The 55,830-nt window shown below is 64.2% G+C and carries 53 protein-coding genes (1 of these 53 only partly in view); 31 read left to right on the top strand and 22 right to left on the bottom strand.

Features of this window, described 5'->3' with window-relative positions; all coding sequences use genetic code 11:
* Positions 1–102, top strand: the end of a protein-coding gene (locus D618_RS0114190) for a LysE family translocator (protein ID WP_017672194.1). Its footprint begins 519 nt before the window's first position; 102 of the gene's 621 nt are visible here — the last part of the coding sequence; its start codon lies beyond the left edge, outside the window; its stop codon occupies positions 100–102.
* Positions 103–162: 60 nt separating this feature from the next.
* Positions 163–405: a hypothetical protein gene (locus D618_RS18540; protein ID WP_152414753.1), complete on the top strand. Its 243-nt coding sequence runs from the start codon at positions 163–165 to the stop codon at positions 403–405.
* 22 nt (positions 406–427) lie between these two features.
* On the opposite strand, the gene D618_RS0114180 is transcribed toward D618_RS18540, so the two are convergent.
* Together D618_RS0114180 and D618_RS0114175 are read right to left on the bottom strand one after the other, a co-directional pair.
* Positions 428–1,435, bottom strand: coding sequence for a nitronate monooxygenase (locus D618_RS0114180; RefSeq protein ID WP_152414752.1), 1,008 nt, complete (start codon positions 1,433–1,435; stop codon positions 428–430).
* 46 nt (positions 1,436–1,481) lie between these two features.
* On the bottom strand, positions 1,482–2,744 hold the full coding sequence (locus D618_RS0114175) for an aspartate kinase (protein ID WP_017672191.1): 1,263 nt from the start codon (positions 2,742–2,744) through the stop codon (positions 1,482–1,484).
* 70 nt (positions 2,745–2,814) lie between these two features.
* On the opposite strand from D618_RS0114175, the gene ubiG reads away from it, so the two are divergent.
* A complete protein-coding gene (gene ubiG / locus D618_RS0114170; protein WP_051041403.1) occupies positions 2,815–3,585 on the top strand; it encodes a bifunctional 2-polyprenyl-6-hydroxyphenol methylase/3-demethylubiquinol 3-O-methyltransferase UbiG in 771 nt (256 codons plus the stop codon).
* On the opposite strand, the gene D618_RS0114165 is transcribed toward ubiG, so the two are convergent.
* From D618_RS0114165 to D618_RS0114155, 3 genes are read right to left on the bottom strand one after another with little or no spacing between them, the layout of a single operon-like run.
* A complete protein-coding gene (locus tag D618_RS0114165; protein WP_017672189.1) occupies positions 3,582–3,809 on the bottom strand; it encodes a type II toxin-antitoxin system HicB family antitoxin in 228 nt (75 codons plus the stop codon). The genes ubiG and D618_RS0114165 overlap by 4 nt on opposite strands.
* Positions 3,806–4,060, bottom strand: coding sequence for a type II toxin-antitoxin system HicA family toxin (locus tag D618_RS0114160; RefSeq protein ID WP_017672188.1), 255 nt, complete (start codon positions 4,058–4,060; stop codon positions 3,806–3,808). The genes D618_RS0114165 and D618_RS0114160 overlap by 4 nt, the downstream gene beginning before the upstream one ends.
* An 11-nt stretch (positions 4,061–4,071) precedes the next feature.
* Positions 4,072–5,634, bottom strand: a complete 1,563-nt coding sequence (locus D618_RS0114155; RefSeq protein ID WP_017672187.1) for a replicative DNA helicase — start codon at positions 5,632–5,634, stop codon at positions 4,072–4,074.
* Positions 5,635–5,770: 136 nt separating this feature from the next.
* On the opposite strand from D618_RS0114155, the gene D618_RS0114150 reads away from it, so the two are divergent.
* The 8 genes from D618_RS0114150 (at position 5,771) to D618_RS0114115 (ending at position 12,323) form a co-directional block, all read left to right on the top strand.
* Positions 5,771–6,253, top strand: coding sequence for a UPF0262 family protein (locus D618_RS0114150; protein WP_017672186.1), 483 nt, complete (start codon positions 5,771–5,773; stop codon positions 6,251–6,253).
* An 11-nt stretch (positions 6,254–6,264) separates the two neighbouring features.
* Entirely contained in the window at positions 6,265–6,957 is a 693-nt protein-coding gene (locus tag D618_RS0114145; protein ID WP_017672185.1) for a GH25 family lysozyme, read from the top strand.
* Positions 6,936–7,400 carry a cytidine deaminase gene (locus D618_RS0114140; protein WP_343207538.1) on the top strand — a complete coding sequence of 155 codons (465 nt, stop codon included), beginning with the start codon at positions 6,936–6,938 and terminating at the stop codon, positions 7,398–7,400. The genes D618_RS0114145 and D618_RS0114140 overlap by 22 nt, the downstream gene beginning before the upstream one ends.
* 121 nt (positions 7,401–7,521) lie before the next feature.
* Positions 7,522–8,076 (top strand): dCTP deaminase, encoded by a 555-nt coding sequence (dcd, locus tag D618_RS0114135; protein WP_017672183.1) that lies wholly within the window; start codon positions 7,522–7,524, stop codon positions 8,074–8,076.
* A gap of 41 nt (positions 8,077–8,117) precedes the next feature.
* Positions 8,118–9,302, top strand: a complete 1,185-nt coding sequence (locus D618_RS0114130) for a saccharopine dehydrogenase NADP-binding domain-containing protein (protein WP_026091692.1) — start codon at positions 8,118–8,120, stop codon at positions 9,300–9,302.
* A gap of 180 nt (positions 9,303–9,482) precedes the next feature.
* A complete protein-coding gene (locus D618_RS0114125) occupies positions 9,483–10,220 on the top strand; it encodes a metallophosphoesterase family protein (protein WP_343207535.1) in 738 nt (245 codons plus the stop codon).
* A 52-nt stretch (positions 10,221–10,272) separates the two neighbouring features.
* Complete coding sequence (locus tag D618_RS0114120) at positions 10,273–11,574, top strand: M28 family peptidase (RefSeq protein WP_017672180.1); 1,302 nt, start codon at positions 10,273–10,275, stop codon at positions 11,572–11,574.
* Positions 11,575–11,630: 56 nt separating this feature from the next.
* Entirely contained in the window at positions 11,631–12,323 is a 693-nt protein-coding gene (locus D618_RS0114115; protein WP_017672179.1) for a Crp/Fnr family transcriptional regulator, read from the top strand.
* 13 nt (positions 12,324–12,336) lie between these two features.
* Here D618_RS0114115 and D618_RS0114110 read toward each other — a convergent pair whose 3' ends face one another.
* A complete protein-coding gene (locus tag D618_RS0114110; protein WP_026091691.1) occupies positions 12,337–13,008 on the bottom strand; it encodes an OmpW family outer membrane protein in 672 nt (223 codons plus the stop codon).
* Positions 13,009–13,181: 173 nt separating this feature from the next.
* Here D618_RS0114110 and ccoN point away from each other — a divergent pair, with 173 nt between their 5' ends.
* The 9 genes from ccoN (at position 13,182) to D618_RS20080 (ending at position 21,214) form a co-directional block, all read left to right on the top strand.
* Positions 13,182–14,864 carry a cytochrome-c oxidase, cbb3-type subunit I gene (ccoN, locus tag D618_RS0114105; protein WP_040370828.1) on the top strand — a complete coding sequence of 561 codons (1,683 nt, stop codon included), beginning with the start codon at positions 13,182–13,184 and terminating at the stop codon, positions 14,862–14,864.
* Between the two features lie 2 nt (positions 14,865–14,866).
* Positions 14,867–15,670 (top strand): cytochrome-c oxidase, cbb3-type subunit II, encoded by an 804-nt coding sequence (ccoO, locus tag D618_RS0114100; protein ID WP_017672176.1) that lies wholly within the window; start codon positions 14,867–14,869, stop codon positions 15,668–15,670.
* Complete coding sequence (locus tag D618_RS0114095) at positions 15,667–15,825, top strand: cbb3-type cytochrome c oxidase subunit 3 (protein WP_017672175.1); 159 nt, start codon at positions 15,667–15,669, stop codon at positions 15,823–15,825. The genes ccoO and D618_RS0114095 overlap by 4 nt, the downstream gene beginning before the upstream one ends.
* On the top strand, positions 15,818–16,747 hold the full coding sequence (gene ccoP / locus D618_RS0114090) for a cytochrome-c oxidase, cbb3-type subunit III (RefSeq protein ID WP_017672174.1): 930 nt from the start codon (positions 15,818–15,820) through the stop codon (positions 16,745–16,747). Before D618_RS0114095 ends, ccoP begins: the two co-directional genes overlap by 8 nt.
* Positions 16,740–18,194, top strand: coding sequence for a cytochrome c oxidase accessory protein CcoG (gene ccoG / locus D618_RS0114085; RefSeq protein WP_017672173.1), 1,455 nt, complete (start codon positions 16,740–16,742; stop codon positions 18,192–18,194). Before ccoP ends, ccoG begins: the two co-directional genes overlap by 8 nt.
* A complete protein-coding gene (locus D618_RS0114080) occupies positions 18,194–18,664 on the top strand; it encodes a FixH family protein (RefSeq protein ID WP_017672172.1) in 471 nt (156 codons plus the stop codon). The genes ccoG and D618_RS0114080 overlap by 1 nt, the downstream gene beginning before the upstream one ends.
* Positions 18,661–20,796, top strand: coding sequence for a heavy metal translocating P-type ATPase (locus D618_RS0114075; RefSeq protein WP_017672171.1), 2,136 nt, complete (start codon positions 18,661–18,663; stop codon positions 20,794–20,796). Before D618_RS0114080 ends, D618_RS0114075 begins: the two co-directional genes overlap by 4 nt.
* Positions 20,793–20,957: a cbb3-type cytochrome oxidase assembly protein CcoS gene (gene ccoS, locus D618_RS0114070; protein ID WP_017672170.1), complete on the top strand. Its 165-nt coding sequence runs from the start codon at positions 20,793–20,795 to the stop codon at positions 20,955–20,957. Before D618_RS0114075 ends, ccoS begins: the two co-directional genes overlap by 4 nt.
* 95 nt (positions 20,958–21,052) lie before the next feature.
* A complete protein-coding gene (locus D618_RS20080; protein WP_238550687.1) occupies positions 21,053–21,214 on the top strand; it encodes a hypothetical protein in 162 nt (53 codons plus the stop codon).
* Between the two features lie 74 nt (positions 21,215–21,288).
* Here D618_RS20080 and D618_RS18535 read toward each other — a convergent pair whose 3' ends face one another.
* Positions 21,289–21,819 (bottom strand): hypothetical protein, encoded by a 531-nt coding sequence (locus D618_RS18535; RefSeq protein ID WP_017672168.1) that lies wholly within the window; start codon positions 21,817–21,819, stop codon positions 21,289–21,291.
* Between the two features lie 626 nt (positions 21,820–22,445).
* Between D618_RS18535 and D618_RS18530 the strand changes: the two genes are divergently transcribed.
* The 4 genes from D618_RS18530 to D618_RS0114040 all read left to right on the top strand — a co-directional run bounded on the left by D618_RS18530 (position 22,446) and on the right by D618_RS0114040 (position 28,524).
* The gene (locus D618_RS18530; RefSeq protein WP_017672167.1) at positions 22,446–24,272 is read left to right on the top strand and encodes a HAMP domain-containing methyl-accepting chemotaxis protein; all 1,827 of its coding nucleotides are present in this window, start codon (positions 22,446–22,448) and stop codon (positions 24,270–24,272) included.
* A gap of 269 nt (positions 24,273–24,541) precedes the next feature.
* The gene (locus tag D618_RS18525) at positions 24,542–26,365 is read left to right on the top strand and encodes a methyl-accepting chemotaxis protein (protein ID WP_017672166.1); all 1,824 of its coding nucleotides are present in this window, start codon (positions 24,542–24,544) and stop codon (positions 26,363–26,365) included.
* Between the two features lie 116 nt (positions 26,366–26,481).
* The gene (gene hemN / locus D618_RS0114045; protein WP_017672165.1) at positions 26,482–27,825 is read left to right on the top strand and encodes an oxygen-independent coproporphyrinogen III oxidase; all 1,344 of its coding nucleotides are present in this window, start codon (positions 26,482–26,484) and stop codon (positions 27,823–27,825) included.
* Positions 27,826–27,894: 69 nt separating this feature from the next.
* On the top strand, positions 27,895–28,524 hold the full coding sequence (locus tag D618_RS0114040; protein ID WP_017672164.1) for an isochorismatase family protein: 630 nt from the start codon (positions 27,895–27,897) through the stop codon (positions 28,522–28,524).
* A gap of 210 nt (positions 28,525–28,734) precedes the next feature.
* Here the strand turns inward: D618_RS0114040 and D618_RS0114035 are convergent, their stop codons facing one another.
* The 5 genes from D618_RS0114035 to D618_RS0114015 are packed head-to-tail and all read right to left on the bottom strand — an operon-like array spanning position 28,735 to position 35,601.
* A complete protein-coding gene (locus tag D618_RS0114035) occupies positions 28,735–29,946 on the bottom strand; it encodes a CoA transferase (RefSeq protein ID WP_017672163.1) in 1,212 nt (403 codons plus the stop codon).
* A 12-nt stretch (positions 29,947–29,958) separates the two neighbouring features.
* Positions 29,959–31,836 (bottom strand): hydantoinase B/oxoprolinase family protein, encoded by a 1,878-nt coding sequence (locus D618_RS0114030; protein WP_017672162.1) that lies wholly within the window; start codon positions 31,834–31,836, stop codon positions 29,959–29,961.
* Positions 31,837–31,840: 4 nt separating this feature from the next.
* A complete protein-coding gene (locus D618_RS0114025; RefSeq protein ID WP_017672161.1) occupies positions 31,841–33,898 on the bottom strand; it encodes a hydantoinase/oxoprolinase family protein in 2,058 nt (685 codons plus the stop codon).
* A gap of 59 nt (positions 33,899–33,957) precedes the next feature.
* On the bottom strand, positions 33,958–34,863 hold the full coding sequence (locus tag D618_RS0114020; RefSeq protein ID WP_017672160.1) for a hydroxymethylglutaryl-CoA lyase: 906 nt from the start codon (positions 34,861–34,863) through the stop codon (positions 33,958–33,960).
* 54 nt (positions 34,864–34,917) lie between these two features.
* Positions 34,918–35,601: a GntR family transcriptional regulator gene (locus D618_RS0114015; protein WP_017672159.1), complete on the bottom strand. Its 684-nt coding sequence runs from the start codon at positions 35,599–35,601 to the stop codon at positions 34,918–34,920.
* Positions 35,602–35,771: 170 nt separating this feature from the next.
* Between D618_RS0114015 and D618_RS0114010 the strand changes: the two genes are divergently transcribed.
* From D618_RS0114010 to D618_RS0113995, 4 genes are all read left to right on the top strand, one after another.
* The gene (locus tag D618_RS0114010) at positions 35,772–36,524 is read left to right on the top strand and encodes an aspartate/glutamate racemase family protein (protein WP_017672158.1); all 753 of its coding nucleotides are present in this window, start codon (positions 35,772–35,774) and stop codon (positions 36,522–36,524) included.
* Positions 36,524–36,955, top strand: a complete 432-nt coding sequence (locus tag D618_RS0114005; RefSeq protein WP_026091687.1) for a nuclear transport factor 2 family protein — start codon at positions 36,524–36,526, stop codon at positions 36,953–36,955. The genes D618_RS0114010 and D618_RS0114005 overlap by 1 nt, the downstream gene beginning before the upstream one ends.
* The gene (locus D618_RS0114000) at positions 36,955–37,353 is read left to right on the top strand and encodes a nuclear transport factor 2 family protein (RefSeq protein ID WP_017672156.1); all 399 of its coding nucleotides are present in this window, start codon (positions 36,955–36,957) and stop codon (positions 37,351–37,353) included. The genes D618_RS0114005 and D618_RS0114000 overlap by 1 nt, the downstream gene beginning before the upstream one ends.
* Before the next feature lie 74 nt (positions 37,354–37,427).
* Positions 37,428–39,941: a TonB-dependent receptor gene (locus tag D618_RS0113995; protein ID WP_026091686.1), complete on the top strand. Its 2,514-nt coding sequence runs from the start codon at positions 37,428–37,430 to the stop codon at positions 39,939–39,941.
* Positions 39,942–39,997: 56 nt separating this feature from the next.
* Here the strand turns inward: D618_RS0113995 and D618_RS0113990 are convergent, their stop codons facing one another.
* From D618_RS0113990 to D618_RS0113955, 8 genes are all read right to left on the bottom strand, one after another.
* A complete protein-coding gene (locus D618_RS0113990; protein WP_026091685.1) occupies positions 39,998–40,324 on the bottom strand; it encodes a DUF423 domain-containing protein in 327 nt (108 codons plus the stop codon).
* Positions 40,321–41,421, bottom strand: coding sequence for a PLP-dependent cysteine synthase family protein (locus D618_RS0113985; protein WP_017672153.1), 1,101 nt, complete (start codon positions 41,419–41,421; stop codon positions 40,321–40,323). Before D618_RS0113985 ends, D618_RS0113990 begins: the two co-directional genes overlap by 4 nt.
* Positions 41,418–43,463: a M3 family metallopeptidase gene (locus tag D618_RS0113980; protein WP_017672152.1), complete on the bottom strand. Its 2,046-nt coding sequence runs from the start codon at positions 43,461–43,463 to the stop codon at positions 41,418–41,420. The genes D618_RS0113985 and D618_RS0113980 overlap by 4 nt, the downstream gene beginning before the upstream one ends.
* A 54-nt stretch (positions 43,464–43,517) precedes the next feature.
* On the bottom strand, positions 43,518–45,596 hold the full coding sequence (locus tag D618_RS18520) for a tetratricopeptide repeat protein (RefSeq protein ID WP_152414750.1): 2,079 nt from the start codon (positions 45,594–45,596) through the stop codon (positions 43,518–43,520).
* On the bottom strand, positions 45,580–46,989 hold the full coding sequence (gene prsR, locus D618_RS0113970; protein WP_017672150.1) for a PEP-CTERM-box response regulator transcription factor: 1,410 nt from the start codon (positions 46,987–46,989) through the stop codon (positions 45,580–45,582). The genes D618_RS18520 and prsR overlap by 17 nt, the downstream gene beginning before the upstream one ends.
* A gap of 3 nt (positions 46,990–46,992) precedes the next feature.
* Positions 46,993–49,113 carry an XrtA/PEP-CTERM system histidine kinase PrsK gene (prsK, locus tag D618_RS18515; protein WP_081590544.1) on the bottom strand — a complete coding sequence of 707 codons (2,121 nt, stop codon included), beginning with the start codon at positions 49,111–49,113 and terminating at the stop codon, positions 46,993–46,995.
* A 4-nt stretch (positions 49,114–49,117) separates the two neighbouring features.
* Positions 49,118–50,503, bottom strand: a complete 1,386-nt coding sequence (locus D618_RS0113960) for a TIGR03013 family XrtA/PEP-CTERM system glycosyltransferase (RefSeq protein ID WP_017672148.1) — start codon at positions 50,501–50,503, stop codon at positions 49,118–49,120.
* 124 nt (positions 50,504–50,627) lie between these two features.
* The gene (locus D618_RS0113955; protein ID WP_017672147.1) at positions 50,628–52,025 is read right to left on the bottom strand and encodes a helix-turn-helix transcriptional regulator; all 1,398 of its coding nucleotides are present in this window, start codon (positions 52,023–52,025) and stop codon (positions 50,628–50,630) included.
* 388 nt (positions 52,026–52,413) lie between these two features.
* Between D618_RS0113955 and D618_RS18510 the strand changes: the two genes are divergently transcribed.
* Entirely contained in the window at positions 52,414–52,764 is a 351-nt protein-coding gene (locus D618_RS18510; RefSeq protein ID WP_040370824.1) for a hypothetical protein, read from the top strand.
* A gap of 60 nt (positions 52,765–52,824) precedes the next feature.
* Here D618_RS18510 and D618_RS0113950 read toward each other — a convergent pair whose 3' ends face one another.
* Entirely contained in the window at positions 52,825–53,058 is a 234-nt protein-coding gene (locus tag D618_RS0113950) for a hypothetical protein (RefSeq protein WP_017672146.1), read from the bottom strand.
* A 335-nt stretch (positions 53,059–53,393) separates the two neighbouring features.
* Here D618_RS0113950 and D618_RS0113945 point away from each other — a divergent pair, with 335 nt between their 5' ends.
* Together D618_RS0113945 and D618_RS0113940 are read left to right on the top strand one after the other, a co-directional pair.
* Positions 53,394–53,669, top strand: a complete 276-nt coding sequence (locus D618_RS0113945; protein WP_017672145.1) for an HU family DNA-binding protein — start codon at positions 53,394–53,396, stop codon at positions 53,667–53,669.
* Positions 53,670–53,794: 125 nt separating this feature from the next.
* Positions 53,795–55,264 carry an ATP-binding protein gene (locus tag D618_RS0113940; protein ID WP_017672144.1) on the top strand — a complete coding sequence of 490 codons (1,470 nt, stop codon included), beginning with the start codon at positions 53,795–53,797 and terminating at the stop codon, positions 55,262–55,264.
* Between the two features lie 19 nt (positions 55,265–55,283).
* On the opposite strand, the gene D618_RS0113935 is transcribed toward D618_RS0113940, so the two are convergent.
* Positions 55,284–55,830 (bottom strand): amidohydrolase family protein (locus D618_RS0113935; protein WP_017672143.1); only part of this gene is annotated, 547 nt, incomplete at its 5' end.

Below are 55,830 nucleotides of genomic sequence, written 5' to 3'. Positions count from 1 at the left end.
CAACAACCGGGCAGGATGCGCAGCACACGCCATATCCTTGCGATCGGGCTAGTCACAATCGCCATATGGTTTCTGTTCAATACCGCTGCGCCCAAGGCATAGCGACGGAACGTTTCGGCCCCTTTCCCGTAGCTATGGTCTATCTACCAGAGGAGGTTGGCCATGATCAGACACGGCGAAGAAGTTGAGATGAACACCGAAGACGCCAGTGGTGGCCAGAAGCGCGGCATTGTCCGCTACGTCCTGCTGATCTCGACCGGGCTTGCCATTCTGGCGCTCAGCATCATCTGGATGACCGGCGCTGCCACGGGTCCCGAGGACCCGACACCGGCGCCTTCCGAATCGATTTCCGAACCCACTGAGCCCCCGGCTGGCACCAGGCCATTGCCCGACCCCAACCCGTAACCTGTGGCTGGCGCGCTGTGGATCAGCGCGCCAGCGCCGCTTCGGTCTCGTCCATTAACGTGGCGATGATCTCGGCGGCGCTTTCCTCGCGCGTCACCATGCCGACCGACTGGCCCGCCATCACCGATCCGTTCTCGACATCGCCATCGATCACCGCGCGGCGGAGCGCGCCTGCCCAGAAATGCTCGATCTGCAGCTGCGCCTCGGTCATGTCGATGCCGCCCGCATCGAGCAGGGCAGCAACTTCGCGCTGCTTGGCGGTGAATTCCTCGGTGCCCTTGTTCTTGAGCGCGCGTACCGGGATCACCGGCAGCCGCGGATCGACCTGCACGCTGGCGATGGCATCGCGCGCGTTGCCGCGCAGAAACGCCTTCTTGAACGCAGGGTGCGCAATCGATTCATGCGCGCAGACAAAGCGGGTGCCCAGCTGAACGCCTGATGCCCCCATCTCCAGATAGGCTGCAATCGCGCTGCCCCGTCCGATGCCGCCTGCGACGAACACCGGCACCTCGTGCGCGACTTCAGGCAGGATTTCCTGCGCCAGCACGCTGGTCGATACCGGGCCGATGTGACCGCCTGCTTCCATGCCCTCGATCACCAGCGCATCGACGCCTGAGCGAATGAACTTCTTCGCCAGCGCGAGCGCCGGGGCAAAGCACACGACCTTGGCACCGGCGTCCTTGATCGCCTCGATGCTGCCCTTGGGCGGCAGGCCGCCGGCGAGCACGATATGGCTGACCTGGTGCGATGCGCACACCGCGATCAGCTCCATCAGCTGCGGGTGCATGGTGATGAGGTTGACGCCGAACGGTCGCTTCGCGAGCAGCTTGGTCGCGGCAATCTCGGCATCGAGCAATGCGGGCGTCATCGCCCCGCACGCGATCACGCCAAAGCCTCCCGCGTTCGAGATGGCCGAGACAAGGTTGCGTTCAGACACCCAGCTCATCGCGCCGCACAGGATCGCGGTCTCGCTGCCCAGAAAGGCCGTGCCGCGCGCCATGGCGCTGTGCGTGAGGGGGTGGTTCATCATCGATCCTTGTTGGGCCCCTCCCCGCAAGGGAAGGGGCGCTTGCCGGTTACGCCTCGACTGCGTCCAGCCCATAAGCCGTGTGCAGCACGCGCACGGCCAGTTCGGTATAGTCTTCCTCGATCAGCACGCTGACCTTGATCTCGCTGGTCGAGATGGCGACGATATTGACGCCGCGATCGGCCAGCGCCTTAAACATCGTCGATGCCACGCCAGCATGGCTCTTCATGCCGACGCCAACCACCGAAATCTTGGCGACATTGGTATCGGGGATGATGCGGTTGAAACCGATCGATTCCTTCGCAGCTTCCAGCAGGTCCAGCGACCGGGCCAGATCGGCGCGCGGCACGGTGAAGGTCACGTCGGTCTCGCCCTTGTCGCGACCGACATTCTGGATGATCATGTCGACGTTGATCGCGGCTTCCGCCAGCGGGCCGAAGATGTTCGCGACCGCGCCTGGCTTGTCCGGCACGCGGGTCAGCGTGATCTTGGCTTCGTTCTTGTCGTGCGCAATGCCGGTGATCAGCTGGCGTTCCATGTCCATTCCTTCCAGTTCTTCATCGCTGACGATCATCGTGCCGGGGATCGTGTCTGCCGCAGGCGCATCATCGTCGATGAACGAGGAGAGCACCTGAACGCGCACGCGCTCCTTCATCGCAAGGCCCACCGACCGGGTCTGCAGCACCTTGGCCCCGACGCTCGCCAGCTCAAGCATTTCCTCGTATGTCACATGCTGCAGCTTGCGCGCCTTGGCGACGATGCGCGGGTCGGTGGTGTAGACGCCGTCGACATCGGTATAGATATCGCACCGGTCGGCCTTGACCGCCGCTGCCACTGCCACAGCAGACGTGTCCGATCCGCCACGCCCCAGAGTGGTGATCCGTCCGGCATCGCTGACGCCCTGGAAGCCGGGGATGACGGCGATCACGCCTTTTTGCATTTCGGCGATCAGGGCATCGGCATCGATGGTTTCGACACGCGCCTTGGCATGCGCCTCGACCGTGTGGATCGGCAGCTGCCAGCCCAGCCAGCTGCGCGCCTGCGCCCCCAGTGCCTGCAGCGCGATGGCCAGCAGGCCACTGGTCACCTGCTCGCCGCTGGCGACGACCACGTCATATTCTGCCGGATCGTACAGCGGATTGGCCTCGCGGCAGAAATTGACCAGCCGGTCGGTCTCGCCCGCCATGGCAGAGACGACCACGGCCACCTCGTGCCCCGCGTCCTGCTGACGCTTGACGATGCGCGCCACCCTGCGGATGCGCTCGGTTCCGGCCATCGAAGTGCCGCCGAATTTCATCACGATCCGTGCCATTGGCCGTTCGTTCTTTCCCTTATGCGAAGTTCGCCCCTATAGTCGGGCGCTGCCATAGAGAGGCCCCATGATGAACGCAAGCACCGGAACCATCGAAACACGTAACGGCACGGACGCGCCGCGCAACGGGACCATAGACCCCAAAGAGGCGGCGCATTTCGGGCGGCTGGCAGCGGAATGGTGGGACCCGAAGGGCGAATCGGCGATGCTGCACAAGCTGAACCCGGTGCGGCTGGCCTATATCCGCAATGCCATCGACCATCACTGGCCAGAGGCGGGCAGCGCGCGCAAGCCGCTGACGGGCAGGAGCGCGATCGACGTCGGCTGCGGCGCAGGCCTGCTCGCCGAGCCGCTCGCCCGGCTGGGCGCTACCGTCACCGGGCTCGATGCAGCGTCGGAAAACGTCGCTGCTGCCAGCGCGCATGCGCAAGCCGTCGGCCTGACGATCGATTACCGCTGCGCCGATATCGAGACGCTCGAAGGCGAAACCTTCGATCTTGTCACCTCGATGGAGGTGATCGAGCATGTGACCGACCCGGCGACGTTCATCGCTGCGCTGGAACGCGCGCTTGCGCCCGGCGGGCTGATGCTGCTCTCCACCCCCAACCGCACCGCCATGTCGCGGATCATGCTGGTGGAAGCGGCCGAACGGCTGGGCCAGGTGCCGCGCGGCACGCACGACTGGCACAAGTTCCTGACGCCCGAAGAGCTGACCGAGCACCTTCATGCAGCAGGCCTCACCGTCACCGACACGCGCGGCATCGCCTGGGATCCCTTGAAGGGCCTGCACCTCAGCGACAATCTGGCGCTGAACTATCTGATGACGGTGGTGCGGGGTTAGGCGGCGCGAACGTTGTGATAGGCAGGACGATAGCGCGGTTCCGGCACTGGAAGGCCATCCGCTTCAAGGCTTTCCACAAAAGCCTCGATCGCGATTGCGACCTCTGCTGCTGCCTGTTCCGGGGTAGCCCCATGCGCGCTGCAATGCTTCAGGTCGGGGACGTCTGCTATCCAGCATCCGTCCTCGACCGACCAGAACAGGTTGATGTGGTAGTGCGGTGTCATGCCTTGTCATCCAGCGAAAGCCCGTTAGCCTCGACTATAACGACAAACTGGCGGACTTGATAGGGTTTGGCCGACTTGCCGTCCGGTTGAGCGTTGATGCGATCGGCAATACCGGGGTGCTTGAAGATGTGGTGGCTTCCCTTCACCCGGTCGAGCACGAAACCATATGCCGCCAGCAGCCGTTCAAACTCCGCAAAGCTCAGTGAACCGCCGCGCAGCATCTTGTCCTGCAGCTTGCCGATCCGGGTCATTGCTTCGTGGCCTATTCGTCAAATCCGCCCGGCAGATAATCCTCGCGTGCCAGATCGCTGAACTTGGTAATCTCGCTCTCGAAGCGCAGCTGGACGTTGCCGGTCGAACCGTGGCGCTGCTTGGCGACGATCACGGTCGCCTTGTTGGCGGTGGGGCTGAACTTGTCTTCCCACTCCTGGTATTTCTGGTTGATCTCTTCGTCCGCTGCCGTCTTGGGGTCCATGATCGGGCCGTCGGGCTTGACCATCAGCCGGTAATATTCCTCGCGATAGATGAACAGCACGATATCGGCGTCCTGCTCGATCGATCCCGATTCGCGCAGATCCGACAGCTGCGGGCGCTTGTCCTCGCGGCTTTCCACCGCACGGCTGAGCTGCGACAGAGCCATCACCGGCACCTGCAGTTCCTTGGCCAGCGTCTTCAGGCCGCGGCTGATCTCCGAAATTTCGTTGACGCGCCCCTCGTTGCGCCCCGTGCCCTGCAGCAGCTGAAGGTAATCGACGACGATGAAACCGATATCGTGCTTGCGCTTCAGCCGGCGTGCGCGGGCGCGCAGCGCGGCAATCGTAAGACCCGGCGTATCATCGATGAACAGCGGCAGGTCTTCGAGCTCCTGCGAGGCGGTCACCAGCCGCTGGAACTCGTTGCGCGCGATCTGCCCCATACGCAGCTTTTCGGAGCTGATCCGCGACTGTTCCGCCAGAATACGCGTCGCCAGCTGGTCGGACGACATTTCGAGGCTGAAGAACGCGGTCTTCGCGCCCACATTCTTGTCGTCGGCAATGCCTGCCGCCTTGTCGAGCCGCCAGCGCGACGCCGCGTTGAACGCGATGTTGGTGGCGAGCGAGGTCTTGCCCATGCCGGGACGGGCCGCGAGGATCAGAAGGTCGGACGGGTGGAGGCCGCCGATCTTGGCGTTGAGATCGGTCAGACCCGTGGTCACGCCCGACACGTGCCCGCCGCTGTTCAGCGCCTTTTCGACCATGCCCAGCGCCGCGCCGACCGCAACGTTGAAATGCACCGCGCCGCTGGTGTCGCCCTCGCCCTGCGCAACATTGTACAACGCCGCTTCGGCCTGCTCGATCTGGCTGAGCGGATCGACTTCCTCGCTGGTGTCCATCGCCTTGTCGACCAGGGTGCGTCCCACCTGTACCAGCTCGCGCAGCAGCGCCAGGTTGTAGATCTGCTCGGCAAAGTCGCGCGCGCCGATGAGGCCGCCGGCATCGCCGGTCAGCCGGGCCAGGTAGCGCATGCCGCCCAGTTCGGCGAGGCCGGCATCGCTTTCGAAGAACGGCTTGAGCGTTACCGGGGTGACGGTCACGTTCTTGTCGATCAGCCGCATGATCTGTGCATACAGCCGCTGGTGGACGCTCTCGAAGAAATGCTCCGCCTTCAGCCGCGCGCCGACCTCTTCGGCAATGCGATTGTCGATCAGCAGCGCGCCCAGAAACGCGGCCTCTGCCTCGATATTGCGCGGCAGCTTGGCCTCGGGCGTATCGCGCGCGAGCGGTGCAGCGATCTGCGGCGGCAGGCCGATCGGGGGAGCGGACTGGAGAAGAGTGTCTTGGACCATCCGGCCATATTCGCCGCTGGCGCTGTGGCGCGCAAGGCACTGGGGCCAATAATCGTGTGGACAAGGCCGGGGACAGCGGGGCTGCCGGGTTTTTCCGCTTGCCCCTTGGCAAAGCATGGGTGAAAGACTGCGCTCTATGTCCGATCCGCGCATCATTCATGTCGAGCTCGACGAGCAGACCATCCTGTGGCGCAATGCGGATATCGAGCAGGAACGGCGCATCGCCATTTTCGACCTGATCGAGGACAATTTCTTCAAGCCGCTGAAGGACTATCCCGATGGCTATGCAGGGCCCTTCCGACTGAGCCTGGCGGTCTTCGAGGGGCGTCTTGCGATCACCATCGCCCGCGAGGATGGCGCCCACCTCGAAACGCTGGTGCTGGCGCTGGGCCGCTTTCGCCGCCCGATCCGCGAATATTTCGCGATCTGCGACAGCTATTACCAGGCCATCCGCAAGGCCACTGCGCAGGAGATCGAGACGATCGACATGGCGCGGCGCGGCGTCCACAACGAAGCGGCAGAACTGCTGGTCGAGCGGTTGCAGGACAAGATCGAGATCGACTTTCCCACCGCGCGCCGGCTGTTCACGCTGATCTGCGTGCTGCACATCAAGGGCTGACCAGAGCCGCCATGCAAACCTCGACGCTGAAACGATGGACCATCGGCCTTGGGCTGCTAGCACTGCTGATCGCGGTGCTGGGCGGGCTGATCTGGGGTGGCATCACCGGCTGGGCGCCTGCACGCAAGGATTATCCGGTGCAGGGCCTCTATGTCAGCGCCGCAGACGGCGATCTGGCGTGGCCCACCCTGGCGGCCATGGGTGCGGACTTTGCCTATGTGCGCGCCAGCGCGGGCGGGCGCCTTCGCGACCCGCGCTTTGCCGCCAACCTCAAGGGTGCCCGCTCTGCAGGCATGCGGTCAGGCGCTGTGCACGAATTCAGCCTGTGCGCGGACGAAGCGGCGCAGGCCGAGCAGTTCATCACCACCGTCCCGCGCGACCCCGAAATGCTGCCCCCGGTCGTCAGCCTGGAACTTGACGAGGCGTGCAAGACCCGGCCCGACCGCGCCATGCTGCTGGGCGAACTCAACACCTTCCTCAACCAGATCGAGAACCATGCCGGCAAGCCTGCGCTGCTGCGCATTGGCCGCGATTTCGAGGACGAATACCAGATCAGCGACGGGCTGGCGCGGACAGTGTGGCTGATCGGTGATTTCGTGCCCCCCGATTATGCCGCCAAGCGCTGGGTGATGTGGCAATCGAGCAGCTTTTACCGGATCAACGGCGCGCCGCAGGGCGTGCGCTGGAATGTGGTGCGACCATGAGTGAACCAACGGCCAGACAGGCACTTCTCGACGCAGCCCGCCAGGCGGCTTTGACGGCCTATGCGCCCTATTCGGGCTTCCATGTCGGCGCGGCCTTCCGCTTCGACGATGGCACGATCATCACCGGCAGCAATTTCGAGAACGCGAGCTATGGCCTCGCTATCTGCGCGGAAACCTCCGCTGCGATTGTCGCCAATCTGCAGGGCCGCCGCACGGGGCTTGTCGAGGTCGCGATCATGGGCGGGCCATTGGGCGAGGATGGTCAGCTGGCGCCCACCGCGGCTCCCGTCACGCCATGCGGTCGCTGCAGGCAGGTCATGAACGAGCTGGCGCAACTGGGCGGCACCGATCCCATCGTCTATTCCGGCCATGCCACCGGCAGTATCGAACACCGGCTCTCGGTGCTCTTGCCAGCGGCCTTTGGCCCGGCCAATCTGGAATGAACCAGCCACCCTTACCCAACCCCGCTCAGCTTGAGCCTGTCGAAGGCAGCGCGCCCACGCCAGCCGCATAGCGGGGCCTTCGACAAGCTCAGGCTGAACGGATGCAGGAGATTTTTCAGCGATGTCCATCCTTTCCGACAAATGGATCCGCACCCAGGCGCAGGACAGCGGCATGATCGAGCCGTTCGTCGAAGCCCAGCGGCGCGATGGCTGCATTTCCTACGGCCTGTCGTCCTACGGCTATGACGCGCGGGTGGCGGACGAGTTCAAGATCTTCACCAACGTCAATTCCTCGGTGGTCGACCCCAAGCAGTTCGATCCCAACAGCTTTGTCGACCGCAAGACCGATGTCTGCATCATTCCGCCGAACAGCTTCGCGCTGGCACGCACGGTCGAGTATTTCCGTGTGCCGCGCGACGTGCTGGTAATCTGCCTGGGCAAATCGACCTACGCGCGCTGCGGTATCATCGTCAACGTGACCCCGCTCGAGCCCGGTTGGGAGGGTCATGTGACGCTGGAGTTCAGCAACACGACCCCGTTGCCCGCCAAGATCTACGCCAATGAAGGCGCGTGCCAGTTCCTGTTCCTCAAGGGGAACGAGCCGTGCGAGACGAGCTATGCCGACCGCGCAGGCAAATACATGGGTCAGCGCGGCGTGACACTGCCCCGACTTTGAACCACAATATCAACAACAATCAAAACACCAGGAGAGAGCCGATGTCGTCCAGAGAGAACCGTGAATTCGATGTGATCGTCTATGGTGCCAGCGGCTTTACCGGACGGCTGGTCGCCGAATATCTGCAGAAGACATATGGCCAGGGTGGCGATGCCCCCAAATGGGCCGTTGCCGCGCGCTCGGCCGAAAAGATGGCGGCGGTGCTTGCCGAAATGGGCCTGCCCGCCGACACGCCGGTGGTGATTGCCGATGCCGATGATGCCGCCAGCATCGCGGCGATGGCCATGCGCACCAAGGTCGTACTGACCACGGTCGGCCCGTACCAGCTCTATGGCGAACCTCTGGTCGCGGCCTGCGCCGAGCATGGCACCGATTATGTCGACCTGTGCGGTGAGCCTGCCTGGATGCGGCAGATGATCGACAAGTACGACGCCGCCGCCAAGGCCAGTGGTGCACGGATCGTGTTCTCGACCGGCTTCGATTCGATTCCCTTCGATCTGGGCGTGCTGATGCTGCAGAACGAATGCCTTGCCCGCTTCGGCAAGCCTGCCGCGCGCATCAAGGGCCGTGTCCGCGCGATGCAGGGCACGTTCTCGGGCGGCACCGCCGCCTCGCTCAAGGCGACGATGGCGTCGGTCGCGCGCGATCCTGCGCTGCTGGGCTATCTGACCAACCCGTTCAGCCTTGCCGGCGGCTTCGAAGGCCCCGCGCAGCCCAAGGGCAACAAGCCCGAGCTCGACGAGGCATTGGGCAGCTGGGCCGCGCCGTTCATCATGGCGCCGATCAACACCAAGAATGTCCACCGCACCAACGCGCTGCTGGGCCATCCCTATGGCCAGGATTTCGTCTATGACGAGATGATGCTGACCGGCCCCGGCGAAAAGGGCGAGGCCATCGCCAAGCACCTCGCCACCACCGACATGATGGGCGGCGAAGGCGGTCCCAAGCCGGGCGAAGGCCCGAGCAAGGAGGAGCGCGAAAACGGTTTCTACGATGTGCTGTTCATCGCCGAGATGCCCGATGGCGCCACCCAGAAATATGGCGTCAAGGGCGACAAGGACCCCGGCTATGGCTCGACCTCCAAGATGATTGCAGAGAGCGCATTGTGCCTGGTGCACGATGTGCCAGACAGCGCGGGCGGCATAACCACACCCGGCGCGACGCTGGGCGAGCATCTGGTCAATCGGCTTGTCGCCAAGGCGGGGCTGACTTTCGCAGCGGAATGATCGACACGCCCTCCCCTGCGGGGGAGGGCATGGTGCCATTGCTGCACCTGCGAACAACTGACGGTTGAACTTTTCGTCAATTGGCGCATATAGCAGCCGCTTGGGGCAACGCACGACACAGTTAAACGAAGAATCGAACGCGAAATGCTGAAGGCCTTGCTGCGCAGAAAACCCAAACCTGTGGCTCCCATCGATTCTGCGATGCTGCCCGACGGAATGCGCGTTTACGCCATCGGCGACATTCATGGGCGTCGCGACCTGCTCGATCAGCTGCTCGATCAGATCATGGCGGACGACCGCGCGCGCGGCCCTGCCGATACGCATATCGTGTTTCTGGGAGATCTGATGGATCGCGGCCCGGACAGCGCCGGTGTCATCGACCGTGCCATCGAACTGTCCGAAACGCTGGGGCAGAACGCCCACTTCCTGATGGGCAACCATGAGGAAGTGTATCTGGCTGCCGTCAGCGGCGATGAAAAACTGGTCCGCTTTTTCTGCAAGATTGGCGGTCGTGAGACGATTTTGAGCTATGACATCGAGCCTGCGGAATATAACGCGCTGACGATGGAAGAGCTTACCGCGCGCCTGCCGACGCTGCTGCCACAGGCGCATCTGGATTTCGTCCGCCGCTTCGAGGACCGCATCGTGATCGGCGATTATGCCTTCGTCCATGCCGGCGTCCGCCCCGGCACCTCGATCGAGAACCAGAAGCCCAAGGATCTGCGCTGGATCCGCGAGGATTTCCTGATCGACGACACCCCGCACGACAAGTTGATCGTCCATGGCCACACCATCACCGACGATGTCGAGGAGTGCACCAACCGGATCGGCATCGACACCGGGGCCTATATGAGCGGAATGCTCACCGCACTGGCGCTGGAAGGCCGCGACCGCTGGTATCTCAAGACCGGGCAATAAGCACGCGCACAAGGCCTTGCACCCGCTGGAAAATTGAGCCAGCGTGCGCGCCATGCACAAAATCTCAACGCTGGTCGCTGCCGTTCTGCTGTCCTCCTCGCCTGCGCTGGCGCAAGCCGAGGCCAAGCCGGAGCGTCTGCGCGCCGATGTCGAAAAGCTGGTCGGCTTCGGCACCCGTCATACCCTGTCCTCGCCCGATCACCCGACACGCGGCATTGGTGCCGCTCGGCGCTGGGCGGCGGAAGAGTTCGCGAAGATCGGCAAGGCCTGTGGCGGCTGCCTGCGCGTCGAGCAGATCGACCGCCGCTTCACCGGACCGCGCGCCCCGGGCGGCGTGAATGTCGTCAACGTGCTGGGCGTCCAGCTGGGCACCGGCAACCCCGATGACATCATCATCATCTCTGCGCATATCGACAGCCGTGTGTCCGACGTCGCCGATTTCACCAGCGATGCCCCCGGCGCAAACGACGATGGATCGGGCAGCGCACTGGTGCTGGAAGCCGCGCGCATCCTGAGCAAGGAAAAGTTCGCGCCGACAATCATCTATGCGCTGCTTTCGGGCGAGGAACAGGGATTGTGGGGCGGGCGGCTGATCGCGGAAACCGCGCGCGCACGCGGTTGGCAGGTGCGCGCGCTGCTCAACAACGATATCGTCGGCAACACCGAAGGTCAGGATGGCCGCAAGGTCAGCGACCGGGTGCGGGTGTTCTCCGAAGGTATCCGTGCGTCTGAATCGACCGTCGAGGCGATGGCGCGGCGCGGCAGCGGCGGCGAGGATGACGGCCCCTCCCGCGCCCTGATGCGCGCAGCGCAGCGGGTCGGCAAGGCACGCGGCGATCTGGGCCTGGAGGTGTTTGGCGTCCGCAGGCCCGACCGGTTCGCGCGCGGCGGCGATCATCTGCCTGCGCTCGAGCTGGGCTATCCCGCGATCCGCTTCACCGTGGGCGTCGAGAATTACGACCACCAGCATCAGGATATCCGCGAGGAGAACGGTCGAAAGTTCGGCGACACCATCGACGAGATGGACTTTCCCTATCTCGCCCGCGTCACCGCGCTCAACGTCGCGGTGATCCGCGAGCTCGCCAGCGCCCCTGCCGCCCCTGCCAGTGCGATGCTGGGCGGGGCGGTGACCAGCGACACGCAGGTCAGCTGGGCCAAGGTGCCGGGCGCGGCGCGCTACAAGGTGTATTGGCGCAGGGCCGATGCACGCGACTGGGAACAATCGCAGGAAACCACAGATACCAAGCTGACATTGCCTGGCGTAATCGTGGACGACCATTTCGCAGGTGTCGCTGCGATTGCAGAAAACGGCGCGGAAAGCGCAGTAACTTTTGCAGGCCTGCCGCCGCGGTAATTTCGTACTGGCGCAGCGCCCTGTTCATCGAGCCTGGGAGGGCGTAGAGGAACGTCATGAACGATTGCTCATCCTGTATTGTCCGCAACCGCGCGATCTGCGCCAGCCTGACGCCCGATGAACTGCTGCTGCTGGGCAAGATGGGGCGTCGCCAGAAGGTCAAGTCGGGCCACACCCTATTGTGGGAAGGCGATGACGCGCCGGTCGTCGCCAATGTGCTGGAAGGCGTGCTCAAGCTGGTCGTCGCCGCATCGGACGGGCGCGAGCAGATCGTTGGCGTCGTCTTCCCTTCCGATTTCATCGGTCGTCCGTTCGGCAAGGAAAGCCCCTATTCGGTCACCGCGATGACCGATGCCGAAGTGTGCATCTTCAACCGCAACGCCTTCGACGATTTTGCCAGCGAGCATCCCGACCTCCAGCAGAAGCTGTTGCGCCGGACGCTCGATGAGCTCGACCGCGCGCGGCACTGGATGATGCTGCTGGGCCGCAAGTCGGCAACGGAAAAGGTCGCCTCGTTTTTGCTCGAAATGTCCGACCGCCTGTCAGGCCAGGGCTGCAACGCCGATGGCTCGCTCAACGGCTTCGAGCTGCCGTTCGGGCGTCAGCAGATTGCCGACATTCTGGGTCTGACGATCGAGACGACCAGCCGCCAGCTGACGCGAATGAAGAGCGATGGCCTGCTGGCCCTGCCATCGCGACGCGAGATCGTGATCCACAACCGCGCCGCGATGGAAGAGATGGCAGGCTGAACGCTTCTGCCTGTCAGAACCGGAAGCCGATCCCCGCGCTGATCACCCAGGGGTCCAGTTCGTGCCGGGTGCGCAGCACCTCGACACCATTGGCGCGCCAGCTGGCCAGCGGGCGCATGAAATAGCGTTTCACATCGACCGAAGCGAACATGCCCTTGTCATTGACCGGGATATCGACGCCTGCCTGCAAGGCCGCACCAACGGTATCGTTGATCTTCTGGCTGGTCGCCCCGAGCGCCCGCGTCGTTGCGCCGGGCTTTTCATCGATGAAGATGAAATAGCTGGGACCTGCGCCGATATAGGGCCGGATGCCGCCAGCCTTGCCGAAATGATATTTCAGCGTGACCGTGGCGGGCACGATCTTGGCGTTCGACACCAGGCCGGCCCCTGCGAGCGGGCCACGTCCATCGACGTCATGCTGGGTCACCCCGGCGATCGTTTCCACCGACACCGAATCGGCGAAGAAATACTCGATCGCGACCGTGGGGATGAAATTGTCATTGGCCTTGGTCTGCGTCCCTGCAGGCAGTCCGATGCGGTCCACCTTCACATCCTTGATCTTGCCATCGGGCGCCACCAGCGTGCCCAGCAGCTTGAAATGCACTTCACCGCTTTGCGCCATGGCCTGGCCGGGAATGGCGAGGGCAACGGCCATGGCGGCCAGCGGGACAATCTTGGTATTCATGTTGATCACTCCTCCTTGAGCGATCGCATCTCTGCGCCCGGGCCTGCCGCAGCGCATTGACGCGGCGCAAAACATAACTTGATCAGGATCAATGTTTCGATGCCCGATCAGGCGCATCAGCAACCCCAGTTGAAGCGCGGGGCCGGTGGCCCGGCGTGCACGGGGACACGGATATGGATGGTTTGGTTTTAAAGGCCGGTGGCTGGCTGGGGCTGGCTCTGCTGGCGTTGGCGATGGCGATACTGGCGGTCGATTGGCCGTTTGCGGTGCACATGACGATCGTCATGATCGCCTGCCTGGCGGCATTGTGGTTCACCATGTCGAGCGCCGATTATGGCGCGATGGCACGCGGCATCCTGAAGGCGCCCGCAGACCTTGGACAATATGATGACGATCCGGTCCGCTGGGGCGTCATCGCGACCTTGTTCTGGGGCGCAGCGGGCATGGCCGCCGGGCTGTACATCGCGCTGCAGCTCGCCTTCCCGGTGCTGAACCTGAATCTGGAATACACGACCTTCGGACGGCTGCGGCCACTGCACACCTCGGCAGTGATCTTTGCGTTCGGCGGCAACGCGCTGATCGCGACCAGCTTCTACGTCGTGCAGCGCACCTGCCGCGCGCGCCTCGCCTTCCCGACGATGGCCCGCTTCGTCTTCTGGGGTTACCAGCTGTTCATCGTGCTGGCCGCTACCGGCTATCTGATGGGCGTCACCGAGGCCAAGGAATATGCCGAGCCCGAATGGTATGTCGACCTGTGGCTGACGATCGTTTGGCTGGCCTATCTGGCGGTGTTCCTGGGCACCATCGTGCGCCGCAAGGAACCGCACATCTATGTCGCCAACTGGTTCTATCTCGCCTTCATCATCACCGTGGCGATGCTTCACGTGGTCAACAACCTGTCGCTGCCCGCATCGATCTTCGGATCGAAGAGCTATTCGGCGTTCGCAGGCGTGCAGGATGCGCTGACCCAGTGGTGGTACGGGCATAACGCGGTCGGCTTCTTCCTGACCGCAGGCTTTCTGGCGATGATGTACTACTTCGTCCCCAAGCAGGCCGAGCGCCCGGTCTACAGCTATCGGCTGTCGATCATCCACTTCTGGTCGCTGATCTTCCTGTACATCTGGGCAGGTCCGCATCACCTCCACTACACCGCACTGCCCGATTGGGCGCAGACCCTGGGCATGGTGTTCTCGATCATGCTGTGGATGCCCAGCTGGGGCGGGATGATCAACGGCCTGATGACGCTCAACGGCGCCTGGGACAAGATCCGCACCGATCCCATCATCCGCATGATGGTGATGGCGCTCGCCTTCTACGGGATGAGCACCTTCGAAGGCCCGATGATGTCGATCAAATGGGTCAACAGCCTGTCGCATTATACCGACTGGACCATCGGCCACGTCCATTCCGGCGCGCTGGGCTGGAACGGCATGATCACCTTCGCCTGTGTCTATTATCTGGTCCCGCGTCTGTGGGGTCGCCCACGGCTCTACTCGCTGCGGATGGTCAACTGGCACTTCTGGTTGGCGACGATCGGCATCGTTTTCTACGCCGCCTCGATGTGGGTCGCAGGCATCATGCAGGGCCTCATGTGGCGCGAATATGGCAGCGACGGCTACCTCGTCTACAGCTTCGTCGAAACGGTCGCGGCCATGCATCCGATGTACCTGATCCGTGCCACCGGCGGCCTGCTCTACCTCACCGGCTTCATCGTGATGATCGTCAACGTCTGGGCGACGATCGCCGGACACATCCGCGAAGAAAAGCCGATGACCGAAACGCCGCACAACGCCGCCGCTGATCGCCCGCTGGTTCCAGCGGCCCTCAACGTCGCCGCCGTCGCAAAGGAAGCCTGATCATGGCCGATACCAACGCTGAACCTCGCTTCAGCCACAAGAAGCTGGAGCGCAACGTCACCCTGCTCAGCCTGGGCGCACTGGTCGCGGTCGCCATCGGCGGCATCGTCGAGATCGCGCCCTTGTTCTGGATCGACAACACGATCGAGAAGGTGGACGGGATGCGCCCCTACACCCCGCTCGAGCTGTCGGGGCGCAACATCTACATGCGCGAGGGCTGCTACACCTGCCACAGCCAGATGATCCGCCCATTCCGCGACGAGGTGGAACGCTATGGCCATTACAGCCTGGCGGCAGAGAGCATGTACGATCACCCGTTCCAATGGGGGTCCAAGCGCACCGGGCCGGATCTGGCGCGCGTCGGCAACCGCTATTCGGACGAATGGCACCGCGCGCACCTCGCCGATCCGCGCAGCGTGGTGGGGGAATCGATCATGCCGCCCTACGCCTTCCTCGCCGAGCGCGAGCTGGATGTGGGCGACATGAGCGACGACCTGACCGCGCTCTCGCGGGTGGGCGTGCCATACACCAAGGCCGCGATTGCCGCTGCCAATGCCGATCTCAAGGCGCAGGCCGATCCCAATGCCGATGGCGCAGCCGATCTGCAGGCGCGTTATCCCAAGGCGCAGGTGCGCGACTTTGACGGCGATCCTGCCCGAATCACCGAGATGGATGCGCTGATCGCCTATCTGCAGATGCTGGGCACGTTGGTCGATGTCGAAAAGGCCGCGCCGCAGGACCAGGGCGATGCCCCGGCTCCGGCCAAGGTCGCAACCGCTGCGCCCATCAAGGGAGGCAAGCCATGAGCTATGACGACCTGCGCCATTTCGCCGACAGCTGGGGCCTGCTGGGCATGACCGTGATGTTCATCGGCCTCATCGCCTGGCCGTTCCGCAAGGGCGCGCGCCAGCACCATGAGGACGCCGCCAACATGATCTTCAGGGAAGACGACAATGTCTGACAAAAGCCGCATCGACGAACCCACCGGCACCTCCACCGTCGGCCATGAATGGGACGGGATCGAAGAGCTGAACACCCCGCTGCCACGCTGGTGGCTGTGGAGCTTCTATGCCTGCATCGCCTGGGCGGCGGTGTATGTCGTCCTGTATCCCGCCTGGCCGATGGTCAACAGCGCGACGCGCGGCGTGCTGCAATGGTCGAGCCGCGACGATCTGGAGCGCGAGATGGCCAGCCACGGCGCCAAGCGCGCGCCGATCACCAACGCCATCGCCGCACTGCCGATCGCTGCCCTGCCCGGCAAGCCCGAGCTGCTGGAAGCCGCGATCCAGGGCGGCAGCGCCGCGTTCAAGGTGCATTGCGTGCAATGCCATGGCGCAGGCGGCGCAGGCGTTGTCGGACTGTACCCCAGCCTGACCGATGACGACTGGCTGTGGGGCGGCGACCTCGCCGCGATCGAGACCACGCTGACCCACGGCATCCGCAATCCCGACCATGCCGAGACGCGGATGAACGTGATGCCCGCCTTCGGTCGTGACGCGATCCTCGATGCGGCTTCGATCAACGATCTGGTCAGCCATGTCCGCGTGATCAGCCGCCAGGAAAAGCCCAGCGCATCGTCTGCGCGCGGCGCAACCCTGTTCGAGGCGAACTGCGTCGCCTGCCATGGCACCAACGGCGAGGGTATCCGCGAACTCGGCGGCCCCAGGCTGACTGATGCGGTGTGGCTCTATGGCGGCAGCCGCGAAGCTCTGGCCAAGACCATCCACAACCCCCGCAACGGCGTGATGCCGCGCTGGAACGACAAGCTGGATGCCGCGACCATCAAGATGCTGAGTGCGTACGTCCATTCACTGGGCGGCGGCGAGGATGCTCCCGCACCTGTCCGCGCCGCTGCACCCGAGGGGGAAGCCGACAATGGCTAACCCCGACGCCCTTGCTGGCACGGAAGGCCCGCTGTACGCGCCACGCAAGGGCGTCTACCCCAAAAAGGTAGACGGCAATTTCCGGCGGCTGAAATGGCTGATCATGGGGATCACGCTGGCGATCTATTACGGCACGCCGTGGATCCGCTGGGACCGGGGGCCCTATGCACCCGACCAGGCGGTGCTGATCGATCTGGCCAACCGCCGCTTCTACATGTTCCAGATCGAAATCTGGCCGCATGAATTCTATTATGTCGCGGGCCTGCTGATCATGGCGGGCATCGGCCTGTTCCTGGTGACCAGCGCGGTGGGTCGTGCCTGGTGCGGCTATGCCTGTCCGCAAACGGTGTGGACCGACCTGTTCCAGCATGTCGACCGGTTGATAGATGGTGATCGCAACGCGCAGATCCGCCTCGCCAATGGACCCTGGACGGCGGAAAAGATCGCTAGGCGCGCCGCCAAATACGCCATCTATCTGTCGATCGCCTTCTGGACCGGCGGCGCGTGGATCATGTACTTCGCCGATGCTCCCACGCTGACTCGCGATTTCTGGGCGGGCGACGCAGCGTTCATCGCCTATGGCACCGTTGCCGCATTGACCGCCACGACCTTCGTGCTGGGAGGGTTCATGCGCGAGCAGGTGTGCATCTACATGTGCCCATGGCCGCGCATCCAGACCGCGATGATGGACGAAAAGTCGCTGCTGGTGACCTACAAGGATTGGCGCGGCGAACCGCGCGGCAGCCTCAAGAAAGCGCTCGCGCATCCCGGATCGCTCGGCGACTGTGTCGATTGCAACCAGTGCGTCGCGGTCTGCCCCACCGGCATCGACATCCGGGAAGGACCGCAGATCGGCTGCATCACCTGCGCCTTGTGCATCGATGCCTGCGACACCGTGATGGCGCAGGTCGGCCGCCCGCGCGGGCTGATCGACTATTGCGCGCTCGACGATGTCGCGGTGGAAAAGGCGGGCGGCACCGCCCCGCCGCTGCTCAAGACGCTGATGCGCCCGCGTCTGATGGTCTATCTGGCCATCTGGAGCGCGATCGGCGTGACGATGCTCTTTTCGCTGGGCGAGCGCACCCGGCTGGACCTTGCCGTGCAGCACGAGCGCAGCCCGCTCTATGTGCAGCTGTCCGACGGCATGATCCGCAACAACTACACGCTCAAGCTGCGCAACATGGAGGCGCGGCCGCGCAAGGTAGCGATCACCGTGACCGGCCTGCCCGGTGCGCAATTGTGGACCGAGAACGGATCACGCAGCACCGCGAGCCAGCGGGTCGAGATGACCATCTCGCCCGACAGCGTCACCCGCGTGCGGCTGTTCGTGGCAGCGCCGGCGCAGGGCCCTGTGCGGCAGGACTTCACCATCGCCACGATCGGCCGCGACGGCGATCCGCGCGGTGACGACGATACCATCCAGTTCGATCGCCCGGAGGCACAATGATGAGCACCCTGTCCGTAAGAAAGCCGTTCACCGGCTGGCACATGACCGGCATCCTGGTGGGCTTCTTCGCCATCGTCATGGCGGTGAACTTCACCATGGCACGGCTGGCCTTCTCGACCTTTGGCGGCAAGGTTGTGGAAAACAGCTATGTCGCCAGCCAGCAGTATAACGATCTGCTCGCCCGCGCCGAGGCGCAGGACGCGATGGGCTGGGACGAGGTGATCACCGTCGATGCCGACCGCCATGTCAGGCTGACGATTACCAGACAGGGCAAGCCGCTGGCGATTTCGGGCGTCACAGCAACACTCAGCCACCCGCTGGGCCGCGTTCCGGCGATCGACATGCACTTTGTCGCCGACGGTCTGGGCAGCATGCGCTCGCGCGAAGCCCTGGCGCCGGGTCGCTGGAGACTCGACGCGCTGGTGCGCCATGGCACCGAAGAGGCCCGCTACCGGAGCGACGTGCAATGACCGTGATGACCCGCCTCGTGCCTGAAACCCCGTTGATCGAGCGTGATTTCTCCGTGCCCGACATCCGATGCGCCGGATGCATCTCCAAACTCGAACAGGGGCTGGTGCGCGACGCGCGCATCAAGGTTGCGCGCGTCAATTTCACGGAAAAGCGCGTGCACCTTTCGTGCACCGCCGATGCGGACATGCCCGACCTGCTCGGAGCCTTTACCTCGCTGGGCTTCGAGGCGCATCCGATCGGCGAAGGTCCAGCCGAGGTCGATGCCGACGCCGCCAGCAGCCGCGCACTGTTGCGTGCCGTGGCGGTGTCGGGCTTTGCGATGATGAACATCATGCTGCTGTCGGTCTCGGTATGGTCGGGCGCGACCGGAGTCACGCGCGACCTGTTCCACTGGCTGTCCGCGATGATCGCATTGCCGACGATCGCCTATGCAGGGCAGCCGTTCTTCCGCTCGGCGTGGCGCGCTGTCCGCCATGGCCATACCAACATGGACGTGCCGATCAGCATCGGCGTGACGCTCGCCACCGCGCTCAGCCTGTACGAGACCGCAACGCACGGCGCGCATGCCTATTTCGACAGCGCCGTCATGCTGCTGTTCTTCCTGCTGTGCGGCCGCTGGCTCGACAGCGTGATGCGCGACCGGGCGCGCGGCGGCGTCACCGCGCTGCTGCGCAACATGGGCACCGGCGCCATGGTGGTGCAGCCTGATGGCAACACGCACTGGGTCGATGCCACCGCATTGCAGCCCGGCATGGTGATGCTGGTCGCTGCGGGCGAAAGGCTCGCCGCCGATGGCGTGATCGTGCAGGGTGCCACCCGGATGGACCTGTCCCTGCTGACCGGCGAGAGCGCGCCGCTGCCATCGGGCATCGACGATCCCGTTCACGCAGGCACGCTCAACCTGGAATCACCGGTGCGCGTCCGCGTGACCGCTGCAGGTACCGACACCGCGATTGCCGATATCGCACGCCTGATGGGCGAGGCATCCCAAGGCAAGTCGCGCTATGTCCGCATCGCCGATCGCGCGGCACGGCTTTATGCCCCCGCCGTCCATGCGCTGGCGCTGTTGGCGTTCGCAGGCTGGATGCTGGCAGGCGCAGGCTGGCATGATGCGCTGCTGATCGCGGTGGCGGTGCTGATCATTACCTGCCCGTGCGCTTTGGGCCTTGCCGTCCCCGCCGCACAGATCGTCGCCGCCGGCGCGCTGATGAAGCGCGGCGTGCTGATCAAGGACGGATCTGCGCTCGAGCGCATGGCCGAGGTCGACCGCGCGCTAATCGACAAGACCGGCACGCTGACCCTGGGCCGCCCGGTGGCCAGCAACCTGGGCGAGATCGCGAGCGAATATCACCCGGTATTGCTGGCCATGGCACAGATGAGCCGCCATCCGCTGAGCACCGCCCTCACCCGCGATCTGGGCGCGATGGGCGTGCATGCCGCGATGATCGACGAGGCGCAGGAGACGCCCGGCTTCGGCGTGGCAGCGGTATGGCACGGCAGGGCGGTCACGCTTGGCAGGCCGCAGGGGATCGATACCAGCAGCGAACTGGCCACCGAACTGAGCCTGGATGGCACGCCGGTCGCCACGATCCGCTTTGCCGATGCGCTCCGCCCCGATGCACTCGAAGCGATTTCGGCGCTTCAGGCACTGGGCGTCGATGCGATGATCCTGTCGGGCGATCGCACCGCCGCGGTTGCGCCGGTCGCGCGTACCTTGGGCCTTACCGCGCTGACCGGGCTCAGCCCTCAGGACAAGCTGTCCGCGATCGGTCGTCAGACCGCTTCGGGACACAAGGTGCTGATGATCGGCGATGGTCTGAACGATGGGCCTGCGCTGGCTGCCGGGCACGCCTCGATGGCCCCCGGCTCGGCCAGCGATGTCGGCAAGAACGCATCGGACTGCATCTTCCTGGGCGACCGGTTGATGCCGGTGGCCGACACCATCCGCATGGCGCGGCAGACGCAGGCCGTGGTCCGCCAGAATTTCATGCTCGCCATCGGATATAACGTCATCGCGGTGCCCCTGGCCTTCGCCGGGATCGTCACGCCGCTGATCGCTGCCATCGCGATGTCGGGGTCGTCGCTGATCGTGGTGGGCAATGCGCTCAGGCTCAAGAGGACACTGACATGAACGGCCTTCTCGTACTCATCCCCATTGCGCTGTCGCTGGGCCTGCTGGGGCTGGGTGCCTTTTTCTGGTCGCTGGGGCGAGGTCAGTTCGACGATATGGACGGCGCAGCGTTGCGGATCTTGATCGATGACGAAGCCGATGTGCCCAAGGTGCTGCCATGACCGTTAAACCGTTGTCACGTAGGCTGCGCGCGCTGGGTGCGTTGCTGGTCGTGTTCGCACTGGTCCATGCCCCCTTGGCCCGCGCCGACGCCCGAATGATCGAGGTAAGCAACTGCAATGGCGGCAGCAGCTTGATCGTTATTCCAGGCGAAGACGACATGCCCGGCAAGAAGGGCAGCGATTGTGCAAAGGCCTGTCACGCTGCAAATGAACGCCGCAGCAAACATGCGGGCAAGAAAACGGGCTCGCACTGCTGACCGCGCCTGAACGCCACGCACCCACCCCCTCCCCCGTCGGGAAAGGGATGGGGCAGTGGAGCCGTTACAGGCGATCAGGCCAGCGTGCCGCTGCGTCCCTGCGTGGATGAGTAACCGCCCGCGCCGAACAGGATATCGCGCAGATGGTCTGCGGACATTCCGGCGGAATCCGCATCGACCGACACGAAGATTCCCCCGTCGGTCATCCGTTCCTCGTAAAAGCGCGCCTCGTCCTCTTCGACGCCATGGCTGGTAAGCACGCCCAGCAGGCCACCGGCCGCCGCGCCGATTGCTGTCCCGGTGATCGCAGCGCCGCCGACAGCCGCCTCGGCGATCGCACCGGCAGCGATGAACGGACCCACACCGGGGATCGCCAATGCGGCGATACCGAACAGGGCGCCCAGCCCTGCACCGGCTGCCGCAGTACCGACGATATCGCGGGTCTGCTCTTCGCCCGAACCATCGGTTGTCGTCGCCTTGCCGCTGTCTGACCGTGCGATGATCGAGATCGCGCTGTCCGCAACCCCGGCGGAACGCAGTTGCTCCACCGCCTGCCCGGCGGCGCGCTGATCATCAAATATGGCGGATACAAAGCTGTTGTGCATGTTGTCTCTCCTTTGTCACCCGTCCCGACACATCAGGGTACGATGGGACTGCCAGAGCGTTCCGCGACGGATGTAACTGCGCAAATTTACCCGAATCGGAGGCGGATGATTCGGCTGGAACCGGTCGTTTCACGGTAAAAATGACGGCGGTGTAGCGGTTGCGCGGGCCCCGGCAGCGGGGCATCGAAACAATTTACAATTCGACAGACAATAGATTGCTGCCGCCCCACGGGGCGAACTGAAGTGTTGTTAACCATTTGCGTTAACCTTGGCGCGCCGCCCCGAACGCAGAGCCAATCCGCTCGCCAGGAGTTCGCGTGATTCCAGAAGCTATTGATATAAAACGATTAAATCTGGTCGCCCATAGGCCCGATGGGCGCGTTACAATCGTTTTCAGCCTGATCGCGATCAACATTTGCGACACGATCTCCTCGGCGACGTACCCCCGGATTTGGGGGGTGTATAGCTTCATAGTGAAGACTATCGGTCCAAAAATTAACCATTGTTTCAGCCACGCCGGAATAGGAGGCGTCACCCCCAAAATGGGGGGACCGCCAGCCACTCATCCTGGCGGCGCAATCGATTGTGGCTCACGCCACCATCGATCGAGACAAGAGGGTAGTGGTATGGACTTGAAACGGGCGACACTGACTGGATCGGTTGCCATCTTCGCCACGGTGGCTGCCGCCGCATTGTATCTGGCTAGCACCATCAGCACGATCAGCGTAGGTGGCCCCATTGCCGAACAGAACCAGCAGGCGTCTGATCTCGTCGCCGATATCCTGCCTCCTCCGGTCTACATCCTCGAATCCTACCTCGAAGCGCGGCTGGCGATTACCAACCCGCGCGAACTTGCCCGCCGCACAGAACGGCTCCAGACACTCAAGGCCGAATACGAGACCCGCCAGAAGCACTGGGAGACCTCAACGCTGCCTGAAAGCCTCAAGGCGCAGCTTGTTCGGGTCGATCAGCCTGCACGCCAGTTCTATGCCGAGATCGAAACCCAGCTTCTGCCCAGCCTGCAGCGCGGCGATCAGGCTGCAGCCGCCACCAGCGGTGTGCGTCTGGCCGCCGATTATGCTGCCCATCGCCGCGAAATCGATGCCCTTGTCGCACAGACCGCAGCCTATCAGGCCGCAACAAAACAGGCCGGTGAAAGCCGGGTTGCGTTCGCCTTCTGGACCATGGCGCTGGCAGGACTGGTGCTGGCAGTGGTAATGGTCGGTGCCAACGTCCTTCTCAGCCGATTTGCGATCAACCCGCTCAAATCGGTGGCCGACGCCATGAGGCGCATGGCGGGCGGCGATCTTGAGGCGAAGGCGAACATCCAGCAACCGATGGAAGAGATCGCGGACATGCTGCGGGCGATCGAGGTCTTCCGCAAATCCTCGCAGGCGCGGCTTGCATCCGAGGAAAAGCAGGCGTTCATTGTACGCGAATTGACCACCGGCCTCGATGCCCTGGCGGCCAAGAACCTGGCCTATCGCATCGATGCGAGCTTTCCGGCCGAATATGACCCGCTGCGGGTGAGCTTCAACAAGACCACGGCGGAATTGTGCGAAGTGCTCACCCATACGGTATCATCGACCAGCAACGTGCTGACCGGCGCAGGTGAAATCCGCTGCGCTTCGGACGATCTGGCCCAGCGCACCGAGCAGCAAGCCGCCAGCCTCGAGGAAAGCGCAGCGGCGATGCGCGAGGTCACCGAAATGGTGCACAAGACCGCGCAGAACGCCGCAGAGGTCGGCAAGCAGGTGTCGGAAGCGCACACCAGCGCTACCGACGGCGGCACGGTGGTCCATCGCGCGGTCACTGCCATGGGCACGATCCAGAAGTCCGCCAGCGAGATCACCAACATCATCAATGTGATCGATGGCATCGCCTTCCAAACCAATCTGCTGGCATTGAATGCCGGGGTCGAGGCGGCCCGGGCGGGCGAGGCCGGCAAGGGCTTTGCCGTTGTCGCCAATGAGGTGCGCGCGCTGGCCCAGCGTTCTGCCGACGCCGCGCACGACATCAAGTCGCTGATCACCGCGTCGAACGATTCCGTTGCGGAGGGCGTTGCGCTGGTCGACGAGACCGGTTCGGTGCTGCTGCAGATCGGCCAGAGCGTCGCCGCCATCAATGCCAGGATCAGCGATATCGCCTCTTCAGCCCATAATCAGGCGCTGCGTCTGCAACAGGTCAACATGGCAGTGAACGAAATGGACAAGATGACCCAGCAGAACGCCGCCATGGTCGAGCAGTCGAACGCTGCGGCACGCAGCCTTTCCGAAGAAGCGACCCAGCTCGCCGGATTGGTTCAGGCATTCCAGACCGTTGCCCACAAGGCGGAAGTCAGCCGGATGCCCATGACCCGGCCCCATCACCGCCCTTCTGCCCGCACAGCCATAACGTCGGGTAATCTGGCGCTCAAGGTCAACAGCCAGATAGACGCCTGGTCGAACTTTTGACCAAGTACCAGTCGATTTTGAACATTCGATACTCAAGGAGCCGCTATACTCTCTGATCACTGACCGGCACGCCCGAAAATCCTTACAGGACTTGGCCCTTACCTCCACCGACTGACAGTCAAACGTTCATTAACCACTACTTCACCGGTTGTTCGGTAAAGGAGGTGATACTCTGCGCGCGTTGAACTGGTCGACGCAGAGCCAGAATGAACGAAATGATCTGTAACTTGGGATGATGGCAATCGATTGCTGACGGGAGGGGATGCATCGTGAATATCAGCAGGGCTCTACTGGCAGGATCAGCGATCATCTTCTCCACCGTCGCAGTCGCGGCGCTTTACATCGGCGTCACCATCAACACGATCAGCGTGGGCGGCCCCATTTCGAACCTCAACCAGCAATCGTCCGATCTGATTGCCGACATATTGCCGCCCCCCGTCTACCTGATTGAATCCTATCTCGAAGCGCGATTGGCAATGGCCGAACCGCAGCTTGCCCAGCGGCATATGGATCGGCTCAAGCAGCTGCAGGACGAATATCACGCTCGGCAGGAATACTGGGCTGCATCAACCCTGCCTGATGAGCTGAAAGCTCAGTTGAAGCAGGTAGACGCGCCAGCCAGTCGGTTCTTTGCGGAAGTCGACACGTCGCTCATCCCCAGTCTGAAGCGTGGCGATGAGGCAGCCGTAGCGGCCAGCGTTGATCGGTTGGCCAAGGCCTATGCCCAGCACCGCCGCGAGATCGACACGCTGGTGACGCAAAGCGGCGCGTTCCAGCAAACCGCGCGCACAACCGGCGCTGAACATGTCTCCTTTGCCATCTGGACGATGGTGCTGGCGGGCCTTGTGCTGGCACTGGTGCTGGCAGCGGCGAACGTGCTGCTGGGGCGCCACATCACCAACCCGCTCAAGGCCGTGGCCGATGTGATGCGCGCAATGGCGGCCGGCAATCTGGACGTCAAAACGCAGGTGAACACGCCGATGACCGAGATTGCCGAGATGGTTTCAGCCATCGAGGTGTTCCGCCAGTCATCGCTCATGTCCGTCGCTGCCGAACAGCAACTGGTGATGGTGCGCGAACTGACGGCAGGGCTGGAAGCGCTGGCGGCCAAGAACCTGACCCATCGCATCAGCACCCCGTTCCCGCCGGAATTCGAGGCCCTGCGCATCAGCTACAACAGCGCAACCGACGAACTGTGCGACGTACTGGCCCACACCACATCATCGACCAGCAACGTGCTCACCGGCGCAGCGGAAATCCGCTCTGCGTCGGGTGACCTGGCGCAGCGCACGGAAAAGCAGGCGGCCAATCTGGAAGAGAGCGCTGCTGCAATGCACGAGGTCACCGAGATGGTGCAGAAAACCGCGCGCAGCGCACTGGAGGTGGGGCGCCAGGTGTCCGATGCGCACAGCAGCACCAGCGAAGGGGCAACCGTCGTCAACCGCGCCGTGGGTGCCATGGGCAATATCCAGAAATCCGCCAACCAGATCACCAACATCATCGATGTGATTGATGGCATCGCTTTCCAGACCAATCTGCTGGCGCTGAACGCCGGCGTCGAGGCGGCCCGTGCCGGCGACGCGGGCAAGGGCTTTGCCGTTGTGGCGAACGAGGTCCGCGCGCTGGCGCAGCGATCGGCCGATGCCGCCAGCGACATCAAGGCACTGATCAATGCGTCGAACGAGTCGGTCGCAGAAGGCGTGGCGATGGTCGATGAAACCGGATCGGTGCTGCTGCAGATCGGCGAACGCGTGGCCGCGATCAACGCGCGGATCACCGAAATTGCCGATTCCGCACAAAATCAGGCGCAACGGCTGCAGCAGGTGAACCTGTCGGTCGGTGAAATGGACAAGATGACGCAGCAGAACGCCGCGATGGTCGAACAGTCGAACGCCGCGGCCCGCAGCCTGGCCGAAGAGGCGACCGATCTGGCGAACATGGTCCAGGCCTTTGAAACCGGATCGCGCAGGCCTGATGCCGCGCGGATGCCGGCCCACCGGCAACCACAGCGCACCAGGACCCGCGCGCCGATGGTTTCGGGCAACCTGGCGCTGAAGCCCGATGTTTCCGACGACGACTGGTCGAATTTCTGAAGCCGCGTGGCAGGTGCGCCGCACTCTGGCCAACCGCCATTGAAACTATTGCGCAAGACCTGCCAATTTTGACCTCCGTCAAAGACCCCTGTGCCCAGGCCCCATAAGGTGCAGGCATGTGGACCTATCACCCCGATCTGCTCAGCCGCCCCGTGCCGCGCTACACGAGCTACCCCACCGCCGCCGATTTCGGCGAGGATGTGGGGGCCGCAGAGTATATGCGCGCGCTCGATGGCGTGGAATCGGGGACGGCGCTGTCGCTGTACATCCATATCCCCTATTGCGAGCAGATCTGCTGGTATTGCGGATGCAACACGGGGGCCGCCAACCGCAAGCACCGGCTGACCGATTATCTCACCGCGCTGCGCGCCGAGATTGCGCTGGTCGCCAAGCGGCTGGGTGGGCGCGGACGGGTGAAGCATATCGCCTTTGGCGGCGGCAGCCCCAATGCGATCGCGCCGGTCGAGTTCGTCCGTCTGCTCGACCGGATCATGACGGTGTTCGATTGCAGCCGCCCCGAAATCTCGATCGAGATCGACCCGCGCAATTTCACCTCCGAATGGGCGCTGGTGCTGGCCTCGTCTCAGGTAACCCGGGTCAGCATGGGCGTTCAGACCTTTGCCCCGCACATTCAGGCCGCGATCGGCCGTATCCAGCCGCTGGACCATATCGAAACGGCAATGACGTCGCTTCGGATGCGCGGCATCGATGCGATCAATTTCGATCTGATGTACGGCCTGCCCGGCCAGCATCTCGATGATCTCGACGCCACGCTGCAACAGACGATCCGCCTCGCCCCCAGCCGCATCGCGCTGTTCGGCTATGCGCATCTGCCCGCCATGATCCCCCGGCAGAAGCGGATCGACGCCAGCGATCTGCCGGATGACCGCGAACGCTTCGAGCAGGCCGCGTTCGGTTACCTCACGCTCACCGCTGCCGGCTATGTGCCTGTCGGGTTCGATCATTTCGCCCTGCCCGGCGATCCGCTGGCGGTTGCCGCGCGCGAGAACCGGGTGAACCGCAACTTCCAGGGCTTCACGCACGACGGCGCGACATCACTGCTGGGCTTCGGCGCGAGCGCGATCAGCATTCTTCCCGGCCTGATCGTGCAGAACGAGAAGAACGCAGGCCCCTATCGCACCCTCATCGGCGAGGGTCGGTTGACGGCAACACGCGGCGTCTCGCTCAATGCCGACGATGCGCGGCGAAGTGCCATCATCAACGCATTGCTGTGCCAGGGCCGCGCCACCCTGCCGCAAGAGTTCCTCCCTACTGCCCGCGCCGTTCTGACCGAATTCGAACGGCGCGGGCTGCTTTTTTGGGAGGACAGCGATCTGGTGCTGGCTCAAGGCTCTGAACCCTATGCTCGCGTGATCGCGGCACAGTTCGATGGTTTTCGCGGGGCCATTCATCCGCACAGCGGAGCCAGCCGCTTGCATTCCGCCGCCCCAGCCTGTTGAGCTTATCCTTTCGGCATTGCACGCGCGAATCGGCGCGCGCAGCCTGATCGAACGGGGGAGCAACAGGTCATGACGGCATCAGACGCGCAATCGAACTATGCCGGGGTGTTCGGCAACCGCATCGGCTTCGGCAAGCGCCCCGCGCTGCTGCTGATCGATTTCGTCCAGGCCTATTTCGACCCGGATTGCGTGCTGTTTGCAGGCGTGGAGGATGCACTGGCCAGCGCCATCCGCGTGCGCGATGCCGCGCGCGTAGTGGGCATCCCGATCATCTACACCAATGTCGTCTATCACCCCAGCATGGTCGATGGCGGGCGCTTCATGCAGAAGACGCCGTTGCTTGAGGTGTTCGTCGCCGGTTCACCGATGGGCGCATGGCCTGAAGGGCTCGAGCCCAATGCCGATGAACTGGTGATTTCCAAGCAATATCCCAGCGCGTTCTTCGGCACCTCGCTCGCCGCGACCTTGACCGCGATGGGCGTGGACAGCGTGATTTTGACCGGACTTTCGACCAGCGGTTGCGTGCGCGCGAGCTGCGTCGACACCTCAAGCCATGGCTTCATCCCCATCGTCGTTGCCGATGCCTGCGGTGACCGCCACCAGGCCCCGCACGAGGCGAACCTGTTCGACATGAACGCCAAATATGCCGACGTCGTCAGCGAGGCCGAAGTGCTGGCGCATCTGGCGGGATTGGGATGAGGGCGCACAACGTCCCTCGACTTCGCTCGGGACAGACGGGGGAGAGCGTTAGCAAACCGATAATCTGCTTGGATGTGTAGTTACCTATGGGACATCGAAGACGCGCCAGTCCCAATCGCCCGTGTTCCCGAGCGAAGTCGAGGGACGTATGCACAACGGTTATGCCAACGGCCCGCGTTCGCCGGAGAACGAAGCTAACCAGCCGAAGCGTTACACCGCGCCCGTCGCCTTCAGCTCGGCGATAGCCTGTTCGTCGAGCCCCAGCAGATCGCCATAAACTTCAGCATTATGCTCGCCGATGCTCTGCGGGGCGAGCGTGCGGATGCTGCTCGGCGTGTCGGACAGCTTGGGAAAGCTGTTCTGCATGGCGAATTTGCCCCAGCGCGGGCTGTCCACCTCGACCAAAGCCTCGCGCGCCTTGAAGTGCTCGTCCTCCAGCATGTCCGATGCACCGAAAATCCGGCCCGCGGGCACGCTGAACTCGATCATCAGCGCCTCGACCTCAGCGACGGTGAGCGTCTTGGTCCAGGCTTCGATCAGGTCGTCGAGCTCCTTCTGCCGCTCGCCGCGCGCCAGATGGGTGGCGTAGCGCGGATCGCTGGCGAGCTCAGGCCGCCCCATCGCCGCGCACAGCCGCGCGAACACCGCATCCTGGTTGGCGCCGATCAGATATTCGCCATCGCTGCACTGATAGACATTGCTTGGCGCGACGCCTTCCAGGATCGATCCGGTGCGCTGGCGGACATGGCCGCCGACCATATATTCGGGCACCAGGCTTTCCATCACCTGCAGCACGGCTTCATAGAGCGCGCTGTCGACAACCTGGCCCTTGCCGGTGCGCTCCCTGGCATGCAGCGCGGCAAGCGCGCCCATGCAGCCATAAGTGGCAGCGAGCGAATCCCCGATCGAAACCCCCATGCGGCTGGGCGGGCGATCGGGATCACCGACGATCGCGCGCCATCCGCCCATCGCCTCGCCGATACCGCCAAAGCCAGCGCGCGATGAATACGGCCCCGTCTGGCCATAGCCTGACACGCGCACGATGATCAGCCGCGGGTTGATGGCGTGCAGTGCATCAGGTCCCAGCCCCCATTTCTCGATCGTGCCGGGCTTGAAGTTCTCGATCAGGATATCGGCCTGTGCGATCAGCTTGCGCACGATCTCCTGCCCTTCCGGCACGCGCAGGTTGGCGCTGACCGACTTCTTGTTGCGGGCAACGACCTCCCACCACAATTTGTGTTCGCCATGACCCCAGGCGCGCATCGGATCGCCCCCGCCCTTGCCATCGACGGCGGGGGGTTCGACCTTGATGACTTCCGCGCCCATGTCACCCAGCAGCTGGCCGCAGAACGGTCCTGCAATCAGCTGCCCCAGTTCGATGACACGGATGCCCGCCAATGCACCCTGGTTCTCCTGGTTCATCGAGTGTTTCCCTTATTCTGCAGCGATGGCGTGCGTATTCCAGCGCGGCTGGATCGGTGCGGGCAGCCCGGTTTCAGCGAGGCAGTTGGCACGCAGCTCCTCAATGCTCGGGCCGTAATCGAACAAGGGCAGATCGCTGCGCTCAGCGCGCATCTTGGTGCGCAGCGCCTCGGTAGCGGCCATGTCGAGCACGCCATCGGCATCGGCGATCACGCCATAGGCCTTCGCGCCTTCGGACGTCACCAGCCCCTGGCGGATTTCCTTGGCGACCAGCTCGGGTGCGCGCTCCAGCGGATCGCCCCAGCCGCCGCCGCCCCAGGTGATGAAGTGCAGCACATCGCCCGCTTCGATGCGGACGTCCTCGACCTTGTTGCCGACGATGGTCTGCGTGCCATCGGCCTTTTCCAGGATCTTGCGCGCGCGCGCGCCTGGCTTGCCGCCGTTGACGCCCCAGGGCGGCACGAACCAGCGATCATCGTGGATGGCGATGACGCCGGGCTCGAGGAAGCGGTAGGTCATGATAATGCCATTGCCGCCGCGGTGCAGGCCTGCGCCGCCGCTGTCGGGCACGGTCTCATAGCGTTCGATCACCAGTGGGAAGTACCGCTCGAGGAACTCGTTGGGCACGTTGGTAAAGCCCGGCCACAGCGAATGGCCATCGGGGCCATCGCCCATCGGCCGCCCCGGAATGCCGCCAAAGCCGATCTGGAACAGCTGGAACCAGTCACCCTTCTTGTCGGTGCCCGCATAGAACAGGTGCGGCGACGAGGAGAAACCGGCGGCGTTCAAAAACTCGGGCGTCTTCTGGCCGAGCAGCCCGCCCAGGATGTCGAAGATGCGGCCCAGTGCGTGGGTGCGGCCCGACAGCGCGGCGGGATAGCGCGGCTTGAGCAGCGACCCATCGGGAATGCGCACCTCGATCAGGTCGTAGAACCCGTCGTTGAACAGGATCTGCGGATCGAAGACCATGATCATGTAGATGCCGAAGAACATCTTGAACATGTTCTCGTTGAGCAGGAAGTTGATCGAGGCCTGGCTTTGCGGATCGGTGCCGTCGAAATCGAGGATCACCTTGTCGCCATCGCGCCACATCGTGCACTTCAGCTTGTACGGGCCATAGCCCATGCCGTCGTCACAGATGTAATCCTCGAAGCTCACCGGATCTTCGCTGATCGCCTGAGACAGCAGCACCTTCATCGCGCGATGGTTGCGTGCGAGCAGTTCCTGCGTCGCCGAGACATAGGTATCGACGCCGAAGCGCTCACTCATCTCGATGACGCGGCGCGCGGCCACGCGGCACGAGGCGATCAGCGCGTTGAGGTCGGCCGCGCACCACGCAGGCGTGCGGCTCTGGTGCAGCACCAGCTTGACCAGGTCCTCGTTATAGACGCCCTGCTTGTAGATCTTCACCGGCGGAATGCGCACGCCCTCCTGGAAGATGTTGGTCGCATCGATCGGCATCGATCCGGGAACCTTGCCGCCGATGTCGCTCTGGTGGCCGAACATCGCGGTATAGGCGAGCAGGCGGCCGTCCTTGAACACGGGCAGCAGCACCAGCCAGTCGTTGCAATGGCTGATCGCGCCGCCGACCGAATAGGGATCGGACAGGAAGATCATGTCGCCATCCTCGAGCGTGCCGTCATAGCCCTCGAGGAAGCCGCCGATGAAGCTGCCGAACTGGCCGACGATCATGCGACCGAGATGGTCTGCGATCAGCGGGAAGGCATCGCCCTGTTCGCGGATGCCGGGCGACATGGCGGTACGCACCAGCGTCGCGTCCATTTCAATGCGCGCGTTGCGCAGCGCGTTTTCGATGATGTCGAGGCTGACCGGATCGATGGTCTGCTTCTCGAACGGGGTGGTGTTGGTCTGAATGATGGTGGCGGGCATGAGTTCAGTTCCCCGTCTTGAGCGTGATCAGGATGTTGCCGACGGCATCGACGGTGCCGGTGCAGTCGGCTTCGATCAGCGTGGTGGAATCCATTTCGATGACGATGGCAGGGCCGGGGATCACGTCGCCTGCGAGCAGCTTCGAGCGGTCGTAGATGACGGCGGGCATCATCGCCCCGTCCATCCACAATTCGTGATCTCGCAGCTTGGCCGCAGACGGATCGCCATTGCCCTCAGCAAGTTTCGCAGCAGGCAGGTCGAGCGCCAGGCCCATCGCGACGGCGCGCAGGTTCACGATCTCGTGCTCGCTATCCATGTTGAAGGTGAACAGCCGGTGGTGTTCCTCGTCGAACCTGCCGGTCAGCCATTCGATGCCGTGCGTGTGCAGCTCCTCGCGGGTGACCGCCATCGGCACCTCGAAGGCCTGGCCCGCATAGCGCACATCGACCTCGAAGGTGATCGTGACGTCTTCCTTCGCGACGCCTTCCGAGACCAGTTCATCGCCGATCTGGCTCGCCATTTCGTCGAGGATGCCGCCCAGTTCCTCCAGCGTGGTGGCGCTTGCGAGCCGTGAGAAGCTGCGCGCGGTTTCGGTGCGCATCCGGGTCGTCGCATCGCCCAGCGCGCACAGCACGCCAGGGCTCACCGGCGAGACCGCAGGCCAGCTGCCCATCAGCCGTGCCACGGCGTTGACGTGCAGCGGGCCCGCGCCGCCAAAGCCCATCAGCGCGAAGTCGCGCGGGTCATAGCCCTGCTGCACCGAGATCATGCGCAGCGCGCCGAACATGTTCTCGTTGACGATATCGATGATGCCGCGCGCGGCGGCGTACAGATCGATCTTGAGCGCGTCGGCAATGGTCTGCACCGCCTTCTTGGCACCTTCACGGTCGAGCTTGAACGTGCCCCCGAGCAGGGCTTCGGGCAGGTATCCCAGCACGACATTGGCGTCGGTCACCGTGGGCAGTTCGCCGCCCTTGCCATAGGCCACCGGCCCCGGCACTGCGCCTGCCGATTGCGGGCCGACACGCAGCGCGCCGGTCAATTCCGGCACATAGGCGATCGAGCCGCCGCCCGCGCCCACGGTCTTGACGTCGAGGGCCGAGGCGCGGACCGACAGATGCCCGACCTCGGTGGTGCGCACCCGGCGCGCCTCCAGATTCTCGATCAGCGCCACGTCGGTCGAGGTGCCGCCGACGTCGAGCGTGAGGATGTTCCTGATCCCGGCGTTCTTGCCGACCCAGATCGCGCCGGTGACGCCGCCTGCGGGACCGGACATCAGCAGCGAGACGGGGTGCTCTTCCGACTTTTCGGAGCTCATGAGCCCGCCATCGGAACGCAGCAGCGCCAGCTTGCCGGCCATGCCGGCATCGCGCAGGCGGCTGCGCAGATTGCGGACATAGCGGCCGACGACCGGGCGCACCGCAGCATTGGCAACAGTGGTCAGCGTGCGTTCGTATTCCTGCATCTCGGGCAGCACGATGTGGCTGAGCGAGATCGGCACATCGGGCATGACCTCTGCAGCGAGCTCGGCGACGCGTTTTTCATGCGCGCCGTTCAGGTACGCGTTCATCAGGCTGACGGTCAGCGCCTCGACGCCTTGGCTTTTAAGCTTTTCCAGCGCAGCGCGGATATCGGCATCATCGGTACCGCGCATCTCTTCGCCCTGCGCCGACATGCGGCCAGTCACCTCGACGGTGTCTTCGAGAGCTGCGAGCGGGGTCGGCTTGGGCCAGACGATCCAGCCGGCCAGGCCGCCGGGAACAAAGCTGCGCGCGATCTGCATCACCTGGCGATAGCCTTCGGTAACGATCAGGCCAACGCGCGCGCCCTTGCCTTCGAGCACCGCATTGGTGGCGACGGTGGTGCCGTGGAGGAAAATCTCGACATCGGCAGGGGTGATGCCGGCGCTGGCGCAGATCGCCTGCACGCCGACGAGAATGCCCTCGGAGCTGTCGTGCGGTGTCGAAGGGGTCTTGTGCCGCCAGAACGCACCCGATTGCTCGTCGAACAGCAGCAGATCGGTAAATGTGCCGCCCACATCGACACCCAGCCTGTAACTCATTCCTTCACCCCTTGGCTCGCCGACGCGAACGCCGACACGATTGACTATTTGATCCGCCCCTATGCCGCAGCGCGCGCGACGAGGGATGGCAGCTCGCGGCCAAGAACTCCGGCCATCCAGCGATTGGCAGCAATCACACCGTCGAGGTCCATGCCGTGGTCAATTCCTGACCGCTGTGCGAGATAGATCAGCTCTTCGGTGGCAATATTGCCGGTGGCCTTGGGCGCGAACGGACATCCGCCCAGGCCGCCAAGGCTGGCATCCAGCACCTTCACCCCAGCCTCGATCGCGGCCCAGGCATTGGCGATGCCGGTGCCGCGGGTGTTGTGAAAATGTGCGCGCAGTCGCACGTCAGCGGGCACGAACTCGGCGAGACGGCCGTACAGATCGGTCACCTGCGCAGGCACGCCGACGCCGATGGTGTCTGCGAGCGCGATCTCCGCGGGCCCGGCCTCAAGCACCGCCCTGGCGATATCGACAACCCGCTGCGGCGGCACATCGCCCTCGAACGGACAACCGAACGCGGCAGAGATGGTCACCTGCGCTATCAGGCTTTCTGCCTTGGCAAAGCGGATCATCTCGCTCGCCTCGGCGATGCCTTCTGCCACCGTCTGCCCCTGGTTCTTCTGCCCGAAGGTGTCGGTGGCGACGATGACGCAGCCGATCTCGTCCACCCCGCGCCTGCCGCCTTCGCGCGTCGCCAGCGCGCGCAGCACGCCGCGCTTGTTCAGCGTCAGGCCGATGTACGAGACGTCCGCCCGATCCGGCAGCCCGGCGATCACGGCTTCGGCATCGGCCATCTGCGGCACGCGCTGGGGATGGACGAAGCTGGCGACCTCCAGCCGCCGCGCACCCGAATCGATCATGCGACCGATCATCGCCAGCTTGTCGGCGGTGGACACGATATCGGGTTCGTTCTGCAGCCCGTCACGCGGGCCGACTTCGACGATCTGGAGGCTGCTCATGCCGGGGTTTGTATACATTTCAATTCTGCTCGTCCAGACCTGCGAGAAATTGGTTCAATCATTGGCCTGCACCTGCTCGCTACGGCGCATGGCCGTGCTGCTGAACACATGAAAGGCGCGGCGGATATGGCTGGTCATCACCGCCCTCGCCCAATGCGAATCCCGCGCGGCAAAGGCTGTGATCAGCTCGCGATGCTCGCGCGCGGACTGCACCAGCTCGTCGGTGCGATACTGCGCGGCCGTGCGGCGGACGACCGGCTGCTCGACCAGCATCGGCAGCATCGCACTCAGCCGGGGTGAACGCGCGGCATCGAGGATGATATCGTGAAAGCGTCGATTTTGCGCCAAAAACTCGGCCACATCGGGGGGATTGGCGTGGACTGCCGCATCGAGCAAATCCGAAATCTGGCCCAGCTCCTCGATTTGGCGGCTGGTGATGTTCCGCGCCGCACGGCTGGCCGCGTGCCCCTCCAGCATGCCACGCAAAACGAACATCTCGTCGATGTCGCCCGCCGTCCAGTCGGCGACGAACAGCCGCTTGGAATCGCTGCGCACGATCAGCAGTTCGTTCTCCAGCCGCCGCACCGCCTCGCGCACCGGCGTGCGCGAAACGCCGGAAATGCGCGCCAGCTGCTCTTCGGTCAGTTGCTCGCCCGGTTCGGCACGCCCCGACAGCACGAACTGCCGGATCTTGTCATAAGCAATGTCCGACGCGCGCGGTGTTGCGGCTTTTTCCATTGTTTTCAATCCCATCCCACAGTCCCGCCACCTTTGGCGTCCCTTGCCTGGCCGGAACCGAAACCGGTTGATCGCATGCCAACCAAATTTCGCTATTGACGATAGACATTTGTATACAATACCGTCAAGCCATGGATCGACCTATGGAACGATCCAGCTTGGGGGTTCGCATGACAGATGATCGCCGCATCAAGGTTATAGTTCCCATCCCCATGGACGCAGCCGGCGTCGCGGCCCGCGCCGAGCAACTGCCTGCAGACTTCGTCCGCCCCGGTTTCGTGCCCGAATTCGTTGCCGTGCCCTGGGGCGCGGCGCTCGGCGACAGCTATCACGACATGCTGCTGATGGACTGGACGGTGTTCCAGGCCGGAGTCACCGCGGAAGAGGAAGGCTATTCGGGCGTCCTCATCGATACCGTCAGCGATTCGGGGCTGCGCGCGCTGCGCTCGCGCCTCACGATCCCGGTGATCGGGCCGGGTGAGGCTGCGTTTGCCGCTGCGATGATGCTGGGCAAGAAGTTCGCCGTGCTCACGATGTGGCCCGAATGGTTCCCGCTCTATCAGAAGACGCTGACCGAATATGGCTTCTGGGACCGCGTCGCCTCGCTGCGGTCGATCAACACCCGGCCCGATGTCACCGAACTGCTCGCGGGCAAGGAAGAGGTGATCTTCGACAAATTGAAGGCCGAGGCGACCCGCGCGATGGAAGAGGACGGCGCCGACGTCATCGTGCTCGGCTCCACCACCATGCACCAGTCGGCGGCGTTCCTCGCCGCCAACCTGCCGATCCCGGTGATAAACCCGGGCCAGATCGCATGGAAGTTCATGGAAGGCCTGATCGAATGCGGGCTGACGCACAGCAAAAAGGCGTTTCCGATGCCGGAAGTGCCCAAGGATGCAGACATAAGAAAGGGTTGGTTCTGATGGCAGACTGGTCACCCGGGGGCGCAGGGCAAGTGCCTCTGCCGTATCCGTTTTATATCGACATCGTCACCAAGCGGTATTTCGACGGCGTCGATAACAAGAACATGGATCAGGTGCTCAACTGCTTTGCACCCGACGCCACGCTGACCGAGGTGACATCGAACACCGTGCACGAGGGCCGCGAGGCGATCCGGGCGATGTTCGTCAAGCTGTTCGCCGATTTCGAGCAGATCTGGCACGGCAATTTCGTCCATGTCGCAGACCCGGAATCGAATGCGGTCTGCTCGCAGTTCACCGTGCTGATCACGCCCAATGGCGGCGAGCAGTTGCGCTATGAAAACTGCAACCGCTTCTATCTCGAGGACCGGCTGTTCAAGGACGTCTACGTCTACATGAGCGGCGACAATCTGCTGAAAGAAGGGGACGCCTGATGCAATATGCACCCACGCTCAGCCGCGATGAACTGATCCAGTTTGCCACCCAGACCTATTTTGCCAGCGTCGATGCCAAGGACATGGCGGCCACGCTCGCCTGCTTCCACGACGAGGCTTTGTTCACCGTCCAGACCAGCTTTACCACGCACGCGGGCAAGGCCGAGATCGAGCGGATGTTCGCCGATTTCTTCGGCGCGTACGAAACCATCGTCCACCGCGATTTCACTTGCACCGTCGATGAGACCAATGGGCGGATAGCGGCGAGTTTCATCGCAGACCTGACCGCCGCCGATGGCAGCGTGACGAGCCTGACCAACACCAATTTCTGGCGCCTGCGCGACGGCAAGTTCCAGGAAGTCCATGTCTATATGAGCGGAGCCAACGTGCTGGTCTGAGGACCAGCATGACAACAGCCGCCACAAGCCAAAAATGGTTCGGGGGAACCACAGCATTTCAGGGAGTTCACATCATGCGCATATCCAGTTTGTTTGCCGCAGCATCGGCCACCGTTCTCGCCAGTGCGCTGGCGACACCCGCGCTGGCGCAGCAGGCCGATCAGGTCGAGGCCAGCGATGATGTCATCATCGTCACCGCCCGCCGCCAGAATGAAGAGCTCGCCGATGTTCCGGCATCGATCACCGTGTTCACCGCCGATGCGATCCAGAAGACCGGCGTGGACACCGCCGACCAGTTCGTTCAGCTGACGCCGGGCGTGACGATCGTTACCGGCACGGCAGAGGCGGGCGATACGCAGATCAACATTCGCGGCATCAACGGTGCGCGCGATGCCGAAAGCTCGGTGGCGCTGGTCGTCGACGGCATTCTCAAGACCAACACCGCGCAGCTCAACCAGAACCAGGGCACGCTGCGCCAGATCGAAATTCTCAAAGGACCACAGGGCGCGCTCTACGGCCGCAACGCCGCTGCCGGTGCGATCGTCATCCAGACGATGAAGCCTGGCGATACGCTGGAAGCGGGAATCGAGCTGAGCGCCGCGCAGCAGCAGACCTATCGCGGCAACGCCTTCATCTCGGTGCCGGTGGGCGAAAACGCCGGGTTCGTGCTCTCGGGCTCGTATCTGAAGACCGATGGCTTCTATCGCAACATCTTCCTCAACAACTCCAAGACCATCGATGACCAGGAGGTCTGGTCGGTCGATGGCAGGTTCGTCGCGCAACTGGGCGACCGCACCGAAATCGACGCGAAGGCCCGATATTCGGACCTCACCGGTGCATCCATCGCGTTCAACGCCGCGTTCCATCTGCCCAATTTCGCAGGCGCCAACCCTGCGTTCTTCGAGGACGTGAACCGCCACCCGTTCAACTTCTACAACAACATCCGCCCGACCAACGACCAGACGACGCTCGATGCCTCAATCAAGCTGGAGCATGAATTCGACTTCGCCAAGTTGACGCTGTGGGGCCTGTACAGCAATGTCGACCAGTCGCTGACGGCAGACGGCACCTCGGCAGACTTTGCCCGCTTCACCTTCCCCGGCGCCACGCCCGCGTCGGTCGCGGCGTCGAATTCCTGCTTTGCCAGCACGGCAGCGCTGACCGGCTTCCCGGTCAACCAGCCCGGCTTCATCGGGGCGACCCCGGTGCCGTTCATCTTCGCGCCCGCGACCGGATCGACCTTCGGCCCGTACAGCCCGACCACATGCGACGGCACGCAATATCAGATCCGCGAGCAGGAAGACTTCAGCGGCGAAGTGCGCCTCTCGTCGACCGGCGATGGTCCGTTCAACTGGCAGCTGGGCGCGTATTACCTCAACATCAGCCGCGATGTCGGCGTCAGCCTGGGCGCGGACCTGGGCCAGGGCATCATCCGCTCGCTCTACAACGCGCCCAACACCAGCAACCCGACCACGCAGCTGTATTTCGACCGGTTCAGCACCGACGTCTACGCCGCCTTCGGTTCGGCGGATTACAACTGGAACGATGTGGTCAATATCGGTCTGGCCCTGCGCTATGACATCGAAGACCGCAGCGTGTCGAACCGCGTGCCCCTGGTCACCGATCCGTTCACCGGTGGCCCGATCAACCCCGGCCAGGTGGGCGGCGCGATCGCCGACAAGTCGCAAAGCTACAAGCAGCTGCAGCCCAAGCTGACCTTCCGCTGGGCCATGAGCGATGCGGTCAACCTCTATGCGAACTGGGGAATCGGCTTCAAGGCGGGCGGATTCAACAACTCAGGGTCAGCGGCGGTCATCGACCAGTCGTTCAACCAGTTCATCGGTTCGGACGTCCGCATCACCGACAATTATCGAAAGGAAACGTCGAGCGCCTTTGAAGGGGGCATCAAGGGTTCGCTGCTGGATGGCAAGGTCACCTTCGACCTTGCGGGCTATTACACCGATGTCGATGACATGCAGTTCTTCGAATTCTTCGTCGGCGGCTTTGGCCTGCTGCGCGTGGTATCGAACATCGACGAGGTCCAGCTCTACGGGGCAGAACTCAATTTGAATGCGGAAGTCACGCCCGGCTGGACGATCTTCGGTGCGTTCAACGTCACCGAAAGCGAGATCAAGGCCAACGCGTCGCGCCCCCAGACGGTGGGCAACAAGTCGCCGTCGACCGCCGATTATACCATCAACCTGGGCAGCCAGATGGTCGCCCCGATCGCCAGCACCTTCGATCTGGTGGTGCGCGCCGATTACCGCATTACCGGGCCGACCTGGTTCCACACGCTGCAGAACAATACCGTGCCTACGATCTTCAGCGGCCTGCTGCCGGGATCGGCGCTCGCGCTGCCGGCTTTTGTCGGCGATGCCGACTATGGCGTAACGCGGCGCGAAGCCTTTGGCGTGCTCGACCTGCGCGCCGGGCTTGAGGGTGAAAACTGGCGGATGACGGTGTTCGCCGACAACGTTCTCAAGCGCGAGTACCTGAACGAGGTCATCACCGCTGCCGAATTTGGCGGATCGTTCATCTCGCCCGGCGGTCTGCGCCGCATCGGTGTCGAGGTCGCCTACAAGTTTTGACCAGCCCAGCTGTCACCATCCGCGCCACGGCGCGGATGGTGGTGGTTCTTGATGGCTCAGGCCTTGGCGTACATCCACGCCGCCCACAGCCATCCGCCGATCAGCAGCGTGCCGCCAATCGGCGTCACCGCCCCCAACCAGCGCGGCGCGCCCAGCGCCATGGCGTATAACGTCAGCGCAAAGATCGCCGAGCCCGCCAGCAGCAGTAGTGCCGGCCCCCGCGCAACACCCATGATCGCGATCGCGGCGACGGCATGGATCAACTGATACAGACCGCCGGTGCGCAGCCATTCGGCCTGCTGTTCGCCCGCTGCCGCATGCGCGCCGAACGCGCCCGCCGCCACGGCCAGTGCAGCTGAAATGGCGGCCAGTATCCCGATCAGCATCGCGCAAATCCCTTGTGGTTATGCTGGCTATCCGGCCCCAGCAGCGTGCCGATCCGTGCCGCGTCCGGTTGCCAGTCGAGCCCGCTGCCGTTCAGCCAGGCATCGTCGTAATAGGTCGTGCCATAACGGTCGCCGCCATCGCACAGCAGGGTGACGATGCTGCCGCTTGCGCCCGCCGCTGCCATCTCCTCGATCAGCGCGGCGCAGGCGACCAGGTTGGTGCCGGTCGATCCGCCGACACGGCGCCCCAATCGGTCGGACAGGGCGCGCATGGCGCCGATGCTCGCAGCATCGTCGACCGCGATCATGCGGTCGATGACGCCGGGGACAAAGCTGGGCTCGACGCGCGGGCGACCGATGCCTTCGATCCGGCTGGCGCAACCCTCGGGCAGCAGTTTGGCCGATCGGTCATGGTAATGCCGGTGGAACACCGAATGCTCGGGGTCGGCAACGCACAGCCGCGTGGCAAAGCGCTGATAGCGCAGATAGCGGCCGATCGTGGCAGACGTGCCGCCTGTGCCAGCGCCGCATACGATCCAGTCGGGTATCGCGTGCTCTTCCTGCGCCATCTGCGCGAAGATGCTCTCGGCGATGTTATTGTTGCCGCGCCAGTCGGTCGCACGCTCGGCATAGGTGAACTGGTCGAGATAATGGCCACCGGTTTCCGCCGCGAGCCGGTGCGCGACATCGTAGACGGTGCGCGGATCGTCGACCATGTGGATCTCGCCGCCCTGGAATCGGATTGCGTCGAGCTTCTCTGCTGCCGTGGTCGCGGGCACGACCGCGATGAAGCGCAGCCCCAGCATCCGCGCAAAATACGCCTCGCTGACCGCGGTCGACCCCGACGATGCCTCGATCACGCAGCTGTCGGGCCCGATCCATTCGTTGCACAGGGCATAGAGGAACAGCGAGCGCGCTAGCCGGTGCTTGAGGCTGCCGGTCGGGTGCGAGCTTTCATCCTTCAGATACAGCGTGATGCCAGGATAGCGCGGCAGATCGAGCCGGATCAGGTGGGTATCGGCGGAGCGGTTATAATCCGCCTCGATCCGGCGGACGGCATCGTTCAGCCAGCCCCGCGGGCACAGATCGCTCATTCAGCCACATCCTGCAGCCCGTGCCGCACCAGCATCGCCTGCGGGTCGGGATCGCGGCCCCGGAAGGCCCGGAAGCTCTCTGCAGCAGGGCGTGTGGCCCCGCGCGACAGCACCTCGGCGCGGAACCGGTCACCGGTCGCACGGTCGAGCAGCCCGGCTTCGGCAAACGCCATAAAGCCGTCGGCTGCCAGCAGCTCTGCCCACAGATAGCTGTAATAGCCCGACGCATAGCCGCCCGCGAAAATATGGCTGAAGGCATGCGGGAAGCGATGCCATTCGGGTGGGCGAAGCACCGACACTTCGTCGCGCACCGCCTCGATCACCTCGATGGGGTCGCTGCCCATCGTGCCCAGATGCAGCAGCATGTCGAACAGCGCGAATTCGATCTGGCGGATCAGGAACATCCCGGCCTGGAAGTGCCGCGCCTTGACCAGCCGGTCGAACAGGTCATCAGGCAAGGGCTCGCCAGTGCGGTAATGCCCCGACATCGCGGTGAGCACCTGCCGGTCCCAGGCGAAATCCTCCATCAGCTGGCTTGGCAGCTCGACCGCATCCCATTCGAACCCGCTGACCCCGGCGATGCTGGGGCGGTTCACTTCGGTGAGCAGCAGGTGCAGGCAATGGCCGGTCTCGTGCAGCAAGGTGCCGACGTCATTGTGGCTCAGCAGCGAGGGCGTAGCGGCGCTGGCGGGCGAGAAGTTGCACACCATATAGGCGACCGGCAATTGCCTGTGGTCGCCGTCGTTGCGACGCGGGCGCGCCTCTCCCATCCACGCGCCGCCGCGCTTGCCGGACCGGGCGAACAGATCGAGATACAGCCCGGCGATCGCCTCGCCTGCCTCGTCAACGACATCGTAGAACCGCGCATCGGCGTGGTAAAGCGAGGCGTCGGTGCGCTGGACCAGCCGGATGCCAAACAGCCGTTCGAGCAGCATCTGCCAGCCGGCCATCACCTTTTCGACCGGGAAATATCCGCGGACCTCGGACTCGTCGACCGCATAGAGCGCCTGACGCAGCCGGTTGGAGGCAAAGCCGACATCCCATGGCTGGAGATCGGCAATCCCCAGCTGCTCGGCGGCAAAGGCGCGCAATTCGTCGAGGTCGCGCTGCGCGGCAGGCCGCGCCCGGCCCGCCAGATCGCGCAGGAAGGCAAGCACTGCGCCGCCATCCGATGCCATCTTGGTGGCGAGCGACCATTCGACCGGATCGGCAAAGCCCAGCAGGCCGGCCGCTTCGCGTCGCAGCTCAAGGATGCGCGATATGCGCTGCGAATTGTCGAACTCGCCCGCATTGGGCCCCTGGTCGGACGCGCGGGTGCCAAAGGCCCGATAGACGCGCGCGCGAAGATCGCGGTTCTCGGCGAAGGTCAGGATTGCGTTGACGCTGGGCATCTGCAGCGTCACCCGCCAGCCGGTCAGCCCCTTGGCGGCAGCGGCTGCAGCGAACATCGCCTTGTCGGTGTCCGACACGCCGGCCAGGTCCGCCTCGTCGGTGACCAGCTCGTCCCAAGCATCGGTCGCATCGAGCACCGCGCTGCCGAACTCGTTGGAAAGCGAGGCCATCTCGACCGAAACCGCCTTGAACCGATCGCGCGCAGCCTGTTCCAGCGCGACGCCCGAGAGGCGGAAATCGCGCAGCGCGCGTTCGACGGCAACGCGATCTGCCTGCGGGAGCGCGGAGAACTCGGCGGTTTTCGACAAAGCTTCGAATACGTCGAACAGATCGCGGTTCTGCGCGACCATGATGCCGTTGGTGACAAGACGCTCCTCGCCCTGCTGATAGGCAGTGCGCAGTTCGGGCGAGTCGGCGACCGCATGCAGGTGCGAAACTGCCGCCCAGATCGCGCCCAGATCGGCTTCAGCCCGCTCGAACGGCAACCAGGCCTCGGCGAAGGTCGCAGGCTTGTCGCGGACCAGCGCCGCGACGGTCGCAGCATGACGTTCCAGCGCCACATCGAGTGCGGGCGCGATCTGGTCGGCCGTGATTTCGGCAAAGCGCGGCAGCGCGCGCGTATCGAGAAGGGGGTTGGCTGTGTCAGTCATCCCTGCCCTTTAGCCCAAAATGGCGCAGGGTCAGGCAAAAATGTGCACGAAGGCTTAGCTGCTGCCCTGCAAGTCGCGCAGCATCGCGGCGGCCTGGGTGCGTTCGGGGAAGGCCCCGAGCGACAGCGAGGCGCGCAACGCGCCCATCGCGCGCGAGGTCTTGCCTGCGGCAGCATAGGCCTGCGCCAGATGAAAACGCAGCCAGGGGTTGCGCGGCTGCAGCGCCTGCGCCTTTTCCAGCATCTCCACCGCCAGCATCGGCCTGTCGGATTGCGCGGTCAGCGCCATGCCGCGTACGTGGGCGGCGAGCGGGCTGGCGGGCTGGATGCGATAGGCCAGACGCGAATCGTGCGCCGCCATGCCAGGATCGCCAGCGCGCAGCCGGGCCAGCGCCAGATCGGTCAGCAGCACGGGCTGATTGCTGCCCAGCTGCGCGTGCAGTGCGGTGAGCGCCGCGACCGCGCCCGGCCAGTTGGCCCGGTCGATATAGGCGTTGGCCAGCAACCTGAGACCACCGGTATTGGCAGGGCTGTAGTCGACGAAGCTATGCAGCAGCGCGTCCGCCTCAGCACCGCGTCCGGTTTCGCGCAGCGCGAGCGAAAGGCGGCGGACCACCGGCTCCGCCAGGCGAATCTGCGCCGCACGCTGGTACAAGGGCAGCGCGCCTGCGGCATTGCCGGACGCCAGGTACACATCACCCAGCAAGATCTGCGCATCGGGCACCCCGGGGTTGCCGTCGGCCAACGGCTTGGCGAACTCGGCAGCGAGCGGAAAATCGCCCCGCGCCACCAGCATACGGACATAGGGGATCACCGCGCGGGCGTCGCGGGGTGCCGTGCGCGCGGCTTCGGCCAGCAACCAGGGCTCATCGCCCTCATCCAGCCGCTGCAGGGGCGTGGTATCGGGCACGGCAGCGCGCGCCAGATATTCGAGCGCGGCGTTGCCTTCCCCCATTGCTTCGAGCGAGCGGGCGACGAGCGTCAGGATATAGGCGCTCGACCCGGCGTGATCAGCCTGCGGGCGGAACCGCTCCAGCAGCGTCTCATGCTCGCCTTCGGCATACAGCGCCCGCGCCAGCAGTTCGGCAGCACGCCGGTTGTGCGGCTGGGCATCGGCCAGCCGTTCGAACCGGTCGATGGCCTGGCGATAGTTGCCGAGCTGAAACTCGACCACGCCTTCGACCTGCATCGCAGCAGGTACGCGCTCGAGCGCACCGCCGGTCTTCTGGATGAGGGTACGTGCGAGGCTGTATTTGCCTGCGCGCGCCGCGAGCACCGCCTGGAGGAAATAGCCACGCGGATTATCCGGCTGCAGCGCCACGATCTGCCGCGCGGCCATGAGCATCGCGCGCATCCGGCCCATGTCGCCCAGGGTAGCGGCATATTCGCCCAGCACGCTGACATCATTAGGATCGAGCGCGAGCGCGCGTTCGAACCATGGCAGCGCGGCGCCAAGGCCGGTCTGGTTGCGGGTCAGCTCGCCGCGCAGCTGCAGCGCGCGGACATTGGACGGATTGAGAGCGACGGCATGATCCGCCGCCTCCATTCCGCCCGCCTGATCGCCCGAGGCAATGCGGAAGCGGGCGATATCGGTCCACAACAGGCTGTCATCGGGCGAGAACTCGAGCGCCCGGTCGAAGGCGGCGCGTGCCGCGTCCATCGCGCCCAGCGCCAGCTGTGCCCGGCCCAAGGTGCGCGCCGCATAGCCCGCATCAGGCGCGGGAACCGGCCCCTCGCCGAGCCAGGCCAGCGCGGCCTCTGCACGGCCCTGCAGCAGCAACGCCTCTGCCATCGGTGCCCGCACCAGCGAGCGATCCGCTCCCAGTTCCAGCGCCTGGGCGAGTTCGCCTTCGGCTCCTGCCGCATCGAACAGCGACAGGAACACGCGGGCCTGCATCATCCGCGCAGCGGGCAGGCGGGGCGCGGCCTTGATCGCGTTCATCAGCTCGATCCGCGCCGCGCGGTTGTCGCCGCGCGCACGATGCGCCTCGGCGCGCGCCATCGCCTCGCGCGCTGCGCCAGTATCTTCCGCCTGCAAGCGGCTTGCCGGACCGCCCAGCAGCAAGGCACCGGCGACAAGCGCCAGCATCAGCCGCCGGGCCAGACCCGGGGTATTTTCAGCTCTGGATGTCATATTGCCTGAGCAGATCGTACAAGGTCGGGCGGCTGATGCCCAGCAGCTTGGCCGCGCCCGAGATATTGCCCTCGGTGCGCGCCAGCGCGTGGCGGATCGCCTTGCGGTCGGCCAGTTCCCGCACCGCCTTGAGGTTGAGGAACTCGGGCGTTTCGGTCTCTGCGCGCTCAAGGTCCAGGTCTTCGGCCCGCACCAGCCGGCTTTCCGACATGATCACCGCGCGCTTCACGCGGTTTTCCAGCTCGCGCACGTTGCCGGGCCAGTGCCAGGCATCGAGCATCTTGAGCGCATCGGGGGCAAAGCCCTTGACCACAGGGTTCATCTCCGCCGCAAAGCGCCCCAGAAAGTGCTTCGCCAGCAGCGCTGCATCGCCCGGCCGCTCCGCCAGTGTCGGGATGGTCACGACAATCTCTGCCAGCCGGTAGAACAGGTCCTCGCGGAACCGCTCCTGCGCGATCATTTTCTCCAGATTCTGGTGGGTCGCACAGACGACACGGGTATCGACCGCGATCGGGCTGCGACCGCCGACGCGCTCGATCACTCTCTCCTGCAGAAAGCGCAGCAGCTTGACCTGCAACGGCAGCGGAATATCGCCCACTTCGTCCAGAAACAGGGTGCCGCCCTCGGCCTGCTCGATCTTGCCGATGGTGGTCTTGATCGCGCCGGTGAACGCACCCTTTTCATGCCCGAACAGTTCGGATTCGAGCAGGTTTTCAGGGATCGCGGCACAGTTGATGGCGATGAATGCCCCTTTGCGCCGGTTGCTCTTTTCGTGCAGCCCGCGCGCAAACAGCTCCTTGCCGGTACCGCTGGCCCCCAGCAGCATGACCGAGACATTGGTGTTGGCCACCCGCTCGATCGTGCGCGCGGCCTTGACCATCTGCGCATCGGCGGTGATCATGCCGCCCAGCACAGTATGGTCCTCGCCCGATTTCTGGCTGAGCCGGGCGTTCTCGCGCTCGATCTGCTGGACGTTGAGCGCGCGGCGGACGATCAGTGCGAGGTCGTCGATCTCGACCGGCTTGCGATAGAAATCATACGCCCCTTGCGCGATCGCATCGCGCGCGCTCTGCCGCTCGCCATGGCCTGATGCGATGATCACCTTGGTATCGGGTTTCAGCCGCAGGATCTCCGCCAGCGTGGCAAAGCCTTCGCTCACTCCGTCCGGATCGGGCGGCAGGCCAAGGTCCAGCGTGACGACATCGGGCTCTTCATAGCGCAGCAGGTCGATCGCGCTTGCCCGGTCGCTGGCGCACAGCACCTCGAAATCGTCAAAGGCCCATTTCAGCTGGCGCTGCAGCCCCGCATCGTCCTCGACCACCAGCAGCCGGGGCAGTCTGGACGGACCCTTGCCGCTGCCGTTCAGCGCCGGTTGGGGGGTGAGATCATTCATCGGTCAGGATACCTTTGCAGCCAATTGCAGCGACGGGGCACCCGGTTCGTCGGCATCGATCCGGGTGGCGAGCGGGAGATGGATGGTGAAACGACTGCCTTCGCCTTCGCGGCTTTCGACCTCGATACGACCGTGCATCGCCTCGACGAGCAATCGCGCTTCATAGGCACCGATGCCAAAGCCGTCGGCCTTGCTCGAGATGAAGGGCTTGAACAGTTTTGCGCGGACGAATTCGGCCGACATGCCCGTGCCATGGTCGACGATCTCGATAACCCCGTTGAGCCCATCGCGCGCCATGCTGACATAGACCGGGGTGTCGGGTTCGCTGGCATCGATCGCGTTCTGGATCAGGTGACCCAGCACCTGCTCCAGCTGGGCTGCGTCGGCCATCACCATCAAGCGCTGCGCGCTGCTGGCGATGACCGGGTGGCGCTGCGCCTTTTCGGCGATCACATGACGCACCAGGCGTTCGGCGTCGAAGGCACGCACAGCCTCTCCGCTGGCGCGCGCATAGCCGGTCAGCCGCCGGATCAGCGTGTTCATCTTGCCGACCGAATTCTGCAGCGTCACGATCATGTCGGCGCGGAATTCGGGATTGTCCGCGTGGCGTTCGGCGTTGCGCGCGACCAGGCTGAGCTGGCTGACGAGGTTCTTGATGTCGTGCATGACGAACGCCATCCGGCGGTTGAACTCATCGAACTGATCGGCCTCGCGCAGCGCTTCCTGGCTGCGCGCCTCGGCGAGATAGCTGGCGAGCTGCCGCCCGACCAGACGCAGCAGATCGAGATCCTCCCAGTCCAGCCGTCGTTCCACCAACGGGCGGGACAGCACCACAAGACCTGCCAGCCGGTCGAAATGGACCAGCGGCACGATCGCCCAGGCATTGCTCTCCGCCAGCATCCAGTCCGGAATCGCACGCACATCGGTCAGCCGATCATGCCCGGAACGCAGCCCATCCAGCTCCACGATCCGCCCTGTCGCCTGGAAATAGCCGATCGTGCCTGCGGTACAGGCCTGTGCCGGCACATCGGCGGTTGGCCAGTTGAACCGCGCCTGCAATTGCAACCGGCCATTGTCGCCGGGCGCCAGCAGCAGCCCGGCGGGACTGTCGCTGATATCGGCTGCCGCCTTGATCACGCGTTCGTGGAATGGTGCGGTGCCATCGCCGGGGCGGCCGATCGTTTCGGTAAAGCGGATCCACTCGGCCCGGTAATCATAGCGGTGCTGGAAGAAATGCTTGGTCGCCTTGACCTTGAACCAGGCGCGAAAACGATCCGACGGCAGCAGGATCAGGGCAGCCAGCGACATGCCCAGCACCAGCAGCACCTGCGCGCCCGATGCCAGCGTGCCGCCCACTGCGCGCAGCATCTGCGCGACCGCGATCATCGTCACCAGATAGCCCAGAATCGCGAACAGCGAGAGCGAGCGATAGGCGATCTTGCGCGACAGAGTGAGCTTCCACCCGCCGGCCCGGTTGGCGGCAAGCGCGAAAAAGGGGACCGCAAAGATCATCAGCACGCCGCGCAGCGCCAGCATGTCGCTGCTCGGGCTACCGTTGAGATAGCCGGTGGCATAGAGGTTGAGGTCGTACAGCCACATCGCCGCCAGCGCGGTCAGCGGCACGCGCAGGCTGGCGCGGGTTTCGGCATCGGCTACGCTGTAGAGGTTGTTTGCCAGCACTAGCGCCCCGACGACGAAGATCATCCGCAACAGCATCGCAGCATCGAAGACCAGGGCCTCCAGATTGCTTGGCAGGGCAGATGCGGCCATCCAGCCGTCGATCACAGGCTGCGCCACGAGCACCAGCATCAACACCAGGTATACGGCACTCACCGTGCGCGGCTGCGCCTTGGCCGAGCGCACCATCTGGAACAGAAACGCCAGCCAGGCGAGATTGCGAAGCGATTCGGATAGGCCGGCAATCGGATGTGCAGGCCCCATGCTGGCAGCGGCATAGCCCCACAGGCTGGTTGCCAGCAGCGCCAGGAGCAGTGCGGCATCGCCCAGCGAAGGACGCGCCCCGCGCAGACCCGCCCAACGGCGCAGCAGCCAGACGGCGACCAGCATTGTCAGCGCCGCAGCGCCGGAATGAGCCCAGAGGCTTATATCGGCCCAGTTGGCCATTGCGTCACCGGGCACCATCCGGCCACAGCACGACACGCAGCGTCTGCAGGATGATCAGCAGGTCGAGAAACGGCGTATAGTTCTTGGCATAATACAGGTCGTATTCCAGCTTGTGCCGCGAATCCTCGACCGATGCGCCGTAAGGATAGTTGATCTGTGCCCAGCCGGTGATGCCCGGCTTCACCATGTGGCGCTCGTTGTAATAGCGCATCTTGGTTTCCAGGTCGGCCACGAATTCCGGCCTTTCGGGACGCGGTCCGACAAAGCTCATGTCGCCCTTCAGCACGCTCCACGCCTGGGGCAGCTCGTCGATCCGCACCTTGCGGATGAAGCGGCCCAGCCGCGTGACGCGCGGGTCGTCCTTCTGCGCCCATTGCGCGCCATCGATCTCGGCATCGGTCCGCATCGAGCGCAGCTTGATGATCTCGAACGGCTGGCCATACAGACCCACCCGTTCCTGCTTGAAGAATGCCGGCCCCTTGCTGTCCAGCTTCACCAGCAGCGCAAACAGCGCGATGATCGGCGCGGTCAGCGCAAGCAGGATCGAACTCACGACAAGATCGAACAAGCGCTTGGCGATGGTCGAGATGCGGCGGCCTGCCGAAAACCCGTCGGAAAAGATCAGCCAGCTGGGGTTGACCGTGTCCAGATCGACCCGGCCCGTCTCGCGTTCCAGAAAGGTCGACAGGTCGTTGACATGCACGCCTGTCGTCTTGATCCGCAGCAGATCGTTGACCGGCAGCGCGTTGCGCCGCTCTTCCAGCGCCAGCACCACTTCGGTGACGTTGAGGTTCTCGACATGCTTGGCGAGGTTCTTGATCGCGTCGCGGTTGATCGCCTCTTCGACGACAAGCGCGCCATCGTTCATCGCGACGAAGCCGACCAGTACGAAGCCGGCGTCGGATCGTTCGGACAGGTCCAGCACGCGCTGCGCCCGCTTTCCCGCGCCCAGCACCATCAGCCTGCGCTTGAAGGCCGTGGTGCCCAACAGCCCGCCCAGCAGGATGCGGATGCCGATCAGAAAGACGATCGACAGGCCCATGGCGTACAGGCTGTTCGATCGCCACAGGCTGGTGCCCGGCAGCATGAAATAGGTGACGGACAGGAAGATCACGCCCAGCGAGATGGCCACCAGCAGCCGCGCCGCAGCAAAGCGCAGCGATTGCAGCGAATCCGGGCCATAAACGCCCACTGCGATCATCGCCATATGGACCAGCACGGCAAATGTGACGATGGGCAGCGGCCGCTGGCTCAGCGGCTCTATCTCCATGCCGATTTCATGCGCACGCCAGACCCAGCCGATCTCGGCCGCCAATCCCAGCAATGCCAGGTCGAAAAACCCCAGCAGCAGCACCGCATGCGGCACATAATGTTTGAACAGCCTGAACATGGCTGCGGCTATAGCCCGGCAATCGTCAAGTGTCGGTTAATTTTACAGCCACCCCTGCCGCAAGCGGATGGTTTTTCGTCAGAAGTGTCGAAGCTCTTTACGCTGGAGCCACGCGGCCTGCTGGTTAGTCGGTCACGAAATCGAACGGCGTAACCCCCCGCTCGCGGTCGTCGAATTTCAGGCGGATGCCGAGGGGCGGCTTCGATCGCTGCGGACAATCGCCCCGCTTGCACATCGCGCATCCCGGCCCGATCCGGCTCGCGCCCGCAGCGCTCAGGTCCAGCCCGCGCGCATAGCAAAGCGTCGCGGCCTGGTCGACCGAGACGCCCAGGCCAATTGCGAACTCTGCCGTGGTGCCGCCCGCGCCATAGCCTGCCCCCTGCACGCTGCGCGCCAGCGTCAGCCAGCGGCTGGCGTCCTCCAGTTCCACCAGCTGCACCTGTACCTGGCTGGGGCGCGAGAAGGCCTGGTGCAGATGCCAAAGCGGGCATGTCACCTCGGTATCGGCCAGCGGCGCGCGATTGGCCCCGCCAAAGCGCTTCGATACCTGCCCTGCCCGGTCGATACGGATCATGAAGAAGCCCAGGCCCCGCTGGCCCACCCGCTGCAAGGTCGTCAGCCGGTGGGCAACATGCTCGAACCCCGCCCCGAACCGGCGCTGGAGCAGCAGCATGTCATAGCCCGATTGTTCGCAGGCGCGCAGGAAGCGGCCGTAGGGCATCATGACGGCCGCAGCGAAATAGCTGAAGATGTGCCGCTGGTAGAGCCGTTCGGCGGTGCGATCGCCAAACTGCGCGCCTGCCACCAGCGCGTTGATGTCTGCCCGGAACTCGAGCTGCCCCAGCAGATAGGCCGCCTGAAAGGTGCGCGATGCCATGTCGAGCATTTCGGAAAGCTGCAACTGGCGGGCGTGCAGATCCAGCCGCCGCAGCCGGCCCGGCATCACGTTTTCGGGCAGGATACGGATAGACAGCTGATGCTTCGTCCGCAGCCTTTCCGATATCGCCGAATACAGGTCACCGCTTTGCAGCCGCAGTGCATCGGCCAGGGCTTCGGCGGCATGGTCCAGATCGGCAAAATGATTGCGCCATCGCTCGATTTCACCGCGAACCCGGGCGACCGGATCATCGACCGCACCCGGCTGCGCAACCCCGCCCGCACTGCCCTGAAGCCGGTCGTACAACCGTGCGAAGGCCGCTGCGGTACCGGGCGAGGAAACCAGCCAGTCCTCGATCTCTCCCGGTTCGATACCCAGATCGGCAAAGGCCGGGTCACCCAGCCGTCGCCGCATCGGGCCAAGACCCCCGCCAGGCTCATCGCCTGTCAGGTCGCGCGGGTCGACATCGAAGCGTTCGGCCAGGGTCAGCATCAGCCGGGCGCTCACCGGCCGCAGATTGCGTTCCAGCAGGTTGAGGTAGCTGGGCGATATGTCCAGTCGCTCGGCCATCGCCGCCTGGGTGAGGCCGGCATTGCGACGCAGGCGACGGAGCGCGGGCCCGGCGTGAAGAGAGGGTTCGGCCATAACCCGTTTTGTAACAATCGTGACAAACTGACAAGCATTTTGGCAGTGCACGTCGCGAATTCCGCCGATTTCTTGTCAATTTGTGCTGCCATCCGCACATCACGCAGCTAATCCGCACGGAACAGTTATCGGACGAGCTAGCAGGAGAGGATGGGGTGAGCGGGGAAATCCCGCCACCCTCCCTTGGCGACAAAAGCCAGACTGCCAGGTCGAACAAATTGCACGAGCTTTCCTGGGGAGGAAAGACATGCCGCCGGAAGCACACGCGCTTCCGGCGGCATTTTCGTTTGCCCGTCCATCGTCAGGCCGCACGATCAAACAGACTGTTAACCCCCGCCTGCTATCGCTGTCACAGGTGCACCGGCAATTGAGGCGATGGAACGTTGGCATGCTGAAACAGGTCATGATGGGAGCGGGCGGGATATTGCTGGCCGCTGCGATCTTTGCATCATCGATCACACCTGGCACGGTTCAGGCCGATGGCGCCACCACGCCATCGCCGTCCACACCCCCTGTGGTTCAGGCTGTTCCGCCCGTCGTATCGTCGTCACAGCCTCGATCGGTCTTTGGAGAGGAAACCGGCGACATCCAGTTCGGCGCCCCAATGATCCCGGCCGAGCCGCAGCGTGAGGTCAGCACGGATCCCGACCCGGGCCCATCTGTTGACCAGAACGGCCCGGCAAATGGCCGGCGCACGTTCGCTCCCAGGCCGGGCATGCCGTATCCCCAACCCCATTAGACACGCCGAAGGCAGCGCGCGCTGCGATGAGCAATACGCGCGAAACGGGGTGTCGAGCTTTCAGGAGCCGGTCAATGCAGCATCGCGGCGGTGTCGATCGCTGGCCCAGTTCATGACATCCGAAAACGCGCTGACCAATTGGCCGTTGCGATCGGGCGACGCGCCAGGTCTGGCGCTTGCGATGGTTGGCAGCCGGAGGTTAGCAGGCAGAAAAATGGCCTGCTCCGCGCGCCGAAGCACGCAAAGCAGGCCGAGTTGTCGTTCAACTGAAAATCGGGCTTCGACCAGCAGCATGCCCAAAGTTTTCTGGAATTTGCCGGCGAACGCATCCTTGAGACACTCTGCAGTGTCGAGGCACTCTTGCGCTTGGACCGCTGGAACTCCGTAAAACACCGTTCACGAGCGACTCTGGATGATTTCGCGCGCACCTTACGAGCAGGGCAATCCGCGTGCTATCTGATTTTTTTGCACAGAATAATTGACTAAATCGATCATAATAATTGATAATGTTTCTCAGTTGCCGCCAATCTCCCTCATTTTGGGGGAAAACTCCCGCAATCCTCGTGACGAACCGAAAAACTGTCGCTAAACCGCCGCAACCGAAATCCAATCAGAAGGGACGTTTCCTCATGAACAATGCTGAACTTGCAGACAAAATTGCTGGCGACCACGACTTGACGAAGGCAGATGCCCGCAAGCTGGTCGACGGCGTATTTGCCGCCATCACCGATGCGGCTGCCGCTGGCGAAGAAATCTCGATCAACGGCTTTGGCAAGTTCAAGGTCAAGTCGACCCCGGAGCGCGAAGGTCGCAACCCCGGCACCGGCGCGACGATCACCATCAAGGCATCCAAGAAGCTCGGCTTCACCCCCGCAAAGGCGGTGAAGGACAAGCTGAACGGCTGAACTGCCGCATAGCCTGGCGACCAGCCGGGCTCAGCATACGGAAAGGCCTCGCCCCGCGGCGGGGCCTTTTTCGTTTCGGCGCCGCCCGGTTGCAACCATCCGGACAAGGCGATAGGGCCGAACGCGTGGGCGCATCGATCGACATAGGACTGGATGAGACAGGGCGACCTGTCGGCATCGATATTGAAGAACTGCTGGCGACCCGTCTGCTGGTCCAGGGCAATTCCGGATCGGGAAAATCACATCTGCTGCGCCGCCTGCTCGAAGAGAGCGCGGGCCTGGTCCAGCAGGTGATCATCGACCCCGAAGGCGACTTCGGCACGCTGGCCGATGCCTATTCGCACATCGTCATCGATGCAGGCGACTATAACGAACGCGAGATTGCACGCATGGGCGCGCGCATCCGCGAACACCGCGCATCGGTTGTGCTCAACCTCGAATCGCTGGAACTCGAAGCGCAGATGACCTGTGCCGCCGCGTTCCTGAACGCGCTGTTCGATGCCCCGCGCGAACATTGGTATCCTGCGCTGGTGGTGGTCGACGAGGCGCAGATGTTTGCGCCGTCGGTTGCAGGCGACGTGCCAGATGTGGTGCGCCGCGCCAGCCTCTCGGCGATGACCAACCTGATGTGCCGGGGCCGCAAGCGCGGCCTCGCCGGGGCCATCGCCACCCAGCGGCTGGCCAAGCTCGCTAAGAACGTCGCCGCAGAGGCCAGCAACTTCCTGATGGGCCGCACCTTCCTCGACATCGACATGGCGCGCGCCGCCGATCTGCTGGGCATGGAACGCCGCCAGGCCGAACGGATTCGTGATCTGGAACGCGGCTGTTTTCTCGGGCTGGGCCCTGCCATCTCGCGCCGCCCGGTCGCGATCCGCATCGGCGCGACCAGGACCTTCTCGCGCACCGGCACCCATGCACTGCTGCCGATGCCCGAGGCCGGGGCAGACGATCTGCGCGACCGGCTGTTCGCCGACGATGGAACCGCGCCTGCGCCCATGCCCGTCGCGCCCCGGCCGTTGCCGATCGCGGCGGACGATCTGATCAGCTCGATCACGCCCTCGCCGATGGCCGCCCAGCCAGCCATCTTCGTGGCACGGCAGGAGGCAGAGGACGCCGCCGACGCCATCGACAGCGAGGCGGTGATCATTGCCGTGTTGCGCGACATGCTGGCCGAAGCCAGCGCTGCAACCCAGCCCGATGCCCTGCTGTACCAGGATTTCTCGGTGCGCTGCCGCATGCAGCGGCTGGTGCGTGCGCCGCTGGATCTCGAAGGCTTCCGTCAGCGCCTTGCGCTCGCGCGGGGCGGGATCTTCGACCCGACAGAGCCTGCCTGGGCACCGGCGATCGATGCCGCAGCGCGGTTGCCGCAGGACATGTATGCGCCGTTCCTGCTGATCGCCCGCGCCGCGATGGACGGTCAGCCCTGCCCCGATGACGCCGCGCTGGGCCGCGCCTATGGCACCAGCTCACCGGGCCGGATCAAGCGGTTGATCGACTATATGGAAAAGCAGGGCGTCATCGTCGTGCGCGCCGATTTTGGCGGGCGGCGGTCAGTCGGCATCCCGCAGCTGGGGCTCAGCACCGGCGCGGAGTGAGCCCGATCCGCCTGCGCTGCTAGAATTCCGTCGCCTCGAACCGCACCGGCTCGCCGATCGCACTGCCGGCTAGGCTATCCTCCCACATCACACGGTGTCCGCGGATGATCGTGCCGATCGGCTTGCCGGTCAGCTCCATCCCGCTGAACGGGCTCCACCCGCAACGCGATTCCAGCCAGTCGGGCGTGACCGTCCACTTTTTCTTGAGGTCGACCACGGTGAAATCGGCATCATAGCCCGCCGCGATCCGTCCCTTGCCGACCAGCCCGAAAATGCGCTGCGCGCCTGCCGAGGTGAGATCGATCAGCCGCTGCATCGACAGCCGCCCATGGTGCATGTGATCGAGCAGCAGCGGCAGCAGCGTCTGGACGCCGGGCATGCCGCTGGGGCTGTCGGGATAGGTCTTCGACTTTTCCTCGATCGTGTGCGGCGCGTGGTCCGACCCGATGACATCGGGCACGCCCTGCGCCAGCCAGTGCCAAAGACCGTCACGATGCGCGCCGCTGCGGATCGGCGGGTTCATCTGCGCATAGGTGCCAAGCCGCGGATAGGCTTCTTCGCCCGCC

This window comes from Blastomonas sp. AAP53, assembly GCF_000331245.1.
Taxonomy (GTDB): Bacteria; Pseudomonadota; Alphaproteobacteria; order Sphingomonadales; family Sphingomonadaceae; genus Blastomonas.
This window is presented reverse-complemented; position numbering and strand designations above follow the sequence as displayed.

What these genes read in the sequence shown, in the direction of transcription:
- D618_RS18540 (WP_152414753.1), top strand. Translation starts at nt 163, where the DNA reads ATGATCAGACACGGCGAAGAAGTTGAGATGAACACCGAAGACGCCAGT.
- D618_RS0114180 (WP_152414752.1), bottom strand. Translation starts at nt 1,435, where the DNA reads ATGATGAACCACCCCCTCACGCACAGCGCCATGGCGCGCGGCACGGCC.
- D618_RS0114175 (WP_017672191.1), bottom strand. Translation starts at nt 2,744, where the DNA reads ATGGCACGGATCGTGATGAAATTCGGCGGCACTTCGATGGCCGGAACC.
- ubiG (WP_051041403.1), top strand. Translation starts at nt 2,815, where the DNA reads ATGAACGCAAGCACCGGAACCATCGAAACACGTAACGGCACGGACGCG.
- D618_RS0114165 (WP_017672189.1), bottom strand. Translation starts at nt 3,809, where the DNA reads ATGACACCGCACTACCACATCAACCTGTTCTGGTCGGTCGAGGACGGA.
- D618_RS0114160 (WP_017672188.1), bottom strand. Translation starts at nt 4,060, where the DNA reads ATGACCCGGATCGGCAAGCTGCAGGACAAGATGCTGCGCGGCGGTTCA.
- D618_RS0114155 (WP_017672187.1), bottom strand. Translation starts at nt 5,634, where the DNA reads ATGGTCCAAGACACTCTTCTCCAGTCCGCTCCCCCGATCGGCCTGCCG.
- D618_RS0114150 (WP_017672186.1), top strand. Translation starts at nt 5,771, where the DNA reads ATGTCCGATCCGCGCATCATTCATGTCGAGCTCGACGAGCAGACCATC.
- D618_RS0114145 (WP_017672185.1), top strand. Translation starts at nt 6,265, where the DNA reads ATGCAAACCTCGACGCTGAAACGATGGACCATCGGCCTTGGGCTGCTA.
- dcd (WP_017672183.1), top strand. Translation starts at nt 7,522, where the DNA reads ATGTCCATCCTTTCCGACAAATGGATCCGCACCCAGGCGCAGGACAGC.
- D618_RS0114130 (WP_026091692.1), top strand. Translation starts at nt 8,118, where the DNA reads ATGTCGTCCAGAGAGAACCGTGAATTCGATGTGATCGTCTATGGTGCC.
- D618_RS0114120 (WP_017672180.1), top strand. Translation starts at nt 10,273, where the DNA reads ATGCACAAAATCTCAACGCTGGTCGCTGCCGTTCTGCTGTCCTCCTCG.
- D618_RS0114115 (WP_017672179.1), top strand. Translation starts at nt 11,631, where the DNA reads ATGAACGATTGCTCATCCTGTATTGTCCGCAACCGCGCGATCTGCGCC.
- D618_RS0114110 (WP_026091691.1), bottom strand. Translation starts at nt 13,008, where the DNA reads ATGAATACCAAGATTGTCCCGCTGGCCGCCATGGCCGTTGCCCTCGCC.
- ccoN (WP_040370828.1), top strand. Translation starts at nt 13,182, where the DNA reads ATGGATGGTTTGGTTTTAAAGGCCGGTGGCTGGCTGGGGCTGGCTCTG.
- ccoO (WP_017672176.1), top strand. Translation starts at nt 14,867, where the DNA reads ATGGCCGATACCAACGCTGAACCTCGCTTCAGCCACAAGAAGCTGGAG.
- D618_RS0114095 (WP_017672175.1), top strand. Translation starts at nt 15,667, where the DNA reads ATGAGCTATGACGACCTGCGCCATTTCGCCGACAGCTGGGGCCTGCTG.
- ccoP (WP_017672174.1), top strand. Translation starts at nt 15,818, where the DNA reads ATGTCTGACAAAAGCCGCATCGACGAACCCACCGGCACCTCCACCGTC.
- ccoG (WP_017672173.1), top strand. Translation starts at nt 16,740, where the DNA reads ATGGCTAACCCCGACGCCCTTGCTGGCACGGAAGGCCCGCTGTACGCG.
- D618_RS0114080 (WP_017672172.1), top strand. Translation starts at nt 18,194, where the DNA reads ATGAGCACCCTGTCCGTAAGAAAGCCGTTCACCGGCTGGCACATGACC.
- D618_RS0114075 (WP_017672171.1), top strand. Translation starts at nt 18,661, where the DNA reads ATGACCGTGATGACCCGCCTCGTGCCTGAAACCCCGTTGATCGAGCGT.
- ccoS (WP_017672170.1), top strand. Translation starts at nt 20,793, where the DNA reads ATGAACGGCCTTCTCGTACTCATCCCCATTGCGCTGTCGCTGGGCCTG.
- D618_RS20080 (WP_238550687.1), top strand. Translation starts at nt 21,053, where the DNA reads ATGATCGAGGTAAGCAACTGCAATGGCGGCAGCAGCTTGATCGTTATT.
- D618_RS18535 (WP_017672168.1), bottom strand. Translation starts at nt 21,819, where the DNA reads ATGCACAACAGCTTTGTATCCGCCATATTTGATGATCAGCGCGCCGCC.
- D618_RS18530 (WP_017672167.1), top strand. Translation starts at nt 22,446, where the DNA reads ATGGACTTGAAACGGGCGACACTGACTGGATCGGTTGCCATCTTCGCC.
- hemN (WP_017672165.1), top strand. Translation starts at nt 26,482, where the DNA reads ATGTGGACCTATCACCCCGATCTGCTCAGCCGCCCCGTGCCGCGCTAC.
- D618_RS0114040 (WP_017672164.1), top strand. Translation starts at nt 27,895, where the DNA reads ATGACGGCATCAGACGCGCAATCGAACTATGCCGGGGTGTTCGGCAAC.
- D618_RS0114035 (WP_017672163.1), bottom strand. Translation starts at nt 29,946, where the DNA reads ATGAACCAGGAGAACCAGGGTGCATTGGCGGGCATCCGTGTCATCGAA.
- D618_RS0114030 (WP_017672162.1), bottom strand. Translation starts at nt 31,836, where the DNA reads ATGCCCGCCACCATCATTCAGACCAACACCACCCCGTTCGAGAAGCAG.
- D618_RS0114025 (WP_017672161.1), bottom strand. Translation starts at nt 33,898, where the DNA reads ATGAGTTACAGGCTGGGTGTCGATGTGGGCGGCACATTTACCGATCTG.
- D618_RS0114020 (WP_017672160.1), bottom strand. Translation starts at nt 34,863, where the DNA reads ATGAGCAGCCTCCAGATCGTCGAAGTCGGCCCGCGTGACGGGCTGCAG.
- D618_RS0114015 (WP_017672159.1), bottom strand. Translation starts at nt 35,601, where the DNA reads ATGGAAAAAGCCGCAACACCGCGCGCGTCGGACATTGCTTATGACAAG.
- D618_RS0114010 (WP_017672158.1), top strand. Translation starts at nt 35,772, where the DNA reads ATGACAGATGATCGCCGCATCAAGGTTATAGTTCCCATCCCCATGGAC.
- D618_RS0114005 (WP_026091687.1), top strand. Translation starts at nt 36,524, where the DNA reads ATGGCAGACTGGTCACCCGGGGGCGCAGGGCAAGTGCCTCTGCCGTAT.
- D618_RS0114000 (WP_017672156.1), top strand. Translation starts at nt 36,955, where the DNA reads ATGCAATATGCACCCACGCTCAGCCGCGATGAACTGATCCAGTTTGCC.
- D618_RS0113995 (WP_026091686.1), top strand. Translation starts at nt 37,428, where the DNA reads ATGCGCATATCCAGTTTGTTTGCCGCAGCATCGGCCACCGTTCTCGCC.
- D618_RS0113985 (WP_017672153.1), bottom strand. Translation starts at nt 41,421, where the DNA reads ATGAGCGATCTGTGCCCGCGGGGCTGGCTGAACGATGCCGTCCGCCGG.
- D618_RS0113980 (WP_017672152.1), bottom strand. Translation starts at nt 43,463, where the DNA reads ATGACTGACACAGCCAACCCCCTTCTCGATACGCGCGCGCTGCCGCGC.
- D618_RS18520 (WP_152414750.1), bottom strand. Translation starts at nt 45,596, where the DNA reads ATGACATCCAGAGCTGAAAATACCCCGGGTCTGGCCCGGCGGCTGATG.
- prsR (WP_017672150.1), bottom strand. Translation starts at nt 46,989, where the DNA reads ATGAATGATCTCACCCCCCAACCGGCGCTGAACGGCAGCGGCAAGGGT.
- prsK (WP_081590544.1), bottom strand. Translation starts at nt 49,113, where the DNA reads ATGGCCAACTGGGCCGATATAAGCCTCTGGGCTCATTCCGGCGCTGCG.
- D618_RS0113960 (WP_017672148.1), bottom strand. Translation starts at nt 50,503, where the DNA reads ATGTTCAGGCTGTTCAAACATTATGTGCCGCATGCGGTGCTGCTGCTG.
- D618_RS0113955 (WP_017672147.1), bottom strand. Translation starts at nt 52,025, where the DNA reads ATGGCCGAACCCTCTCTTCACGCCGGGCCCGCGCTCCGTCGCCTGCGT.
- D618_RS18510 (WP_040370824.1), top strand. Translation starts at nt 52,414, where the DNA reads ATGCTGAAACAGGTCATGATGGGAGCGGGCGGGATATTGCTGGCCGCT.
- D618_RS0113950 (WP_017672146.1), bottom strand. Translation starts at nt 53,058, where the DNA reads ATGCTGCTGGTCGAAGCCCGATTTTCAGTTGAACGACAACTCGGCCTG.
- D618_RS0113945 (WP_017672145.1), top strand. Translation starts at nt 53,394, where the DNA reads ATGAACAATGCTGAACTTGCAGACAAAATTGCTGGCGACCACGACTTG.